At 64.3% G+C, this 57,076-nt stretch carries 47 protein-coding genes and 2 tRNA genes (1 of these 49 running past the window's edge); 32 read left to right on the top strand and 17 right to left on the bottom strand.

Annotation, left to right across the window (positions count from 1 at the left end):
• The first annotated feature begins 129 nt into the window (after positions 1–129).
• A complete protein-coding gene (locus ATF69_RS09890; RefSeq protein ID WP_146870816.1) occupies positions 130–2,544 on the top strand; it encodes a YgiQ family radical SAM protein in 2,415 nt (804 codons plus the stop codon).
• Positions 2,545–2,683: 139 nt separating this feature from the next.
• Here the strand turns inward: ATF69_RS09890 and ATF69_RS09895 are convergent, their stop codons facing one another.
• From ATF69_RS09895 to ATF69_RS09910, 4 genes are all read right to left on the bottom strand, one after another.
• Positions 2,684–5,116: an EAL domain-containing protein gene (locus ATF69_RS09895; RefSeq protein ID WP_244303694.1), complete on the bottom strand. Its 2,433-nt coding sequence runs from the start codon at positions 5,114–5,116 to the stop codon at positions 2,684–2,686.
• A 320-nt stretch (positions 5,117–5,436) separates the two neighbouring features.
• A complete protein-coding gene (locus ATF69_RS09900; protein WP_056065035.1) occupies positions 5,437–5,898 on the bottom strand; it encodes a hypothetical protein in 462 nt (153 codons plus the stop codon).
• Positions 5,899–6,098: 200 nt separating this feature from the next.
• The gene (locus tag ATF69_RS09905; protein WP_146870817.1) at positions 6,099–6,803 is read right to left on the bottom strand and encodes a DUF1294 domain-containing protein; all 705 of its coding nucleotides are present in this window, start codon (positions 6,801–6,803) and stop codon (positions 6,099–6,101) included.
• A gap of 16 nt (positions 6,804–6,819) precedes the next feature.
• Positions 6,820–7,710, bottom strand: coding sequence for a CoA transferase (locus ATF69_RS09910; RefSeq protein WP_146870818.1), 891 nt, complete (start codon positions 7,708–7,710; stop codon positions 6,820–6,822).
• Between the two features lie 175 nt (positions 7,711–7,885).
• On the opposite strand from ATF69_RS09910, the gene ygiD reads away from it, so the two are divergent.
• Entirely contained in the window at positions 7,886–8,749 is an 864-nt protein-coding gene (gene ygiD / locus ATF69_RS09915) for a 4,5-DOPA-extradiol-dioxygenase (RefSeq protein WP_483189345.1), read from the top strand.
• 117 nt (positions 8,750–8,866) lie between these two features.
• On the opposite strand, the gene ATF69_RS09920 is transcribed toward ygiD, so the two are convergent.
• Complete coding sequence (locus ATF69_RS09920) at positions 8,867–9,439, bottom strand: nucleotidyltransferase family protein (RefSeq protein WP_244303695.1); 573 nt, start codon at positions 9,437–9,439, stop codon at positions 8,867–8,869.
• Between the two features lie 34 nt (positions 9,440–9,473).
• Complete coding sequence (locus tag ATF69_RS09925; protein WP_116749944.1) at positions 9,474–10,670, bottom strand: amino acid aminotransferase; 1,197 nt, start codon at positions 10,668–10,670, stop codon at positions 9,474–9,476.
• Positions 10,671–10,775: 105 nt separating this feature from the next.
• Between ATF69_RS09925 and uvrB the strand changes: the two genes are divergently transcribed.
• The 16 genes from uvrB to ATF69_RS10005 all read left to right on the top strand — a co-directional run bounded on the left by uvrB (position 10,776) and on the right by ATF69_RS10005 (position 23,223).
• Entirely contained in the window at positions 10,776–12,866 is a 2,091-nt protein-coding gene (gene uvrB, locus ATF69_RS09930; RefSeq protein ID WP_146870820.1) for an excinuclease ABC subunit UvrB, read from the top strand.
• A 251-nt stretch (positions 12,867–13,117) separates the two neighbouring features.
• The gene (gene iscR / locus ATF69_RS09935; protein ID WP_015013980.1) at positions 13,118–13,654 is read left to right on the top strand and encodes a Fe-S cluster assembly transcriptional regulator IscR; all 537 of its coding nucleotides are present in this window, start codon (positions 13,118–13,120) and stop codon (positions 13,652–13,654) included.
• A 115-nt stretch (positions 13,655–13,769) separates the two neighbouring features.
• Positions 13,770–14,990: an IscS subfamily cysteine desulfurase gene (locus ATF69_RS09940; protein ID WP_146870821.1), complete on the top strand. Its 1,221-nt coding sequence runs from the start codon at positions 13,770–13,772 to the stop codon at positions 14,988–14,990.
• Positions 14,991–15,029: 39 nt separating this feature from the next.
• The gene (gene iscU / locus ATF69_RS09945; RefSeq protein ID WP_121942835.1) at positions 15,030–15,431 is read left to right on the top strand and encodes a Fe-S cluster assembly scaffold IscU; all 402 of its coding nucleotides are present in this window, start codon (positions 15,030–15,032) and stop codon (positions 15,429–15,431) included.
• 25 nt (positions 15,432–15,456) lie between these two features.
• Positions 15,457–15,780, top strand: coding sequence for an iron-sulfur cluster assembly protein IscA (gene iscA / locus ATF69_RS09950; protein WP_056063043.1), 324 nt, complete (start codon positions 15,457–15,459; stop codon positions 15,778–15,780).
• A gap of 85 nt (positions 15,781–15,865) precedes the next feature.
• Positions 15,866–16,384: a Fe-S protein assembly co-chaperone HscB gene (hscB, locus tag ATF69_RS09955; protein ID WP_146870822.1), complete on the top strand. Its 519-nt coding sequence runs from the start codon at positions 15,866–15,868 to the stop codon at positions 16,382–16,384.
• Between the two features lie 80 nt (positions 16,385–16,464).
• Positions 16,465–18,336: a Fe-S protein assembly chaperone HscA gene (hscA, locus tag ATF69_RS09960; RefSeq protein WP_099730350.1), complete on the top strand. Its 1,872-nt coding sequence runs from the start codon at positions 16,465–16,467 to the stop codon at positions 18,334–18,336.
• A 42-nt stretch (positions 18,337–18,378) separates the two neighbouring features.
• Complete coding sequence (fdx, locus tag ATF69_RS09965; protein WP_015013986.1) at positions 18,379–18,717, top strand: ISC system 2Fe-2S type ferredoxin; 339 nt, start codon at positions 18,379–18,381, stop codon at positions 18,715–18,717.
• The gene (dnaQ, locus tag ATF69_RS09970) at positions 18,717–19,430 is read left to right on the top strand and encodes a DNA polymerase III subunit epsilon (RefSeq protein WP_146870823.1); all 714 of its coding nucleotides are present in this window, start codon (positions 18,717–18,719) and stop codon (positions 19,428–19,430) included. The genes fdx and dnaQ overlap by 1 nt, the downstream gene beginning before the upstream one ends.
• 37 nt (positions 19,431–19,467) lie before the next feature.
• Positions 19,468–19,542, top strand: a tRNA-Val gene (locus ATF69_RS09975).
• 51 nt (positions 19,543–19,593) lie between these two features.
• A tRNA-Val gene (locus tag ATF69_RS09980) sits at positions 19,594–19,668 on the top strand.
• 156 nt (positions 19,669–19,824) lie between these two features.
• Positions 19,825–20,862, top strand: coding sequence for a histone deacetylase family protein (locus ATF69_RS09985; protein ID WP_146870824.1), 1,038 nt, complete (start codon positions 19,825–19,827; stop codon positions 20,860–20,862).
• Between the two features lie 39 nt (positions 20,863–20,901).
• Entirely contained in the window at positions 20,902–21,999 is a 1,098-nt protein-coding gene (locus ATF69_RS09990) for an NAD(P)/FAD-dependent oxidoreductase (RefSeq protein WP_146870825.1), read from the top strand.
• Between the two features lie 145 nt (positions 22,000–22,144).
• Positions 22,145–22,447: a DUF883 family protein gene (locus tag ATF69_RS09995; protein ID WP_008904788.1), complete on the top strand. Its 303-nt coding sequence runs from the start codon at positions 22,145–22,147 to the stop codon at positions 22,445–22,447.
• A 45-nt stretch (positions 22,448–22,492) separates the two neighbouring features.
• Positions 22,493–22,888, top strand: a complete 396-nt coding sequence (locus ATF69_RS10000) for a phage holin family protein (RefSeq protein WP_015013990.1) — start codon at positions 22,493–22,495, stop codon at positions 22,886–22,888.
• Positions 22,885–23,223 carry a hypothetical protein gene (locus ATF69_RS10005; protein WP_146870826.1) on the top strand — a complete coding sequence of 113 codons (339 nt, stop codon included), beginning with the start codon at positions 22,885–22,887 and terminating at the stop codon, positions 23,221–23,223. The genes ATF69_RS10000 and ATF69_RS10005 overlap by 4 nt, the downstream gene beginning before the upstream one ends.
• A gap of 129 nt (positions 23,224–23,352) precedes the next feature.
• On the opposite strand, the gene ATF69_RS10010 is transcribed toward ATF69_RS10005, so the two are convergent.
• Entirely contained in the window at positions 23,353–24,405 is a 1,053-nt protein-coding gene (locus tag ATF69_RS10010; protein ID WP_146870827.1) for a quinone-dependent dihydroorotate dehydrogenase, read from the bottom strand.
• Between the two features lie 36 nt (positions 24,406–24,441).
• Here ATF69_RS10010 and rpiA point away from each other — a divergent pair, with 36 nt between their 5' ends.
• Positions 24,442–25,131, top strand: coding sequence for a ribose-5-phosphate isomerase RpiA (rpiA, locus tag ATF69_RS10015; protein ID WP_056744695.1), 690 nt, complete (start codon positions 24,442–24,444; stop codon positions 25,129–25,131).
• A 135-nt stretch (positions 25,132–25,266) separates the two neighbouring features.
• Here the strand turns inward: rpiA and ATF69_RS10020 are convergent, their stop codons facing one another.
• The 5 genes from ATF69_RS10020 to ATF69_RS10040 form a co-directional block, all read right to left on the bottom strand.
• Positions 25,267–25,923, bottom strand: coding sequence for a glutaredoxin family protein (locus tag ATF69_RS10020; protein WP_146870828.1), 657 nt, complete (start codon positions 25,921–25,923; stop codon positions 25,267–25,269).
• Between the two features lie 58 nt (positions 25,924–25,981).
• Positions 25,982–28,027, bottom strand: coding sequence for a M3 family metallopeptidase (locus ATF69_RS10025; RefSeq protein WP_146870829.1), 2,046 nt, complete (start codon positions 28,025–28,027; stop codon positions 25,982–25,984).
• 69 nt (positions 28,028–28,096) lie between these two features.
• Complete coding sequence (folD, locus tag ATF69_RS10030; RefSeq protein WP_146870830.1) at positions 28,097–28,951, bottom strand: bifunctional methylenetetrahydrofolate dehydrogenase/methenyltetrahydrofolate cyclohydrolase FolD; 855 nt, start codon at positions 28,949–28,951, stop codon at positions 28,097–28,099.
• 73 nt (positions 28,952–29,024) lie between these two features.
• Positions 29,025–29,651: a response regulator transcription factor gene (locus ATF69_RS10035; protein WP_007848524.1), complete on the bottom strand. Its 627-nt coding sequence runs from the start codon at positions 29,649–29,651 to the stop codon at positions 29,025–29,027.
• On the bottom strand, positions 29,648–32,209 hold the full coding sequence (locus ATF69_RS10040) for a PAS domain S-box protein (protein ID WP_056062995.1): 2,562 nt from the start codon (positions 32,207–32,209) through the stop codon (positions 29,648–29,650). Before ATF69_RS10040 ends, ATF69_RS10035 begins: the two co-directional genes overlap by 4 nt.
• A gap of 167 nt (positions 32,210–32,376) precedes the next feature.
• Between ATF69_RS10040 and aceE the strand changes: the two genes are divergently transcribed.
• The 5 genes from aceE to ATF69_RS10065 all read left to right on the top strand — a co-directional run bounded on the left by aceE (position 32,377) and on the right by ATF69_RS10065 (position 41,933).
• A complete protein-coding gene (aceE, locus tag ATF69_RS10045) occupies positions 32,377–35,085 on the top strand; it encodes a pyruvate dehydrogenase (acetyl-transferring), homodimeric type (RefSeq protein ID WP_146870831.1) in 2,709 nt (902 codons plus the stop codon).
• Between the two features lie 19 nt (positions 35,086–35,104).
• The gene (gene aceF / locus ATF69_RS10050) at positions 35,105–36,778 is read left to right on the top strand and encodes a dihydrolipoyllysine-residue acetyltransferase (RefSeq protein WP_146870832.1); all 1,674 of its coding nucleotides are present in this window, start codon (positions 35,105–35,107) and stop codon (positions 36,776–36,778) included.
• Positions 36,779–36,797: 19 nt separating this feature from the next.
• The gene (lpdA, locus tag ATF69_RS10055; protein ID WP_146870833.1) at positions 36,798–38,648 is read left to right on the top strand and encodes a dihydrolipoyl dehydrogenase; all 1,851 of its coding nucleotides are present in this window, start codon (positions 36,798–36,800) and stop codon (positions 38,646–38,648) included.
• Positions 38,649–38,832: 184 nt separating this feature from the next.
• Positions 38,833–40,251, top strand: a complete 1,419-nt coding sequence (locus ATF69_RS10060) for a hypothetical protein (protein ID WP_146870834.1) — start codon at positions 38,833–38,835, stop codon at positions 40,249–40,251.
• 260 nt (positions 40,252–40,511) lie between these two features.
• Entirely contained in the window at positions 40,512–41,933 is a 1,422-nt protein-coding gene (locus ATF69_RS10065) for an aspartate kinase (RefSeq protein WP_146870835.1), read from the top strand.
• A gap of 114 nt (positions 41,934–42,047) precedes the next feature.
• On the opposite strand, the gene ATF69_RS10070 is transcribed toward ATF69_RS10065, so the two are convergent.
• Positions 42,048–43,013 carry a DMT family transporter gene (locus tag ATF69_RS10070; protein WP_244303696.1) on the bottom strand — a complete coding sequence of 322 codons (966 nt, stop codon included), beginning with the start codon at positions 43,011–43,013 and terminating at the stop codon, positions 42,048–42,050.
• Between the two features lie 181 nt (positions 43,014–43,194).
• Here ATF69_RS10070 and ATF69_RS10075 point away from each other — a divergent pair, with 181 nt between their 5' ends.
• The gene (locus ATF69_RS10075; RefSeq protein ID WP_146870836.1) at positions 43,195–44,100 is read left to right on the top strand and encodes a LysR family transcriptional regulator; all 906 of its coding nucleotides are present in this window, start codon (positions 43,195–43,197) and stop codon (positions 44,098–44,100) included.
• An 8-nt stretch (positions 44,101–44,108) separates the two neighbouring features.
• Here ATF69_RS10075 and ATF69_RS10080 read toward each other — a convergent pair whose 3' ends face one another.
• Positions 44,109–44,870, bottom strand: coding sequence for a DeoR/GlpR family DNA-binding transcription regulator (locus tag ATF69_RS10080; protein WP_146870837.1), 762 nt, complete (start codon positions 44,868–44,870; stop codon positions 44,109–44,111).
• Positions 44,871–45,028: 158 nt separating this feature from the next.
• On the opposite strand from ATF69_RS10080, the gene ATF69_RS10085 reads away from it, so the two are divergent.
• The gene (locus ATF69_RS10085) at positions 45,029–45,661 is read left to right on the top strand and encodes an NUDIX domain-containing protein (protein ID WP_146870838.1); all 633 of its coding nucleotides are present in this window, start codon (positions 45,029–45,031) and stop codon (positions 45,659–45,661) included.
• 22 nt (positions 45,662–45,683) lie between these two features.
• On the opposite strand, the gene ATF69_RS10090 is transcribed toward ATF69_RS10085, so the two are convergent.
• Complete coding sequence (locus ATF69_RS10090; RefSeq protein WP_146870839.1) at positions 45,684–48,056, bottom strand: penicillin acylase family protein; 2,373 nt, start codon at positions 48,054–48,056, stop codon at positions 45,684–45,686.
• Positions 48,057–48,194: 138 nt separating this feature from the next.
• Here ATF69_RS10090 and ATF69_RS10095 point away from each other — a divergent pair, with 138 nt between their 5' ends.
• From ATF69_RS10095 to ATF69_RS10110, 4 genes are all read left to right on the top strand, one after another.
• Positions 48,195–49,292, top strand: a complete 1,098-nt coding sequence (locus tag ATF69_RS10095) for a GlxA family transcriptional regulator (protein WP_244303697.1) — start codon at positions 48,195–48,197, stop codon at positions 49,290–49,292.
• A 158-nt stretch (positions 49,293–49,450) separates the two neighbouring features.
• The gene (locus ATF69_RS10100; protein ID WP_146870841.1) at positions 49,451–50,419 is read left to right on the top strand and encodes a class I SAM-dependent methyltransferase; all 969 of its coding nucleotides are present in this window, start codon (positions 49,451–49,453) and stop codon (positions 50,417–50,419) included.
• Positions 50,420–50,627: 208 nt separating this feature from the next.
• Positions 50,628–51,143, top strand: a complete 516-nt coding sequence (gene xrtH / locus ATF69_RS10105) for an exosortase H (RefSeq protein WP_146870842.1) — start codon at positions 50,628–50,630, stop codon at positions 51,141–51,143.
• A complete protein-coding gene (locus ATF69_RS10110) occupies positions 51,133–51,747 on the top strand; it encodes an exosortase H-associated membrane protein (RefSeq protein ID WP_146870843.1) in 615 nt (204 codons plus the stop codon). Before xrtH ends, ATF69_RS10110 begins: the two co-directional genes overlap by 11 nt.
• A 103-nt stretch (positions 51,748–51,850) precedes the next feature.
• Here the strand turns inward: ATF69_RS10110 and ATF69_RS10115 are convergent, their stop codons facing one another.
• Positions 51,851–52,354, bottom strand: a complete 504-nt coding sequence (locus ATF69_RS10115; RefSeq protein WP_146870844.1) for a flavodoxin family protein — start codon at positions 52,352–52,354, stop codon at positions 51,851–51,853.
• Positions 52,355–52,506: 152 nt separating this feature from the next.
• Here ATF69_RS10115 and ATF69_RS10120 point away from each other — a divergent pair, with 152 nt between their 5' ends.
• Complete coding sequence (locus tag ATF69_RS10120) at positions 52,507–55,311, top strand: PAS domain S-box protein (RefSeq protein ID WP_146870845.1); 2,805 nt, start codon at positions 52,507–52,509, stop codon at positions 55,309–55,311.
• A gap of 40 nt (positions 55,312–55,351) precedes the next feature.
• Here the strand turns inward: ATF69_RS10120 and ATF69_RS10125 are convergent, their stop codons facing one another.
• Entirely contained in the window at positions 55,352–55,873 is a 522-nt protein-coding gene (locus ATF69_RS10125; RefSeq protein ID WP_146870846.1) for an EVE domain-containing protein, read from the bottom strand.
• Positions 55,874–56,181: 308 nt separating this feature from the next.
• On the opposite strand from ATF69_RS10125, the gene ATF69_RS10130 reads away from it, so the two are divergent.
• Positions 56,182–57,076, top strand: the 5' portion of a protein-coding gene (locus ATF69_RS10130; protein WP_146870847.1) for a DUF3592 domain-containing protein. Its footprint extends 218 nt past the window's final position; the window shows 895 of its 1,113 coding nt (coding positions 1–895); the start codon lies at positions 56,182–56,184; its stop codon lies off the right edge, out of view.

The following is a 57,076-nucleotide window of genomic DNA, read 5'->3' on the forward strand; positions in this document are numbered from 1 at the left end:
GTAACAGTGAGGGGCAAGGGCCGCCAAGGCGACAAAAACCGTCCGCCAACGTAAAATCACGGGTTATCCACCACAGACGCGCACCACGAAGGCCCCCATCGCACCGGGGGCGGCCGCGACCCCCTTTGCATGAACGCCCCCGTTGACGTCTCCTTTTTTGCGCGCGCCGCAAAGCCCTTGACCAGCTACCGTCCGTACTGGGCCAAGCGCTTTGGCACGGCACCGTTCCTGCCGATGAGCCGCGCCGAGATGGAGAAACTGGGCTGGGACAGCTGCGACATCATCCTGGTGACGGGCGACGCGTATGTGGACCACCCGAGCTTTGGCATGGCCGTGATCGGCCGCACGCTGGAGGCGCAGGGCTTTCGCGTGGGCATCATCGCCCAGCCCGATTGGCAGAGCGCCGAGCCCTTCAAAGCACTGGGCAAGCCCAACCTGTTTTGGGGCGTGACGGCGGGCAACATGGATTCGATGATCAACCGGTACACCGCCGACCGGAAGATCCGCAGCGATGACGCCTACACCCCCGGCGACGTGGGCGGCAAGCGCCCCGATCGTGCGGCCATCGTCTATAGCCAGCGCTGCCGCGAGGCGTACAAGGACGTGCCCATCATCCTGGGCGGCATTGAAGGCAGCCTGCGCCGCATTGCGCATTACGACTACTGGAGCGACAAGGTGCGCCGCTCCATCGTGGTGGACAGCAAGTGCGATCTGCTGCTGTACGGGAACGCCGAGCGTGCGCTCGTTGAAGTGGCCCACCGCATCGCAGCGCGTGAACCGGTGGAGCAGATCACCGATGTGCGCGGCACGGCCTTTGTGCGCCGACCGGACGACGAGAGCGGCAAGGGCTGGTTCGAGATCGACTCCACCACGGTGGACGAGCCCGGCCGCGTAGAGGCGCACATCAACCCGTACATGACCACCAGCGAGCAGGCTGCGGCCCAAGGCAGCACCTGCAGCAAAGAAGATGGGAATGCTACTGATTCTGTAGCGGGCACCGCAAATAACACCAGCGCTACCGGCCAAAACAGCCCCAACCCTGCCATTCAGCCGATCCAGTTCGTTGCCAATCCGGCGCTCAAGGCCAAGCTCAAGGTGCCCCCGCGCGAGAAGAGCGTGATCCGCCTGCCCAGCTACGAGCAGGTGAAAAGCGACCCCGTGCTCTACGCCCACGCCAACCGCGTGCTGCACTTGGAGACCAACCCTGGCAACGCGCGTGCATTGGTGCAGGCCCACGGCGAGGGTGTGACGGCGCGCGATGTGTGGATCAACCCGCCCCCCATCCCGCTGACCACGGCTGAGATGGACTACGTGTTCGACCTGCCTTACGCGCGTGGCCCGCACCCCAGCTACGCCGACGAAAACGGCAGTCATGACGGCGCGACCAAGATCCCCGCGTGGGAGATGATCCGGTTCTCCATCAACATCATGCGCGGCTGCTTTGGCGGCTGCACCTTCTGCTCCATCACCGAGCACGAAGGCCGCATCATCCAGAGCCGATCGGAAGATTCGATCATCCAGGAGATCGAGGACATCCGCGACAAGGTCAAGGGCTTCACAGGCACCATCAGCGACCTGGGTGGCCCCACGGCCAACATGTACCGCCTGGGCTGCCGCAGCCCCGAGATCGAGGCCGCCTGCCGCAAGCCAAGCTGCGTGTACCCCGGCATCTGCCAGAACCTCACCACCGACCACGGCCCGCTGATCAAGATCTACCGCCGTGGCCGCGCGCTCAAGGGCATCAAGAAGATACTCATCGGATCGGGCCTGCGCTACGACCTGGCGGTGAAATCGCCCGAGTACGTGAAGGAGCTGGTACAGCACCACGTGGGAGGCTACCTCAAGATCGCGCCCGAGCACACCGAGCAGGGCCCGCTCACCAAGATGATGAAGCCGGGCATCGGCAGCTATGACAAGTTCAAGCAGATGTTCGAGAAGTTCAGCGAAGAGGCGGGCAAGAAGCAGTTCCTGATCCCGTACTTCATCGCTGCGCACCCGGGCACCAGTGACGAGGACATGATGAACCTCGCCATCTGGCTGAAGAAGAACGGCTTCCGCGCCGACCAGGTGCAGACCTTCTACCCCAGCCCCATGGCCACGGCCACCGCCATGTACCACTCTGGCCGTAACACGCTGACCCGCGTGCGCCGCGAAATGCGCGATGTGGATGAAGAGTCTGTGGACATCGTGCGCGGCGAAAAGCGCCGCCGCCTGCACAAGGCCTTCCTGCGCTACCACGACCCGAACAACTGGCCGCTGCTGCGCGAGGCGCTCAAGGCCATGGGCCGGGCGGACCTGATCGGCAACGGCAAGCACCATCTGATCCCGACCTTCCAGCCGCTCACCGACGGTGGTTACCAGAGCGCGCGGCGCAAGAACTCGACCCCGACAGGGGCCAAGCCCGCCGTGGCACCTGCGTCGCGCACGGTGCAGCAGCCCACGAAGGGCCGCATCCTGACCCAGCACACGGGCCTGCCACCGCGCGTGACAGGAGGCGCGGCCAAGCCGGCTGCTGGCGGCAAACCGTTCAAGAAAGCACGATAGTCCGCTGCCAGCGTGCTTGCGTGGCGGGCAGGGCGTCCATCTGCCCATTGCATCTGCAGGCTGAAACGGTTGGCTGGCATGCCGCGCCAACCGCATCGGCGGGGTGGCGGGACTCAGGCGCGCCAGGCCCGCGCGGTGGTCAGGCGGTGGTGTAGTCCCTCGCCAGGCATTCCGACAGCGGCACGGGCTTTGCCACCGCATAGCCTTGGGCGTAGTTCACGCCGATGAGTCGCAACGCATCCACGGTGGCGTCGGACTCGGCGAACTCGGCAATCGTCTGCTTGCCCATCACATGGCCGATGCGGTGGATCATTTCCACCATGGCACGGTTGGTGGGGTCTTGCAGAAGGTCTTTCACGAAAGCGCCGTCGATCTTGAGGTAATTCACCGGCAGGTGCTTGAGGTAGGTGAAGGACGACATGCCCGCGCCGAAGTCATCGAGCGCGAACCGGCAGCCCAGTTGCTGCAGCTCCTTCATCAGTCGCACCGCGTTGGGCAGGTGCGATATCGCGCTGGTCTCGGTGATCTCGAAGCACAGCAGCGCGGGGTCCAGCCCGGATTCGGTGAGCGTGGTGCGTATGTACTTGAGCAGGCTGTCGTCGCCCAGGCTGGTGCCCGAGAGGTTGATGGCGCAGGTGTGCAGCGGCTGGGCGCCCGGGGTGCGCTGGTGCTGCGCCAGCGCCTGCAGTGTGTGGCGGATCACCCAGCGGTCGATGGACGGCATCATCCCGTAGTGCTCGGCGGCCGGGATGAAGGTGCCAGGCGCCACCAGCTGGCCGTTTTCCTCCTCGCGCAGGCGCAGCAGCACCTCCATGTGCAGGCCTTCATCACCGGTGCCTTGCAGCGCGCGGATGGTCTGCGCGTACAGCTGGAAACGGTTGTGCTCCAGCGCCAGGCGCAGGCGCCGCACCCAGTCCATGTCGCCTTCGCGCCGGGTCATCTCGATGTCTTCGGGCTGGTAGATGAACACCCTGTTGCGCCCACCTTCCTTGGCACGGTAGCAGGCCATGTCGGCCACGCGCATGGCCTCCTGGATGGAGGTGAGCGCTGGGATGAGCTGCACCATGCCGATGGATAGGCCTGTGCTGAGCTGCTGGCCTTCCCAGGCCAGGCGCAGGTCTTGGCCAGCCTGGCGCAATTGCTCTGCAATGCGCGCCGAGGGGCCAACGGGGCAGTCCTTGAGCAGGATGCCGAATTCGTCGCCGCCCAGCCGTGCCAGCGTGTCCCCTTCGCGCAGGTGGCTTTGCAGCATGCGACAGACCTCCCGCAGCATCTCGTCCCCGGCCTGGTGGCCGCAGGTGTCGTTGATGAGCTTGAACTGGTCCATGTCCACGTAGAGCAGCGAGCCCTCACGGCCCGGCTGGCGCGGGTGGCTGAGCAGGGCTTCAAGCCGGTGCTCGAACTCGCGGCGGTTCACCAGGCCCGTCAGCGCATCATGGCTGGCCTGCCACGAGAGCTGCTCTACATAGTTCTGCTCGCGCGTGACGTCGTGCAGCGCCAGCACCGCCCCGGTCAGCACACCCCGGTGCCGGATGGGAGAGCCCACCAGCCTCACCGGAACGATGCTCTGGTCCGGTCGCACCAGGGTGCGGTGGATGTTGCCCTTGGCGGCACCATCGCTGCGCAGCAGCGTCTGCACCAGGGCGTCGGCCGACAGGGGTGGTGCATCACCTTCGAAGACCAGCAACTGCGCCAGAGGTTGCCCGGTGGCCTGGGCGGCCGGGCGGGCCAGCAAGGTTTCTGCGGCAGGATTCATGTAGGTGACCTCGCCGTGGATGTTGGTCGTCACCACGGCATCGCCAATGGCGGCCAGCGTGGTGCGCGCCTGTTCCCGCTCGACCTCCAGGGCGCGCTCCGCGTTCTGGCGCTGGGCCAGCAACTTGTGCGTGTGCCACAGGGTCAGAAGAATCAGCACCAGGGCCATGCCCATGTTGGTCCACATCAGCAGGAGCACGATGTGGCGCGAGCTTTCGCCCAGGGCCTCGCTGAAGTTCCGGGCCGCCGGGGTCACGCCCGCGTTGATGTCGCGGATGGTGTTCTGCCACCGTTCGCGGGTGGTGGCGTCCGCCGTGCCGGCGGTGTTGCGCTGGTGGATCTCGTGCGACAGCTCGCGCAGCGCACGGATGTACTCGTCGCCCACCAGCCATTGGTCTACCGGCTTCTTCACCAGATCAAAGCCGTCAAAGTAGCGCAGCAGCCAGATCAGGCCGTCAATGTCATCGGGGTGGTTACCACCGCGCAGAAAGCCGTCGCGCGCCACATCCGTCTGCACCTGGCCTGGCTCCAGGGCCAGCCGTGCCGCCCGGTCGCCCAGCGGGATCTCCATGGCGCGGGTGAACCCTTCAAAGGCCTGGGGGGAGCCGGTGATGGCGTACTGGTTCAGAAAATAGATGGCATCCTTCTGGCCTTTGGTCCATAGGCTTTCGCCTGCAACGAAGGCACGCACCGAGGACAAAACATGCAGGCTGGCCGTGGCGCACACCGCCAGCAGCAACACCATGGTGATGAAAGGCCAGGTCACCCGCAACGTCAACGGCACAGGCCTTCGCTCGACCGGCTGCAATACATCCATGGATGGCTCCCTCGCCTCGTGCCAAGCTGCTTGCGCCAGTGATGCCTGGTGGCCCCATCCGGCGCGCCCTCATCAGTGTGTCCGCATGCTCCGTCAATGCCTGCGGTCCAGGGTTGTCCTGGAACGGGTGGCTGATTCGGCGGTGCGGTGCTTCCGACCCACTATATAGAGATCAACTTGCCAGCGCATGCAAAGTTTGGCAACCCCTTGTGCCTGCGGGGAATGGCCGCCATGCCGATGCGCACCCGCACCTGAACCTGCGCGCGGCGGGCTATCGCTGGCTCCGCCCAGGTGTTGCCCAGCCTGGCAGAAGCCGGTGTTTACGGCGCCGCAGCGTGGGTGCCCACCAGCACGGACTGCGGGCCATCGTCTGCGGGCTGCGAGATCAGGTCTTCGATGATGAAGGTGCGGTAATAGAACGCCGTGACCGCGCCTTCGGGGGCAATGGCTGCCACCAGCGTGTCGGTGTCGTCCTTGTCGTTCACTGCGATCAGAATGCCGTGGTGGCCGGAGCCCGCCAGGTCGGCAATGCGCCGCACCATGTCGCCTTCGGCGCCCACAGATGGCAGCGGTGCATCTGCAGTGCCCAGGGTATGCACAATTTCTTGCAGGATGACTTCGGGGCTGGCGTAGGCGACATCGCCCTGATGGCCTGCTGCCTGCAATGCGAGTGCGGCCTGGCGCGCGCAGTCCTCGTCGGGGAACAGCGCAAACACCTGGCCGGTGGGGTAGAAAACGCCGCCCATGGTGGTCATGGTGGAATCAAGGACGAGGGGTTTCATGGGCATCTCCCGAAGTGTTTCAGACCTTTGGGATTGAAACCGGGCCTCCTGGCGCGCTGTGTAGGCCAGCGGGCCATCTGTGCGTCAGCCCGCTTTGCATTGCCGGGGGCTGGGTCACAAGAATATGTGCCAAAAGCGCTTGATGCGCTAGTGCTTCATGGGTTGATTGCTATCAATTTGTTAGTTTTTGACCGCATCTGCTAGCCCAGCCATCCACCCAGCCAGGCCCCCAGCGCCGCGCAATGCAGCACCACCGTCGCCCAATACACCGCGCGAAACTCCGCCTTGCGGGATTTGTGCCGCAGCCACTGCTGGGCCCACCATGCGCCGGGCCAGCCGCCTGCAAGGCTCAGCAGGTGCAGGTGGCTTTCCTTGGTGCGCCACCGGCCGTTTTGCGCGGCGCTTTTGTCGATGGCGTAGACCAGAAAGGTCAGGAGGTTGACGGCGACCGCCGCGCCCAGCACCCACCACGGCAGTCTTCCTGCCCAGAGGCCCCAGCCCAGCAGCCCCGCCCAGCCGAGCATGAGTAGCCGTATCAGCGCCGATCCGGTGGGAGTGGTCGGTTCGATGGCCGCCACAGGGCGCCTGCGCCTGGGGGCTTGAGGTTGCCCCGCCCGTTGCGCCGGCGCGCGCCGCGCTGGGTGCGCAGGGGGCGGCGGCGTCGGTGCCGTGCTGCGGGGCTGGAACGCGCCACCCGCGTGTGCAGTGGGCAACACCGCCATGGCCCGGGGCCCTTTTCCGCCGACATGAATCTCCTCGTACACCACGGCGAGCCCTTCGCGGGGCGGGGTCGTGCCCCGGTAGTCCCGCACATGAAAGAACACATCGGCGGACGTGTCAGGGCTGCGGATAAAGCCGAAGGCGCGGCTGGCGTCCCAGCGGACGACGGTGCCTTGTTTCTGCATCGGTCAGGAAGTGCTTTCAGGCCAGGGTTTGCAAAGGAATGTCTTGCGCCACCGCCAAAGCATCAAGCTGCGCGCGGGTCTGTGTGCGCAAGAACGCCGCCACGGCCGCGTGGGTGGCGGGGGCGCGCAGCACCTGCGGGTCGCCCGTGGCGGGCAAGCCTGCGGCAGCACACAGGCTGGCGGCGAAGTGGGGTTCCAACGCGGCCACGGCCACGCGGCCGTCGGCGCAGGGGTAGATGCGGTAGCCTGCGTGGTTGCCTCCCACGTCGCCCTCGGGGGTGGTCAGGCCCCAGTCGCGCGGCTGGGCCAGCCAGGCGGCGGCGTCGGCCAGGGCGACTTCGATGCACACGCCGTTGCCTGTGTGGGCGCGCTCCAGCAGGGCCTGCAGCACGGCTTCGCTGGCCATCAGGGCGCCGCCCATGTCGGCGTACAGGGTGGGTGGCATCTCGGTGCCGGTCACCAGGCCCGCATCAGCCAGGTAGGTGAGGTCATGGCCGGGCTCCTCGGCCCGCTCGGCCGCCGCGCCCACGATGCGTACCAGCGAAAGGCGTGGATATTTTGATTGAAGCGCCTCCCAGGAGAGGCCCAGCTTGGCCAGGGCCGACGGACGGAACGAGGTGATCAGCACATCGGTGCTTGCCAGCTCTGCATGCAGCGTGGCCTGGCCTTCGGTCGTCTTGAGGTGGGCATGCACCACGCGCACGCCCTGGTGCAACGTGGCATAGGCCGCCGGGCTGTAGATGCCCATGGGGTCGGCACTGGGGTAGCCGGGGGCTGGAGGCGGTTCGAGCTTGGAGCATTGGGCTCCCATGCGGGCGCAGCGCATCAGGGCGGCAGGGCCGGGCAGGTTCAGCGCGAGGCTCAGGACGCGGACATTGCGCAGGGGCTGGGGCAGGGCGGTGGTCATGGGCTCAGGGTTGTCTCGGTGTTGTGGTTTTGAATGGAAGGTGTGGCGCTGGAACTTCGCAGGGCGCGCGGGCTCACTCCCTGCGTTATACATAATTTGTTACGCTCCCTGACCCATGCAACGCAGAACCTCTTTGGCCGCCCTCACGGGCCTGGCCGCCTTTCCGGGAGCTTTCATGACCTCGTCTTTGAGCAGTGCCGCCACGGCGACCGCGCTGCAGGCGCTCAAGCCCTCGCCCCGCATGCCCGTGCTGTTTGTGGGCCATGGCAGCCCCATGAATGCCATCGAGGACAACGCCTGGCGCCGCAGCTGGCAGGCCATGGGTACGGAACTGATGGCGCGGGCGGTGCAGCCGCAGCTCATCCTGTGTGTGTCGGCCCACTGGCTCACGCGTGGTGGCTGGCAGCTCACCGGCATGGCCAACCCCAAAACCATCCACGACTTTGGCGGCTTCCCCCAGGCGCTGTTCGACCAGCAGTACCCCGTGCCGGGCGCACCGGCCGTGGCGCGCAGCCTGGCCAGGGAGCTGAAATCTCCTGCCACGGGCGCCGCCCTCGGCGTGGACGAGGGCGAGTGGGGGCTGGACCACGGCACCTGGTCGGTGCTCAAGCCCATGTTTCCCCAGGCGCGTATCCCGGTGATGCAGCTCAGCATGGACTACAGCCGAGCACCGGCCGAGCACTATGCGCTGGGCCAGCAGCTCAAGGCCCTGCGCGAGCGGGGCGTGCTGATCGTGGGCAGCGGCAACATCGTGCACAACCTGCGCGCATCCCGCCGTGGCTCGGCTGCCAACGAAGCCTACGACTGGGCCACGGAGTTCGACACCGTGGTGCAGGAGCAGATCAAGAAGGGCCAGCTGGGCGCCTTGCAGGACTTCCAGAACCTGGGCGCCGTGGCCCAGCAGGCGCACCCCACTTACGAGCACTACCTGCCGCTGCTTTACGCAGCGGGAGCCGTGCTGCCCAGCGAGATGCCCCGCTTTTTCAACACGGGCTATCAGTCGGCATCGATCTCGATGCGGTCGGTGCTGTGGGGCTGATGGATGCTTTCTGAAGCGGATTGAATGCTTCTTTTTTGATAGCTATTGGTGCATGTACATCTAGCACTTGAGGCCAAAAACGCCTGAAATCGCCGCGTCGCAGCGGTGGGGCGGTCTTCAGGTCGCCGCGCGACCTGCGGCCTGGATCGTCAGCCACGGCCAGCGTTCGCGATAGCTTTGCGCCTTGGCCTCAAACAACGGCAGGTGCGGGCAGGCGGGGTTGGGTTTGAGAAGTCCTGCGTACAGCTCTTCCAGTCCGTACGGCGCGTACAGCGTGGGCTGAGCAACGCCGGGGGTGATGGCAGGTTGCAGGCCCACGCAGGTGCAGGGCACCAGAAAACGCTCGATCCCGTTGCGGGCGGACTGCAGCGGCGCATACGGGTAACCAAACCAGCGCTCGTACCAGAGGTGCACGCGGGCCTGGTTCTTGGCTTCGACGGTGATGGGCAGGTCGGCGAAGAGGGCGGTGGCGCGGGCTTGCACCTGTTGCTCCGCCGATTCGGACAAGTCGTTGCCGTCGAAGTAGAACAGGTCGTAGTCCTTGATGTTCGCGGTGGGCTCCAGGCCAGAGTGCAGGTTCCACACCGTCTGGAACAGGCAGCCCGCCACCAGCCACGCGTCGGGCAGGCCCAGAAACGGCAAACGCTCCAGAAGGGCCGCGTTGTGCGGGTTCTGGAGCGTTTCGCTCACAAAGCGGCGCGCGAGCGCCGCTTCCTCATCGTGCTCAGACGACCTTTGCAATGGCCTGGCAGACGTAGTCGATGTTCTTGCTGTTCAGGGCCGCGACGCACATGCGGCCGGTGTCGGTACCGTACACGCCGAACTCGTTGCGCAGGCGAACCATCTGGTCCTTGGACAGGCCGGAGTAGCTGAACATGCCGATCTGGGTGGTGATGAAGGACATGTCCTGCTTCACTCCCGCAGCCTTGAGGCCGTCCACCAGCTTTTGGCGCATGGCCTTGATGCGCACGCGCATTTCGGCCAGTTCTTGTTCCCACATGGCGCGCAGCTCGGGGTTGTTCAGCACGGCGGCCACCACTGCGCCACCGTGGATGGGTGGGTTGGAGTAGTTGGTGCGAATCACGATCTTCAGTTGGCTCAGCACGCGGCCGGCTTCTTCCTTGTCGGCGCACAGCACCGACAGGCCGCCCACGCGTTCGCCGTACAGGCTGAAGCTCTTGCTGAAAGATGTGGACACAAAGAAGTTCAGGCCGGCAGCCACAAACTTGCCGATCACGGCGCCGTCTTCGGCGATGCCGTGGCCAAAGCCCTGGTAGGCCATGTCCAGGAAGGGCGTCAGGCCCTTGGCCTTGACGACGGCGATGACCTGGTCCCACTGCGCGGCGGTGATGTCGTAGCCGGTGGGGTTGTGGCAGCAGGCGTGCAGCACGACGATAGTGCCGGGGGCGGCTGCATTCAGGCTGGCCAGGAAACCTTCGAAGTTCACGCCGCGCTTTTCAGCGTCGTAGTAGGCGTAGGTGTCCACTTCAAAACCGGCGTTGGTGAACAGCGCGCGGTGGTTTTCCCAGCTGGGGTCGGAGATCAGCACCTTGGCGTTGGGGCTGACCTTCTTCAGGAAGTCGGCACCGATCTTGAGGCCGCCGGTGCCGCCGATGGCCTGCACGGTGGCTACGCGGCCAGACTTCACGGGTTCGCTCTCAGCGCCGAACACCAGGCTCTTGACGGCGTTGTCGTACGCCACGATGCCGTCGATGGGCAGGTAGCCACGGGCCGTGGGGGTGGACATCATGGTCTTTTCTGCGGCCTGCACACATTGCAGCAGGGGCAGCTTGCCGTTGTCGTCGAAATAAACGCCGACGCCCAGGTTGACCTTGTTGGGGTTGGTGTCGGCGTTGAATTGCTCGTTGAGGCCCAGGATGGGGTCGCGGGGGGCCATTTCGACGGCGGTGAACAGAGACATGAAAATCCTTGAAAGGTTGTCAGTAGCGAAGAATCCGGGCGTGGTGTACTGTGCCGGGTTCGGCCGATTTTAACGGCCCGCCTTCACCACCCGTTGACCGCCCCCATGCCGGATATCACAGAAGTCATAACTGAAAAGCAAGACGGCGAATTCGTCCGCTTCCCCGACTCCCCGTTTGAACTGTTCCAGCCGTATCCACCGGCAGGCGACCAGCCCGAGGCCATCAATAAGCTGGTGGAGGGACTGAATGATGGGGAAACCTTCCAGACGCTGCTGGGTGTGACGGGATCGGGTAAGACCTTCACCATGGCCAACGTGATCGCGCGCATGGGACGCCCGGCCATCATCTTTGCGCCCAACAAGACACTGGCCGCGCAGCTGTACAGCGAGTTCCGCGAGTTCTTTCCCAAGAACGCCGTGGAATATTTCGTCAGCTACTACGACTACTACCAACCCGAGGCCTACGTGCCGCAGCGCGACCTGTTCATCGAGAAGGACAGCGCGATCAACGAGCACATCGAGCAGATGCGGCTGTCTTGCACCAAGAGCCTGATGGAGCGGCGCGATGTGGTGATCGTGGCCACCGTGTCGGCCATCTACGGCATTGGCGAGCCCGAGAGCTATCACCGCATGGTGATGACGCTGCGGGTGGGAGACAAGCTGGGGCAGCGGGACGTGATCGCCCAGTTGATCCGCATGCAGTACCAGCGCAACGAGGCGGACTTTTCGCGGGGCAAGTTCCGTGTGCGGGGCGACACCATCGATGTGTTCCCGGCCGAACACTCCGAGCTGGCGATTCGCATTGAGCTGTTTGACGACGAGATTGAGAGCCTGCAGCTGTTCGACCCGCTCACGGGCCGCGTCAAGCAGAAGATCCCGCGTTTTACCGTGTACCCCAGCAGCCACTACGTGACGCCGCGCGACAAGGTGCTGGCGGCGGTCGAGACCATCAAGCTGGAACTGGCCGAACGCCTGCAGCAGCTGGTGGCTGACGGCAAGCTGGTCGAAGCGCAGCGGCTGGAGCAGCGCACGCGATTTGATCTGGAAATGCTGAGCGAAGTGGGCCACTGCAAAGGCATCGAGAACTACACGCGCCACCTGTCGGGCGCGGCGCCAGGCGATCCGCCCAGCACGCTGACCGACTACATGCCCAAGGACGCGATCATGTTTCTGGACGAAAGCCACCAGATGATCGGCCAGCTCAACGCGATGTACAGCGGCGACCGCTCGCGCAAGACCACGCTGGTCGAATATGGTTTTCGCCTGCCTTCGGCCCTGGACAACCGACCGCTCAAGTTCGAGGAGTTTGAGCAACGCATGCGGCAGGTGATCTTTGTATCGGCCACGCCTGCCGACTACGAAAAGACCCATGCAGGCCAGGTGGTGGATCAGGTAGTGCGCCCCACGGGCTTGGTGGACCCGGTGGTGGAGGTACGCCCCGCCACCCATCAGGTGGATGATGTGCTACAAGAAATACGCATTCGTGTAGAAAAGCATGAGCGCGTACTCATTACCACGCTGACCAAGCGCATGGCCGAGCAGTTGACCGACTATCTCACCGACAACGGTGTCAAGGTGCGCTACCTGCACAGCGATGTGGACACCGTGGAGCGGGTGGAGATCATCCGCGACCTGCGCCTGGGGGCTTTTGACGTGCTGGTGGGCATCAACCTGCTGCGCGAGGGGCTGGACATTCCTGAGGTGTCGCTCGTGGCGATCCTCGATGCGGACAAGGAAGGCTTCTTGCGCGCCGAGCGCAGCCTGATACAGACCATTGGCCGTGCAGCGCGCAACTTGAACGGCCATGCCATCCTTTACGCCGACCGCATCACCGACTCCATGAAAAAAGCCATGGGTGAGACGGAACGCCGGCGCATCAAGCAGATCGCATACAACGAGGCTAACGGGATCACGCCGCGCAGCATTGTCAAGCGGGTAAGAGACCTGATTGACGGCGTGTACAGCGAAAAAGCCGGCAAGGACGCCGAACGTTTGGAGCAGGAAGCGTTGCAGCGGGCGCAGGTGGAGGACATGTCCGAGAAAGACGTGGCACGCGAGATCAAGCGCCTGGAAAAGCTCATGCTGGAACATGCTCGCAATCTGGAGTTCGAGCAGGCGGCCCGGGTGCGCGACCAGCTCACGCGTCTCAAGGACCAGGCCTTTGGTGCGCACGGCAGGGATTCCGTGGCCTTGTAAAAGGGATTGCGATTGGGAATGCGATGAGAAAATACTATTGAGTCGATTAATAACTATTTGGTTTTTTAACCCGACAGAATCAATAGGGATTTGTGCTATACTCGCACAAAACACTCAACAAAACAGCCCAACGATGAAGGGCTCCGCAGCAGGTGACTGGGCGGAGTAAGGGGCGGAGACGGTGCCTCGCTGGCAAACAGTCAGCGCAGGCGGTTTCTTCAACGAACAAGCCTTAGCACAAGGAGCTTGCGATGCGTCTCACAACCAAAGGCCGTTTTGCGGTCACCGCCATGATTGACCTGGCCCTGCGCCAGAACAACGGCCCCGTCACGCTGGCTGCCATCAGCCAGCGTCAGCAGATTTCGCTGTCGTACCTGGAGCAACTCTTTGGCAAGCTGCGCCGCCATGAACTGGTGGAATCCACCCGTGGCCCCGGCGGCGGTTATACGCTGGCCCGCAAGGCAGGCGACATCACGGTGGCCGACATCATCGTTTCGGTCGATGAACCCATCGACGCCACGCAGTGTGGTGGCAAGGAAAACTGCCTGGGTGAAGCCGGCCGTTGCATGACGCACGAGCTGTGGGCCTCGCTGAACCAGCGCATGGTCGAATTTCTGGATTCCGTCACTCTGCAAAAGCTGGTGGACGAGCAGCTCGCCAAGGGCGTGCAGATCGAGGACAAGCCCGTGGTGCGCCGCGCCATCTCCACCACCCCGGTGGTCAAGCCCATTCGCGTGAATGCCCCGAACTCGGTGTTTGCGCTGGGTAACGTCTTCGCCAAATCCTGATGCTTGGTGCGCCGTGCTGACCCTGGGGTCGGCGCTGCCCTGACCGTTTCGTCATCGTTTTCTTGTTTGTTCTGCCTCTTCTGTTTGCCAGCCAGAACCTTTTACTGAGCCAGCCATGGACATGACCCCGCACTTTCCCATCTATCTCGACTATGGCGCCACGACCCCGGTAGACCCCCGCGTGGTGGACGCTATGATTCCCTGGTTGCGTGAGCACTTTGGCAACCCGGCGTCGCGCAGCCACGCATGGGGCTGGGAGGCCGAAGAGGCGGTGGAAAAAGCGCGTGTGCAAGTGGCCGACCTGATTGGTGCCGACCCCCGCGAAATCGTCTGGACCAGTGGTGCGACCGAGTCCATCAACCTGGCCTTGAAGGGCGCTGCGCATTTCTACAAAGGCAAGGGCAAACACCTCATCACGCTCAAGACCGAGCACAAGGCCGTGCTGGACACCATGCGCGAGCTGGAGCGCCAAGGCTTTGAAGCCACCTATCTGGACGTGCAGGAAGACGGCTTGGTCAACATGGATGCCCTGAAGGCTGCCATCCGTCCAGACACCGTGCTGATCAGCGTCCTCTTCGTGAACAACGAAATCGGTGTGATCCAGGACATCCCCGCCATTGGCGCCCTGTGCCGTGAGAAGGGCATCCTGCTGCATGTGGACGCCGCCCAGGCGACGGGCCGTGTCGAGATCGACATGAACGTGCTGCCCATCGACCTGATGAGCATGACCGCCCACAAGACCTACGGCCCCAAAGGCATCGGTGCGCTGTACGTGCGCCGCAAGCCCCGCGTGCGCCTGGAAGCACAGATGCACGGTGGTGGCCATGAGCGCGGCATGCGTTCGGGCACCTTGCCCACGCACCAGATCGTGGGCATGGGCGAGGCCTTCCGCATTGCCAAGGAAGAAATGACAGAGAGCAATGCCAAGGCGAAGGCCTTGCAGCAGCGGTTGCTCGACGGCCTCAAGGACATCGAACAGGTCTATATCAACGGCAGCCTGGAGCGCCGTGTGCCGCAGAACCTGAACATGAGCTTCAACTTCGTCGAAGGCGAATCGCTCATCATGGGAATCAAGGGCCTGGCGGTGTCGTCGGGCTCGGCCTGCACTTCTGCCAGCCTGGAACCGAGCTATGTGCTGCGCGCTTTGGGCCGCAGTGACGAGCTGGCCCACAGCAGTCTGCGCATGACCATCGGCCGTTTCACGACCGAAGAAGAGATCGACTACGCCATCTCCACCATTCGCGAGAACGTGGCCCGCCTGCGCGAACTGAGCCCGCTGTGGGAGATGTACAAGGACGGCATCGACATCAGCACCATCCAGTGGGCTGCTCACTGATTCCGCGCAAATTCTGGACGTATTGAAGAGGTACACATCATGGCTTATTCAGACAAAGTGGTTGACCATTACGAGAACCCCCGCAACGTGGGTTCGTTCGACAAGGGTGACGATTCGGTGGGCACCGGTATGGTGGGCGCGCCTGCCTGCGGCGACGTGATGAAGCTGCAGATCAAGGTGAACCCTGAAACCGGCGTGATCGAAGACGCCCGCTTCAAGACCTACGGCTGCGGCTCGGCCATTGCTTCGTCGTCGCTGGTGACCGAGTGGGTCAAGGGCAAGACGCTGGACGAAGCCGCGGCGCTCAAGAACAGCGAGATCGCTGAAGAGTTGGCCTTGCCGCCCGTCAAGATCCACTGTTCCATCCTGGCCGAAGATGCGATCAAGGCTGCCGTGCTGGACTACAAGACCAAGCACGCCGCCACGGCCTCTGCCGCCTGATTGTTTGACAGATAGATCGAGAGACATGGCCATTACGCTGACAGAAGCTGCAGCCCGGCACGTCAACCGCTACCTTGCCCGCCGTGGCAAGGGGCTGGGCGTGCGTCTGGGGGTCAAGACGACCGGCTGCTCGGGGCTTGCCTACAAGCTGGAGTATGTGGACGCGAGCGAGCCCGAGGACATCGTGTTCGAGAACCACGGTGTCAAGGTGCTGATCGACCCCAAGAGCCTGGCCTACATCGATGGCACCGAGCTGGACTTTGTCCGTGAGGGGCTGAACGAAGGCTTCAAGTTCAACAACCCCAACGAGCGTGATCGCTGCGGTTGCGGGGAGAGCTTCCGCGTCTGAACGTCTTCAGCTGATGTAACGCCAAACCGCCAACGCGCTCTGTGCTGGCGGTTTTTTCTTGGATTTTCTTCACGCCCCCTTGCGCATGAATCTGCAATCTGACGACTTCGAACTGTTTGGCCTGGCTTGCCGCTTTGCACAAGAACGCAGCGCCATCGACGCGCGCTGGAAGGAACTGCAGCGCGAAGCCCACCCCGACAAGTTTGCTGCGCAAGGCGCTGCGGCGCAGCGCGTAGCGATGCAGTGGTCCGTGCGCATCAACGAAGCTTACCAACGCCTGAAGGACCCCATGCGCCGGGCGGCCTATCTGTGCGAACTGCACGGAGCGCCTATCCGTGCCGAAGACAACACCGCCATGCCCGCTGCATTTTTGATGCAGCAGATGGAATGGCGCGAGGCACTGGAAGATGCCCGCGCAGACAGCGAGCTGGACGCACTGGACGATGAGGTGGAACAAGCCCGGCGTGCCGCTCTGTCGCAGTGCGAGCAACTCATCGACCAGCAGCAGGACTATGCGGGCGCGGCCCGCCAGGTCAGAGCCCTCATGTTCATTGCGCGATTTGCGGACGACGTAGAACGTCGCCGAGAGCAACTGGGACAATAGAGCGGTTTTGCTTTCCCCCTGGGGCCCCTGTCGCTTGCTGAGGTGATGGCGTCCCCCACCACGTTGAGACCCGAAATTTCATGGCGCTTTTGCAGATCTCCGAACCCGGCCAGTCCCCCGACCCGCACCAGCGGCGCATCGCGGTGGGCATTGACCTGGGCACCACCCATTCTCTGGTTGCCGCTGTGCGCAATGGTGTGTCCGAATGCCTGCCCGATGCACAGGGCAGGGTGCTGCTGCCCTCGGTGGTGCGCTACCTGGCCAACGGCGGTCGCCAGATCGGATATGACGCCGTGGCGGCGCAGGCCCAGGATGCACGCAACACCATCGCCTCGGCCAAACGCTTCATGGGGCGTGGCCTCAAGGACGTGGCGGAAGCGGGCAAGCTGCCATACGACTTCGTGGCTGCTGCTGATGGCGGCGAGGGCGGTATGGTCAGCCTGTCCACGGTGGATGGCAACAAGTCGCCCGTCGAGATCAGTGCCGAGATTCTGGCCACGCTGCGCTACCGCGCCGAAGACACCTTCAATGATGATCTGTATGGCGCAGTGATCACCGTGCCTGCGTACTTCGACGACGCCCAGCGCCAGGCCACCAAGGATGCGGCCAAGCTCGCTGGCATCAACCTGCTGCGCCTGATCAACGAGCCCACTGCGGCGGCGATTGCCTATGGCCTGGACAACGCCAGCGAGGGCGTCTACGCCGTCTATGACCTGGGTGGGGGTACGTTTGATATTTCCGTCCTGCGCCTGACGCAGGGCGTGTTCGAGGTGATTGCCACGGGCGGCGACTCTGCCCTCGGAGGCGACGACTACGACGCGGCGCTGGCGGACTGGGTTCTGCAGCAGGTGGGGCAACAGGCGGTCACACCAGCCGACAAGTCGGCCGTGCGCATGGCGGCGCGCGCCTGCAAGGAGGCCTTGACTGCTACTGATTTGGTAGCATTCAAGGCAGAGCTGTCTAGCGCTTCTGTGCAATTTGACGTCAAACGGTTGGATTTTGACGCGGTGACGGCCGATTTGACCGCCCGCTCCATGGCGGCTGTGCGCCGGGCCCTTCGCGATGCGCATCTGGCGCGCGATGAAGTGCAGGGTGTGGTCATGGTGGGCGGCTCCACCCGCATGCCGCAGGTGCAGCGGGCCGTGGCGGAGTTCTTTGGCAAGGAGCCACTGACCAACCTGAATCCCGACGAAGTGGTCGCGCTGGGTGCCGCCATCCAGGCCAACCAGCTGGCCGGTAACAACACGGCAGGCGACCTGCTGCTGCTGGACGTGATTCCGCTGTCCCTGGGCATCGAAACCATGGGCGGGTTGGTGGAGCGCATTGTTGCGCGCAACGAGACCATACCTACCGCCAAGGCGCAGGACTTCACGACCTACAAGGATGGACAGACCGCGCTGGCCATCCATGTGGTCCAAGGCGAGCGTGACCTGGTGCAGGACTGCCGCAGCCTGGCGCGCTTTGAGTTGCGCGGTATTCCCCCGATGGCGGCAGGCGCTGCGCGCATCCGTGTGACCTTCACCGTCGATGCCGATGGCCTGCTGAGCGTGGCCGCGAAAGAGCAGGGCAGTGGGGTGGAGGCCCGCATTGACGTGAAACCATCGTACGGCCTCACGGACGACCAGATCGCGCGCATGCTGCAGGATGGCTTTGCCACGGCCGCGCAGGACATGAAAGCCCGTGCCGTGGTCGAGGCCCGCGTGGACGCCGACCGCATGCTGATTGCCACGCAAAGCGCGCTCGACGCGGATGGCGACGTGCTCAGCCCCAAGGAGCGGGCTGCCATCGACGCCCTGATGGTGGCCTTGCGCCACCAGCGCGACGCCGACGATGCCGCGGCCATCGAGGCCGCCACGGAAGCCCTGGCCAAGGGCACCGAGGCGTTTGCAGCCCAGCGCATGAACCGCGGTATCCAGCAGGCCCTGGCCGGCAAGAACGTCGCGAGCCTGTGATACGAGCCAGCGCATCCCTCTGAACAAGAAAAAGACCACCCCATGCCTGTCATCAAGATCCTTCCCCATCCCGAATACTGCCCCGCTGGCACTGAGATTACGGCGCCCGCAGGCACCTCGATCTGCGAAGCGCTGCTGGACAACCACATCAACATCGAGCACGCCTGCGACATGAGCTGTGCCTGCACCACCTGCCACGTCATCGTGCGCCAGGGGCTGAATTCGCTGAATGCGGCAGAAGAAGAGGAAGAAGACCTGCTGGACCGCGCCTGGGGCCTGGAGCCGCAGTCACGCCTGTCGTGCCAGGCCATCCTGGCGCAGACCGATCTGGTCGTCGAAATTCCGAAGTACACGATCAACCACGCCAAGGAAAACCACTGATGTCCCGGCAAATTGTTCTGGACACGGAGACCACCGGCCTTTCGGCCGAGGGGGGCGACCGCATCATTGAACTGGGTTGTGTGGAGCTGCTCAACCGCAAGCTGACCGGCAACAACCTGCACCTTTACTTCAACCCGGGCCGCGACAGCCACGAGGACGCGCTGAAGGTGCACGGCATCAGCAACGAGTTTCTGAAGGACAAGCCCAAGTTTGCGGATGTGGTGGATGACATCCTGCAGTACCTGCAGGGCGCCGAGATCATCATCCATAACGCAGCGTTTGACGTGGGCTTCCTCAACAAGGAGCTGGAGCTGGTGGGGCGCCCGGCGTTTGGCACCTATGTGCAGAGCGTGACCGACACGCTGGCCATGGCCAAGGAGATGTACCCGGGAAAGCGCAATTCGCTGGACGCCCTGTGCGACCGCCTGGGCGTGGACAACTCGGGCCGTACGCTGCACGGCGCCTTGCTTGATGCCGAGTTGCTGGCCGATGTGTACATCAACCTCACGCGCGGGCAGGATGCCTTGCTGATCGCCGATGATGGCCATGACAGTGCTGACGGTGTGAAGGTGGCTTCCATCGATTTGCGTGGCCTTGCGCTGCCCGTGCTGCGGGCGAGCGAGCAGGAGCAGGCGGCGCATGCCGAGGTGCTCACGCAGATCGACAAGGCCAGCGGTGGCAAAACAATTTGGAGGACTCTCCAATCGGCCTGAAAAGCTGTGCCATAATAGAGGGCTGTCGCAGCGACAAGGGTGATTAGCTCAGCGGTAGAGCACTGCCTTCACACGGCAGGGGTCACATGTTCGATCCATGTATCACCCACCATGTTGCTGCCAGACTTTTCGCAGCGGTATCTTTCTCCAAGGTGCTTGCGACGGGTGATTAGCTCAGCGGTAGAGCACTGCCTTCACACGGCAGGGGTCACATGTTCGATCCATGTATCACCCACCAATTTGAAAATCCCTGCAGGTTCTTGACCTGCAGGGATTTTTTCTTTTCCGGTCCGAGAGGCCCTGCAGCCCGCAAAACCGTCGTAGGGATCGGTGATGGAGCTTTGCGGGGGGCTGGCGCGCTACATTTGTCCCTCGTACCTGCAACGCAGCATCCATGATCACCTTCCACAATCCCTTGCACCAGGGGCATGCGCCCGTCCACGAATTCTTCCGGGGCGAACGTGTGCCGTGTTTTGAAAAGCCCGCACGGGTGGACTATGTGGAGGAAGCCCTGCGCGCACGCGGCCACACCATGGCGGCTCCTGATGTGGACTGCAGTGCCGTGCTGGAACAGTTGCATGCGCCGCGCTACCTGGCCTTTCTGCAGACCGCGTGGCAACAATGGCTGGCGCTGGACCCCGGCAACGCTGCAGTACAACCCTTTCCATCGGTGTGGCCAGTGCGCACGCTGCGCAGCGATGTGGAGCCCGACAACTTCGTAGCGCGCCTCGGTCTGTATTCGATGGACAACGGCACCCCCATGGCGGCAGGCACCTGGGCCGCAGCCAAGGCCGGGGCAGATGCGGCAGCCAGCGCAGCGGCTCGCGTAGCGCAAGGCACGCGTGCCGCGTTTTGCTGCACACGGCCGCCAGGACACCATGCGGGCCCGGACTTCATGGGCGGCTATTGCTTTTTGAACAACGCCGCCGTGGCCGCACAGACCCTACGAAACCAGGGCGCCCAGCGTGTGGCGGTGCTGGACGTGGACTACCACCATGGCAACGGCACGCAGAGCATCTTTTACGACCGCAGTGATGTGCTGTTCATCAGCATCCACGGCGACCCGCGCACGGAGTACCCCTTTTACCTGGGCCACGCCGATGAGACGGGCGAGGGGGTTGGCGGCGGTTTCAACCTCAATCTGCCTTTGCCCGCCGGCACCAGCGCGGCGACCTGGTTCGAAGCGTTGGAGAAGGCTTGCGCCCGCATCGCGGAGCACCGCGCCGATGGGCTGGTGATATCGCTGGGGCTGGATGCCTTCGAGGGCGATCCCATCTCGCGGTTTGCACTGGCTTCGTCAGATTTCACGCGCCTGGGCGAGCGGCTGGCGCGGCTCGGTCTGCCCACGGTGTTCGTGCTGGAGGGCGGTTATGCGGCGGCCGAGCTGGGTACCAATGCCGTCAACGTGCTCGATGGTTTTGAACAGGCCTGACCCAGCACCCGGCAGGGGATGATGCATGGAGACACACGGATGATCGATACGGTGGATTGTGTGGTGGTGGGCGCGGGCGTGGTTGGCCTGGCAGTGGCCCGTGCGCTGGCGCTGCAAGGTAGGGAGGTGATGGTGCTGGAAGCGGCAGACGCCATCGGCACCGGCACCAGTTCGCGTAATAGTGAAGTGATTCACGCGGGGCTGTACTACCCCGCAGGGTCGCTCAAGGCCCGCCTGTGCGTGCGGGGCAAGGAATTGCTCTATGCCTACTGCGCGGAGCGCGGCGTGCCCCACCGCCGTTGCGGCAAGTTGTTGGTGGCCACCTCTGCCGCCCAGTTGGACAGCCTGGAAGGCATCCAGGCGCGCGCCCGTGCCAACGGAGTGCTGGACCTTCAACGCCTGAGCCGTGAAGAAGCCCTGGAGATGGAGCCCGCGCTGGCCTGCGTCGGTGCCTTGCACTCGCCCAGCACCGGCATCGTCGATAGCCATGCGCTCATGCTGGCGCTGCAGGGCGATCTGGAGCATGCGGGTGGTGTTGTGGCGCTGAATTCGCCACTAGCGCTAGCCTCTATTGGCTCTGATGCTATTGATTTGGAAGCGGTGGATGGCACGCGTCTGCGCGCTCGCACCGTGGTGAACGCCGCTGGGCTGCATGCCCCCGCACTGGCCGCGCGATTTGCCGGTCTGGCCCCGCAGCATGTGCCCACGGCGTTTTACGCCAAGGGCAACTACTTCACGTTGACGGGCAAGGCGCCTTTCAGCCGGCTGATTTACCCGGTGCCCGAGGCGGCTGGTTTGGGTGTGCACCTCACGCTGGACCTGGGCGGACAAGCCAAGTTTGGCCCGGACGTGCAGTGGGTGGATTCGCCTGACGATCTGCAGGTGGACCCCGCGCGCGGCGATGCCTTTTATGCCGAGGTGCGCAAATACTGGCCTGGCTTGCAGGATGGCGCTCTGGCCCCTGGCTATGCAGGCATGCGCCCCAAGATTCACGGGCCGGATGCACCGGCGGCAGATTTTGTCATTCAAGGGCCCTCCGTGCATGGGGTGGCGGGGCTGGTCAACCTGTTTGGTATCGAGTCGCCCGGCTTGACAAGTGCCCTCGCCATTGCGGAGCATGTGGCTGCGCTGGTTTGATCTGCGGCAAGCCATTTGCAATCAGTAACCTCTTGCGTCCCCGTCCTACGAGGGGTTTCTGCGCGGATGGCTAAGATGAACTTCAGTCCTCCACGTTGGCGTGCGGGATTTCCCATCACTTTTGGCACTACACAGAAAGGCTTGTATGACTGCTTCTGACACCACGACCACCCAGGGCGAACTGGAAAAGCTGGTTTCCGATCTGCGGGGGCTGTTGGCCAACAAGGATCTGGACGCAGTGCCTGAAATCAAGTTGCTTCGCCAGCGCCTGGACGACGGCATGCACAACGTGCGTGAATCTGCCGTTCGCGCCGCCCAGGATGCGGCACGTCAGGCCAAGGAAGCTGCACTGGCTGCTGACCGCTATGCCCATGACGAACCGTGGCGTGTGGCGGGTGCCGCGTTGGCCGTGGGTGCGCTGGTTGGCTTTCTGCTTGCACGCCGCTGATCGTCGCTGTCCTCCCATGACGGCACGCCACAGAGGCAACAAGACATGAATTGGCTCTCGCTGCTGGGTCTGGAAGGGTTGGCCGCCCGCTGGCGTGCCAACCTGATCGAGGGCGCCATCGCCGCCGAAGACCGTATGGACCTGGCCCGCCTCGAATGGGCGGACCTTAAGCAGCGCCTTCAGCAATTGCTGGTGCTCACCATTCTGGTGGCCGGGCTCACGGTGGTGGCGCTCATCATGGTGTCGCTCGCCGTGCTGGTGCACTTTTGGGACTCGCCACAGCGCACGCTGGTGGCATGGCTGGTGGCTGGCGTGTGGGCTGCTGGCTGGGCGGCTGCCACGGTGTCGTTGGTGTCTGTGGCCCAACGTGCGGGCAGTGGTTTCGCACTGACGCGGCGAGAGCTCGCGCAGGATTGGCGTGACATCAAGGAGCGCTTGTGAGTACCCCACATCCCACCACTACGTTGCAGACTGCGCCTGTGGCGCGGACTACCCCCACCGTGGAGCAGCAGCGCGTGCTCGACCGCATCGAACTGCAGCGTGAGCGGCTGCGTGCCCGCCGCGTAGCCCGGGCCCAAGCCCGCGCGCTCGCGGAGCAGGCTGGAGGCCCCACGGGCGGTGAGGACGCTTCGCTGGCACTGCGCGCCGCCGGGTTTGCGCGGGAGCATCCGCTAGCGGTGGCCGCCATGGCCGGTGTGGCTCTGGTGGCCGGCCCGCGCAGGTTGATCCGGTGGGCGGGCATTGTCTTGCCGATGCTGATGCGCTTGCGGCGCTGACCACTGGCGGGGTTGCGGAGGGCGGCGTCCCGCTGCTCAAACCCACGCCAGCAACTGAAACGGAGCCCTGTTGCCAGAGGCTCCGTTTTCTTATGGGGTCGTGTGGTCGAGCGTCTGTGGCCCGAGGGTTTAGCGCAAGGCCTTGATGGCCTTGGCGGCCTTCACGACCAGCGCAGGGCCTTCATAAATCAGGCCGGTGTAGATCTGCACCACGTCTGCCCCTGCGCGAATCTTGCTCACTGCGTCGTCGGCGCTCATGATGCCGCCGACACCAATGATGGGGAATCCGCTGCCCAAGGTTGCGCGCAGCTGCCGAATGACCTGGTTGCTGGCTTCCAGCACCGGAGTGCCACTCAACCCCCCCGTCTCTTCCGCGTGGCGCATGCCTTGCACCGCAGCGCGGCTGATGGTCGTGTTGGTGGCAATCACACCGTCCATGCCGTGGCGCTGCAGCGTGGCAGCGATTACTGCCACCTGGGCTTCATCCAGGTCCGGTGCAATCTTCACAAAAACCGGTACGCGCCGTTGGTGCTGGGCGGCGAGCGCCTCACGGCGCTCGGCAATCGCTCCCAGCAGTGCATCCAGTGCGGCATCGCTTTGCAATGCGCGCAGGTTCTGGGTGTTGGGTGAGCTGATGTTGACCGTCACATAGTCGGCATGGGGGTATACGCCCTCCAGGCAGATCAGGTAGTCGCTGGTGGCGTTCTCGATGGGGGTAGTGGCGTTCTTGCCGATGTTGAGACCGAGCAGCATGGGGTGCAGACGGTTCTGCTTGCGAAACTGCGCCTGCTGCACATTGCGCAGGAAGGCATCCAGGCCTTCGTTATTGAAGCCCAGGCGGTTGATGAGTGCGCGGGCCTCGGGCAGGCGAAACATGCGCGGCTTGGGGTTGCCCGGCTGCGCTTTGGGGGTCACAGTGCCCACTTCCACAAAACCGAAACCCATGGCGCCCAGCGCGTCAATGCAGCGCGCATTCTTGTCCAGGCCCGCCGCCATGCCCACGCGGTTGGGAAACTTCAGCCCCGCCAGGGTGATGGGGTCGTTCACAGTTTCATTGCACCAGGCCCATTGCAGCGGCGTGCGCTGCCCGCGCGCCAGCATGTCCATGGTGAGTTCGTGGGCGGCCTCGGCATCCATGCCGAAGAGAAAGGGGCGGGTGAGGGCGTAGGGGATCAGGGACATGGGGAGATAATTCAGGATTACCCCCGATTTTCTCCCATGACGACCACCACTCCCCTGACCCAAGACGAACTCAAGACCCTGGTAGGCCAAGCCGCGCTGCAATACGTGGTGCCTGGCGAGATTGTGGGGGTGGGCACCGGCTCCACCGTCAACAAGTTCATTGACGCCCTGGCGGGCATGAAGGACCAGATCAAGGGCGCTGTATCCAGCTCCGTAGCCAGCACGGAGCGCCTGAAGGCACTGGGTATCGCCGTGTTCGATGCCAATGAGGTGCCATCGCTCTCCGTCTACATCGACGGCGCGGACGAGATCGACGGCCAGGGTTACATGGTCAAGGGCGGCGGCGCGGCACTGACACGCGAGAAGATCGTGGCAGCATTGGCCGAGCGCTTTGTGTGTATTGCCGACGAATCCAAGTTGGTGAAGGCCCTGGGCCAGTTTCCGTTGCCGGTGGAGGTGATCCCGATGGCTGCCAATCACATTGCGCGCCGTTTTGCCGCCATGGGTGGACAGGCCAGCTTGCGACTCAAGGACGGACAGCCACTGGTGACTGACAACGGCCAGCACATTCTGGACGTGAAGGGCTTGTCCATCACCGACCCGCTGGCGTTCGAGTCAGAGATCAACCAATGGCCTGGCGTGGTGACCGTGGGTGTGTTTGCCCACCAGAAGGCATCCGTGTGCCTGCTGGGTACGGCGCAGGGCGTGAAGACCATCACCTATTGAGGAATGGTGGTTGGGTGGGTGACAAGCCCACCCCCATAGTTCACCAATACAAAAGGGGCCTCTGGAGGCCCCTTTTATGTTGGGTGGATGTGAATGGAAGGACCAGCCGCCTGGAGGCGGCTACGTCACAGAGTGTCAGAACCGGATACCGGCGGGATTGCTTGGTGTTGGGCCATCATTGACCGGTGGAGGGAGCGCGGGCCGTGCCGGCGCTTTCGGTTCAGCGGCGGGTGCGGACTCCACCGGCTTGGCCGCAACCAGTGGGGTGGGCGCTGGCTGGCGGTAGTTGCTGGGCAACTGGGATTGTTTGGGGTAGCCCGCTGCGTCGAGGTATTGGATCCACTCCGCGTCTGAAAAGCCCACCAGTTGCTGGCCGCCAATGGTGCCAAAAGGCAGGCTGGTGCTGCCACTCAGGCGTTGCAGCGCGGCAATGTCCTCATTGCTGGCCACTGTGCGCTCGGTGTACGGCACACCGCGTGATGTCAGCATGTTGCGCAAGCTTCCGCAGGGTGCGCAGTCATTGCCGGTGTAGATGGTCACCGGGTACCGGTTGGCCACCTGGCGCAGTTCGAAAGGCAACGCTCCATTGGCCGCTGCTGGGCTTGCGGTCGCGGCAGCCGGGGCTGCAGGGCTGCGCGCGGGCGGTGCAGAGGTTTCGGCCGGAGGGCGGTCCGAGAAAGTCACCTTGCCGTCGGGCCCGACAATGCGATAGACATTCTGCGCCTGGGCCCCCACTGAGGCGAGGGCCATCAACAAGGAGGCAGCGGCAGGAGCGAACGTAGTACGGGGCATGCGGGTTCTCCTCATTCTTGTGGGCTGTGGTTTTTAGAGGCCAGGCGACAGACCGCACTCAGGCGGTCAGTTCTTCCGCCATGCCCTGGTGGCGCAGCAGGGCATCCAGACTGGGCTCGCGGCCACGGAAGGCCTTGAAGGACTCCATGGCGGGGCGGCTGCCACCCGCTTCCAGGATGGCCTCACGGTAGCGTCTCCCGGTTTCGGTGCTGGGCAAGCCGTCGGTACCGGCGGTTTCTTCAAAGGCGGCGTAGGCGTCGGCGCTGAGTACCTCGGCCCATTTGTAGCTGTAGTACCCCGCTGCATAGCCGCCGGCAAAGATATGGCTGAAGGTGTGGGCCGTGCGGCTGAACGCGGGCGGCTGCAGCACGGCCACTTCCTGGCGCACCTGGGTCAGCAGGGGCATGAAGTCCTGGGCCGGGTCGTGTTCGGTGTGCAGCAGCATGTCGAACAAGGCAAACTCGATCTGGCGCAGGGTCTGCATGCCGCTCTGGAAGTTCTTGGCGGCGATCATCTTGTCAAACAGCGTGCGCGGCAGCGGCTCGCCGGTGTCCACGTGGGCCGTCATGTGTCTGAGCACATCCCATTCCCAGCAGAAGTTTTCCATGAACTGGCTGGGCAGCTCCACTGCGTCCCATTCGACGCCGCCAATGCCGGAAACATCGCGTTCGTTCACCTGGGTCAGCATGTGATGCAGTCCATGGCCAAATTCATGGAACAGCGTGATCACGTCGTCATGGGTCAACAGTGGCGGCTTGCCATCCACACCGTCCGCGAAGTTGCAGACGAGGTGGGCAATCGGCGTTTGCAGCACTCCGGTGTCGGGGCGCTGCCAGCGCGTGCGCACGTCATCCATCCAGGCGCCGCCCCGCTTGCCGGTGCGGGCGGGCTGGTCGAGGTAGAACTGGCCCACCAGTTGGCCGTTGCGTTCGATGCGATAGAACTCCACCGCAGGGTGCCACACCGGTGCCGTGTCGCGGCGGATGGACACTTCAAACAGCGTCTCAATGATCTTGAACAGGCCTGCCAATACCTTGGGTGCCGTGAAGTACGCCTTGAGCTCCTGCTCGCTGAAGGCATAGCGGGCTTCCTTGAGCTTTTCAGAGATGTAGGGCCAGTCCCAGGGCTGCGGATCGGCCAGGCCCAGGTGTTCGGCCGCAAAGACGCGCAGGTCGGCCACGTCCTTTTCGGCATAGGGCCGGGCGCGGCGGGCGAGATCACGCAAGAACTGGACAACCTCGGCGGGCGACTGGGCCATCTTGGGCACCACGGAGACTTCACCAAAGTTGGCGTAGCCCAGCAGCTGGGCTTCTTCTCGGCGCAAGGCCAGGATTTCGCCAATCAGCGCGGTGTTGTCGAATTTCTGGCCTTCGCCTTCGGCCTGGTCCGAGGCACGGGTGACATAGGCGCGGTACAGCTTGGCGCGCAGGTCGCTGCGGGTGGCAAACTGCATCACCGGCAGGTAGCAAGGCATCTTCAGGGTGAGCTTGTAGCCGGGCTTCCCGTCCGCCTGTGCCGCCGCCAAAGCGGCTTGCTGCACATCGGCCGGTACACCGTCCAGTTCCTCCGCGGTGGCGTAGTAGGCAAAGGCATCGGTCGCGTCCAGCGCGTTTTCGCTGAACTTCTGGCTCAACTCGGCCTGGCGTTCCTGGATCTGGGCGAAGCGCTCTTTGGCCGCCCCGGTCAGCTCAGCGCCGCTGAGCACGAAGTTGCGCACTGCGTTGCGGTGGGCCTGGCGTTGCTCGGGCGTCAGGGTGGCGGGGTCGATGGCCTTGTACTTTGCATAGAGGCGTTCGTCAGCGCCCAGGCGGGTCCAGAACTCCGTGACGCGGGGCAGGGCGGCGTTGTAGGCCGCGCGCAGTTCCGGTGTGTCGGCAACGCTGTTGAGGTGGCTGACAGCCCCCCAGGCGCGGCCGAGCTGTTCGGTGGCTACATCCAGCACCTTGGCGATTGCATCCCAGCGGGCAGGGAAGTCGGGCGCCGTGACGGTCTCCAGAGCCTGATTGGCACGCTCCAGCAGCACATCAACCGCAGGGGCTACGTCCTGTGGGGTGATGCGGTCAAAGGCGGGGAGGTCGGAGAAGTCGAGAAGGGCGTTACTCATGCGGGATTAGATGGCGCCAGGCGGCGCAGGTTCAAGTTGCAAAGCGGCTGGCGTCTTCCCCGGGCGCGGTCAGCGCGCGGCAGCCCGCTCGGCGGCTTCGATGGTGTTCACCAGCAGCATGGTAATGGTCATGGGTCCAACCCCGCCAGGGACGGGGGTGATCCAGCCCGCCACCTCTTTGACGCCCTCAAAGTCCACATCGCCACACAGTTTGCCGTCGGCCTTGCGGTTGATGCCCACGTCGATCACGATGGCACCGGGCTTGACCATGTCGGCGGTGAGCGTGTTGGCGCGGCCGACCGCAGCCACCACGATGTCTGCCTGGCGGGTGTGGTAGCCCAGGTCGGGGGTGCCGCTGTGGGTGACGGTGACCGTGGCATTGGCCTGCAGCAGCAGCAGGGCCATGGGCTTGCCCACGGTGTTGCTGCGCCCGATGACCACGGCATGTTTGCCCTTGATCGACTGGCCTGTGGACTCGATGAGCTTCATGCTGCCGTAGGGCGTGCAGGGGCGGAAACCGTCCAGCCCGGCCATGAGTTCGCCAGCCGACAGCACCGAGTAACCATCCACATCCTTGGAGGTGGCAATGGCCTCGATGACCTTGTGCGGGTCAATGTGCTTGGGCAGGGGCATCTGCACCAGGATGCCGTGCACCGTGGGGTCGGCATTGAGGGCTTCGAGGCGTGCCAGCAGCGCAGCCTCGCTGAGATCGGCGTCGTACTTTTCAAAGATGGAGCGCACGCCGCTGTCCTCGCAGGCCTTGACCTTGTTGCGCACATACACGGCCGAGGCTGGGTCTTCGCCCACCAGAATCACCGCCAGGCCAGGCTGGTGGCCACGGGCGGTGAGGGCGGCAGCGCGTTGCGCCACCTCGCTGCGAAGTTGGCGGGAAAGGGCGTTGCCGTCGATGAGTTGGGCTGTCATGTCAGAAAATACAAGTCAAAATGGCTGGTAGCGCTAGTGCAATATGCGCTGGTAGCTATCAAAATAGGAGCAATCAGCCCTTGGGCGCGTTCTGCCCCAGAGCGATCTTGAGCAGGTCGGCCACCGTGTTGGCGTTGAGCTTTTCCATGATGTTGGCGCGGTGTGCTTCCACCGTCTTGATGCTGATGCCCAGGTCGTCAGCGATCTGCTTGTTCAGGCGACCGGCCACGATGCGTTCGAGCACCTGCGCCTCGCGGCTGGTGAGCTTGGACAGCAGGGCGTCGCGGCTGGCGGCCTGCTGGTAGCCCGCGAAAGCTTCGCGGGCGTGGTCCAGCATGCGCTCGACCAGGCCCACCAGCTCTTCTTCGTCAAAAGGCTTCTGGATGAAGTCCAGTGCACCTTTCTTCATGGTGTTCACGGCCATAGGTACGTCGCCGTGGCCGGTGATGAACACGATGGGCAGCGGCGATTTGCGCTCAATGAGGCGGTCCTGCAGTTCCAGGCCGGTCATGCCGCCCATGCGGATGTCCACGATCAGGCAGGCCACCTCGCGCGGATCGTAGCGTGAGAGAAACGTCTCGGCCGAATCAAAGCAACGCACCCGGTAGTCCTTGCCTTCCAGCAGCCACTGCAGGGAATCGCGAACTGCTTCGTCGTCGTCCACAACGTAAACAGTGCCTTTTTTCGGAATCAAGCTCATGCAACAGTCCTTGGGTTTTGTTCGTTTGCTACAGAATTTGTAGTGGCATCAGCAGGCTTGGCAAGCGGCAGCCAGAAGGAGAACCTGCAGCCTGTAACCTCCGAGCCATTGTAGAGGTTCTCCGCCTGCATCCGGCCCTGGTGGGACTCGACGATGCTGCGGCACAGATTGAGGCCCATGCCCATGCCTTCCTGCTTGGTGGAGAAGAAGGCCTCGAACAGGCGCTCCAGCACTTCGGGGGCCAGCCCCTTGCCGGTGTCCTGCACCGAGAACTCGACCACCTGGCGATCATCGATCTGCTTGGGCACCACGCGCAGCTCCACGCTGCGGTTGGGGGCGGGGCGGTCGGCGTGCTGGATGGCCTCGGCGCCGTTCTTCATCAGGTTGACGAGCACCTGCTCGATCAGGATGGTGTCGGCCATCACTTGCGGCAGGCGCGCGGCGACGTAGTGCGTCAGGCGCACGTTGTGCCGGCGCAGTTCGATGTCGGCCAGCTCGACGGCTTCGTTGACCATCGAATGCACATCGGCCAGCGTGCGGTTGGGCTCGCTCTTTTTCACGAACGAGCGGATCCGCTGGATGATCTGGCCTGCGCGCTGCGCCTGGTGCGCTGTCTTTTGCAGGGCGGTGAGCAGGGCCTCTTCGGTGAGCTGGCCGCTCTGGATGCGCGAAACCATGCCGCTGCAGTAGTTGTTGATGGCGGTGAGCGGCTGGTTCAGTTCGTGCGCCACGCTGGACGCCATCTCGCCCATGGTGATGAGGCGGCTGACCGACTGCGCGCGCTCGGCCTGCCGCTGGGCCTGCTCTTCAGCCAGGCGGCGGGGGGTGATGTCCGTGGCAATCACCATCTGGGCCAGGCGGCCGTCCACCCAGTTCAGATAGCGCGAGCGCACTTCCAGCCACTTGCCCAGGTCGGGCAGGTAGATTTCGGCGTTTTCACTGCGGGCGCTGGTCAGCGTGTCGGTGGGCAGGCCCATCAGGCCGTCCTCATCGTCCATGCCACTTTGCTCCTTGCCCGCAATCGGCACCACGCCTGCCTGCGCCACCAGTTGCAGGTGCCCGCCGGTTTGCGACCCGAACCACTGGCGGTAGAGCTTGTTGGCAAACAGCAGCTCTTCGCTGCCCAGGGGGGCCACCGACACCGAGGCGTCCAGCGACTCCAGCACGATGGTGAAGCGTTCGTGTGACGCCGACAGCTGTTCACGAATGCGGTTGGGCTCGGTGATGTCAGTCATCGACGTCATCCAGCCTGTCTGCTGGCCATGGGCGTCGATCAGCGGAGACACATAGAGCCGGGCGTCGAACAGCGTCCCGCTCTTGCGCTTGACGCGCACCTGAAAGCCGCCTGCCATGGTGTTGCCACGCAGTTCGTCGCGCAGCTTGGCCTGCAGGGTTTCGTGATCGGCCTCGGGCCAGTAGGGGAAGGGGGCTTTCAGGCCCACCAGCTCTTCGGCACTCCAGCCCGTCATCTGGCAAAAGGCGGCATTTACATAGCTGATGCGGCCTTCCATGTCCAGGGCGCGCATGCCGGTGAGGATGGAGTTTTCCATCGCCCGGCGAAAGTTGGTCTCGGCCACCAGGGCCTCTTGCGCCTGCATGCGGCGACGGGTGTGGCGCCAGGTGGCGATCAGCATCCAGGCCGTCATCGCGCTCAGCGTGCCCACCAGCCAGAACAGCCCGCTGCCCACCACGCCAAGCGACGTGCGGTAGGCCTGGGCGCGCAGCACCAGACCGTTGCCAACGGGGGAGACCGGTACCTCGTACTCGTTGGCCTTGGGCGTCCAGGGGAGCAACTGGGTGGCCTTGTTGCGCGGGCCCAGCGGCGTGCCCGCCAGCACCTGGTTCTTGCTGTCGAGCAGCGTCACCGCGTAGCGCGCCAGCACTTCGGTGGGGGTGCCGTAGCGCAGCAGGCTGTCGATGGAATATTCACCCAGCACCACGCCGCTGAACTTGCCCTGGTTGTTGAGCGGTACCTGCAACTGCAGCAATGGGGTCGCATCGCCCGACGTGGCGGCCGGCTGCGCGTACACCGGTTGCTGCAGGTCCCGCGCCAGGCCAAAGGTGTCGGCGGTGTCCCCGGGCTTGAGGACTTCGCCTGCGATGCGCAGCTCACCACTGGCCAGTGTCGGGGCGGCTTGGCTTGCGCGGATGCGTCGGCGGTCGTCAATCCAGGTGATGGCCTGCAGCTCAGGGTACTGGCTGATCAGTGCCTCGGCGCGGCTGATGAACTCTGCCTTACCCAGGTCCTGGTTGGACACATCGCGTGCGATGCGCATGAGTTGCTCTTGCCGTTCCAGCAGGCGCAGGCGTACGCGCTGCTGGGCGTATTCCACGTCGCGCCGTAGGGCTTCTTGTTCGCGTTCGGCTTCTTCGGCGCGCAGGTACCAGAACGCCGCAACGATGGCGGCCAAGAACATCAGCACTGCCGCGAGGGGGGCGAGTGCGGCAAAACGGTCTTGCCGGGTGGGCGACAAGCCGCGCCACCACTTGCGCCACCAGCGTATCGGCGCTGCCACGGTCGTGGCCGTGGGGGAGGGGGTGGTGGGCATCGAATCCATGTAGGGAGTGTAGAGGAGCCCCGGGAGTGCTCAGGCCTTCTGCATCATGTGCGCCTGCAGCAAATTATTGCAATATGAAATGAATAGGCACCATTTGAAATTACGAAAAAATATGCGAAACTAGAGCCAACGTACTAAATTGCTGCCACACCTACAGGAGACAAAGCATGTCAGCTCAGCCCGACCCTCAGGCCGGTTTCGGCATCGGTTCCGATACCGACCAGCAAGAAACCCGTGAATGGATGGACGCGCTGTCCGCCGTGATCGACAAGGAGGGCCCAGAGCGCGCCCACTTCCTGTTGGAACAACTTCTTGAACACGCCCGCCAGAGCAGCATCGACCTGCCGTTTTCTGCCAACACGGGTTACGTCAACACCATCGAGCCGGAAAAAGAGGCGCACTGCCCTGGCAACATCGCCATCGAAAAGCGCCTGCGCGCCTACATGCGCTGGAACGCCATGGCCATGGTGGTGCGTGCCAACCGCCTGAACCCTGCCGACGGCGGCGACCTGGGCGGTCACATTGGTTCGTTTGCCTCGGTGGCCAGCATGTTCGGTGCGGGCTTCAACCACTTCTGGCATGCCGCCAGCGAAGACCACGGCGGTGACCTGCTGTACATCCAGGGCCACAGCGCCCCCGGCATCTATGCGCGCGCTTACCTCGAGGGCCGCCTGAGCGAAGAGCAGCTCGACAGCTTCCGCCAGGAAGTGGACGGCAAGGGCCTGTCCAGCTACCCGCACCCCAAGCTGATGCCCGAGTTCTGGCAGTTCCCTACGGTGTCCATGGGCCTGGGGCCATTGATGGCCATCTATCAGGCCCGCTTCCTCAAGTACCTGCACGCCCGTGGCATTGCCAACACCGAAAACCGCAAGGTGTGGGTGTTCTGCGGTGACGGTGAAATGGACGAACCCGAATCCCTGGGCGCCATCGGCCTGGCCGCGCGCGAAAACCTCGACAACCTGGTCTTCGTGATCAACTGCAATCTGCAGCGCCTGGACGGCCCAGTGCGGGGTAACGGCAAGATCGTGCAAGAACTCGAAGGCGAGTTCCGCGGCGCGGGCTGGAACGTGATCAAGCTGCTGTGGGGCAATGGCTGGGATGCCTTGCTGGCCCGCGACAAGACCGGCAAGCTCAAGCAGCTGATGATGGAAACGCTGGACGGCGATTACCAGGCCATGAAGGCCAACGATGGCGCCTTCGTGCGCAAGAACTTCTTCGGCAAGTACCCCGAGACGCTCAAGCTCGTCGAGCACATGACCGACGAAGAGGTGTTCGAACTGCGCCGTGGCGGCCACGAGCCCGCCAAGGTGTATGCCGCCTTCCACGCTGCCAATGAGCACAAGAACCAGCCCACCGTGCTGCTGGTCAAGACCGTCAAGGGTTATGGCATGGGCAAGGCCGGTGAAGGCAAGAACACCGTGCACCAGACCAAGAAGCTGTCGGACGAGGACATCAAGTACATCCGCGACCGCTTCAACATCCCGATCCCGGACAGCCAGCTGGCTGACATTCCGTACTACAAGCCGGCCGATGACACCCCGGAGATGCAGTACCTGCACGAGCGCCGCAAGGCCCTGGGTGGCTACCTCCCCAAGCGTCGTCCCAAGGCGGACGAGCACTTCACCGTGCCCGCCATCGAGACCTTCAAGGCCATCCTGGAGCCCACGGCCGAAGGCCGTGAAATCTCCACCACCCAGGCCTACGTGCGCTTCATCACGCAACTGCTGCGCGACCAGGCCCTGGGGCCGCGTGTGGTGCCCATCCTGGTGGATGAGGCCCGCACCTTCGGCATGGAAGGCCTGTTCCGCCAGATCGGCATCTACAACCCCAAGGGCCAGCTGTACACCCCGGTCGATCGCGACCAGGTGATGTACTACAAGGAAGACAAGGCCGGCCAGATCCTGCAGGAAGGCATCAACGAAGCCGGCGGCATGGCCAGCTGGATCGCTGCCGCCACCAGCTACAGCACCAACAACCGCATCATGGTGCCGTTCTACGTGTACTACTCGATGTTCGGCTTCCAGCGCATTGGCGACCTGGCCTGGGCTGCGGGTGACATGCAGGCCCGTGGCTTCTTGCTGGGCGGCACCTCGGGCCGTACTACGCTCAACGGTGAAGGCCTGCAGCACGAAGATGGTCACAGCCACATCCTGGCCAACACCATCCCCAACTGCGTGAGCTACGACCCCACCTTTGCCCACGAAGTGGCGGTGATCATGCACCGTGGTCTCAAGCGCATGGTCGAGCAGCAGGAAAACGTCTTCTACTACATCACGCTGCTCAACGAGAACTACCCGATGCCGGGCCTCGTGGAAGGCACGGAAGAGCAGATCATCAAGGGCATGTACCTGTGCAAGCCCGGCGCCGAGGGTGACAAGCGCGTGCAACTGCTGGGTTCGGGCACCATCCTGCGCGAGTCGCTGGCTGCCCAAACCCTGCTGGCCGCTGACTGGGGCGTGCAGGCCGATGTGTGGAGCTGCCCGAGCTTCAACGAACTCACCCGCGAAGGCCAGGACGTGGACCGCTGGAACCTGCTGCACCCGCTGGAAACTCCGCGCGTGCCGTTTGTGGCGCAGCAACTGGGCAGCAGCACGGGCCCCGTGGTCGCATCCACGGACTACATGAAGGCCTATGCAGAGCAGATCCGTCCCTTTGTGCCCAAGGGCCGCAACTACAAGGTGCTGGGCACCGACGGTTTTGGCCGCAGCGACTTCCGCAGCAAGCTGCGCGAGCACTTCGAGGTGAACCGCCACTACATCGTCGTCGCCGCCCTCAAGGCGCTGAGCGAAGACGGCGTACTGCCCGCCACCAAGGTGGCCGAGGCGATCGCCAAGTACGGCATCAATGCTGACAAGATCAACCCGCTCTACGCATAAAACGAACGGAGACAGAACAATGGCATTGGTCAACATTCAAGTCCCGGACATCGGGGACTTCGACGAAGTGGGCGTGATCGAGTTGCTGGTCAAGGTGGGTGACACCGTGAAGGCCGAGCAGTCGCTCATCACGGTCGAATCGGACAAGGCATCGATGGAGATCCCATCCAGCCACGCAGGCGTGGTCAAGGAACTCAAGATTGCGTTGGGCGACAAGGTCAAGCAAGGCTCGGTGATTGCGGTGGTGGAGTCCGCTGACGCGGGCGCTGCGGCAGCTCCGGCGGCTGCACCGGCTCCTGCCGCAGCTGTTTCCGCGCCCGCCCCCGTGGCGGCACCTGCGCCAGCTCCTGCTGCTGCAGCCCCAGCGGCCACAGGCCCGGTCGAAGTGCGCGTGCCCGACATCGGCGACTTCAAGGACGTGGCCGTCATCGAGATGCTGGTCAAGGTCGGCGATACCATCAAGGTCGAGCAGTCCCTGTTCACCGTCGAATCCGACAAGGCCTCCATGGAGATCCCGTCGCCCGCCGCTGGCGTGCTCAAGGAACTCAAGGTCAAGATTGGCGACACCGTCAACATTGGTGATCTGGTGGCTCTGCTTGAAGGTACGGCATCTGCTGCAGCGCCTGTAGCAGCACCGGTTGCGGCCGCTGCGCCGGCACCTGCCCCAGTGGCTGCGGCCGCTCCTGCGGTCGCAGCCGCAGCACCCGCCGCCTCGGTGCCTGTCCCTGCCCACCAGCCCGGCACCCCCACGGCAGGCCTGCCCCATGCATCGCCTTCGGTGCGCAAGTTCGCCCGCGAACTGGGCGTGCCCATCGACGAAGTCAAGGGCACCGGCCCCAAGGGCCGCATCACCCAGGACGACGTGGCCGCCTTCACCAAGCAGGTGATGGCGGGCGCGGTGCAGACCAAGGCCCAGGCCGCCAAGGCGCCCGCTGCGGCATCCGGCGGCTCCGGCGTCGGCCTGGACCTGCTGCCCTGGCCCAAGGTGGATTTCACCAAGTTCGGCCCGGTGGAGCGCAAGGACCTCTCGCGCATCAAGAAGATCAGCGGCGCCAACCTGCACCGCAACTGGGTCGTCATCCCGCACGTCACGAACCACGACGATGCGGACATCACCGACCTCGAAGCCTTCCGCGTGCAGTTCAACAAAGAGAACGAGAAGAGCGGCGTCAAGGTCACCATGCTCGCCTTCATGATCAAGGCCGCCGTGGCCGCGCTCAAGAAGTTCCCCGAGTTCAACAGCTCGCTCGACGGCGACCAGCTGGTGATGAAGAACTACTTCCACATCGGTTTTGCGGCCGACACGCCCAACGGCCTTGTTGTGCCGGTCATCCGCGACGCAGACAAGAAGGGCATCGTCCAGATCAGCCAAGAGATGGGCGACCTGGCCAAGAAGGCGCGCGACGGCAAGCTCGGCCCGGCCGACATGACCGGCGGCTGCTTCTCCATCAGCTCCCTGGGCGGCATTGGCGGGCGTTACTTCACGCCCATCATCAACGCCCCCGAAGTCGCCATCATGGGCGTGTGCAAGAGCAGCCTGGAGCCCAAGTGGGACGGCAAGCAATTTGCGCCGCGCCTCATGCTGCCCCTGAGCCTGAGCTGGGACCACCGCGTGATCGACGGCGCCGCCGCTGCGCGCTTTAACGTGTACTTTGCCTCGCTGCTGGCGGACTTCCGCCGCATCGTGATGTAACGAAAGGGCGAGACACACCATGGCAATCATCGACATCAAGGTGCCCGACATCGGCGACTTCGCCGAAGTGGCCATCATCGAAGTGCTGGTCAAACCCGGCGACACCATCAAGGCCGAGCAAAGCCTGATCACCGTGGAGTCCGACAAGGCCTCCATGGAGATCCCGTCCAGCCACGCTGGTGTGGTCAAGGAACTCAAGGTCAAGCTCGGCGACAAGATCGCCGAAGGCTCGGTGGTGCTGACGCTGGAAGTGCAGGGTGCGGGCGCAGCCGCTCCAGCGCCTGCCGCATCCCCAGCGCCTGCAGTTTCAGAGCAGAAACCGGCTGTAGCGCAGGTAAATAATGTGTCTGCAGCTATCAATCCCGTAGCATCCAGCTTTGCTGGCTCCGCTGATCTGGACTGCGACGTGCTCGTGCTCGGCGGCGGCCCCGGCGGCTACAGCGCCGCTTTCCGCGCGGCCGACCTGGGCCTCAAGGTCGTCATCGTCGAACGCTACGCCACCCTGGGTGGCGTGTGCCTGAACGTGGGTTGCATCCCCTCCAAGGCGCTGCTGCACGTGGCCGCCGTGATGGACGAGGTGAGCCACATGGCCGACCTGGGCGTGGACTTTGGCGCGCCCGCCGTCAACATCGACAAGCTGCGCGGCCACAAAGAGAAAGTCATCGGCAAGCTCACCGGCGGCCTGGCCGCCATGGCCAAGATGCGCAAGGTGACCACCGTGCGTGGCTATGGTGCCTTTGTGGGTGCCAACCACCTCGAAGTGGAAGAAACCACCGGCACTGCGCAGGAGAAGACGGGCACCAAGAAGGTCATCGCCTTCAAGAAGGCCATCATCGCTGCCGGCAGCCAAGCCGTGCGCCTGCCCTTCATGCCCGACGATCCCCGCGTGGTCGACTCCACTGGCGCCCTGGCGCTCAAGGAAGTGCCCAAGCGCATGCTCATCCTGGGCGGCGGCATCATCGGCCTCGAAATGGGCACCGTGTACAGCACGCTGGGCGCGCGCCTGGACGTGGTGGAAATGATGGACGGCCTGATGCAAGGCGCCGACCGCGACCTCGTCAAGATCTGGCAGAAGATGAACGCCAAGCGCTTCGACAACATCATGTTGAAGACGAAAACCGTGGGCGCCGAGGCAACCCCCGAAGGCATCAAGGTCACGTTCGCGCCAGCAGAAGATGGCGGCACTGCCCCCGAGCCGCAGGTGTACGACCTGGTGCTGCAGGCCGTGGGCCGCACACCCAACGGCAAGAAGATCGCTGCCGAGAAGGCTGGCGTGGCCGTGACGGACCGTGGCTTCATCAACGTCGACATCCAGATGCGCACCAATGTGCCGCACATCTTCGCCATCGGCGACATCGTGGGCCAGCCCATGCTGGCGCACAAGGCGGTGCATGAAGCGCACGTGGCGGCAGAAGTGATTGCCGGTGAGTTGCAAGGCAATAAGGAGCTGGCCGCTGCCGCCTTCAACGCCCGCGTGATTCCATCTGTGGCCTACACAGATCCCGAAGTGGCCTGGGTCGGCCTCACCGAAGACCAAGCCAAGGCCCAGGGCATCAAGGTCAAGAAGGGCCTGTTCCCCTGGACGGCCTCCGGCCGCGCCATTGCCAACGGCCGCGACGAGGGCGTGACCAAGCTGCTGTTCGACGACTCGCCCGAAGCCCATGGCCACGGCAAGATTCTGGGCGGCGGCATGGTCGGCACGCATGCGGGTGACATGATCGGCGAGATCGCTCTGGCTATCGAGATGGGAGCCGACGCGGTGGACATCGGCAAGACCATCCACCCGCACCCCACGCTGGGCGAAAGCATCGGCATGGCGGCGGAGATTGCCCACGGCTCGTGCACGGATGTGCCGCCGCAGAAGAAGTAGGAAAGTACTTCCCGATTTCTCCAAGCTCAAGCCCGAACTGGCAACAGTTCGGGCTTTTTCGCATGTGGGCGGATTGGCAAGAAGCAGGGCGAGGGAGTGCAATACTCGCAGCGGCCAGAAATGACGTTGAAACTCCCATATCCCGCCATGGTCCCGCGCCCCAAATGCCCAGCTGCTCAGTCACATGTCTTTGATCCTCCGGTTTTTTCAGAATGCCCTGCTAAGTAGAAATCGAGTGGCTCTGCTGGCGTTATCGCCGTTGCTGTTGTTCGCCCTGATTGCACCGGCCTACTGGGCGTTCTACGTCTTTCAACTGTCGATCGGTGCCGTAGCGCTGTTTTTCCCCTTCGGTCTGCTGATTGCGCCCTCTGGCATTGGGATTGGTATTGGTCTCATCGTTGGAGCCCCCGCAAGTTTGGTAGCCATGGGCTTCATGTTGTACCGACATTCCAGTTCGCGGGTGTGGGGCTGGGCTTTCCCCGCCATTCCGTTAGCGGCGTCGTGCATCTTTTTTTGGGCGTTCGCACAAGGCAAGCTGGCCGACCAAGTGGCTGCTGGGCTTGATATGGACTGGGCAGCGTTGGTAATGCTGGCGCAGGGAGCCTACGTACTGGTGGTTGTGCTGCTAGTGCCGCTCATTCTGCTGCCGCAGAAGATGGCGTCTCGCGAAGGAACGTGGAAGCGACTGGTCGGCGTCGCACTGTTTTGGGCGATGTCCCTTTTGGCCATTGGCCATGCGCAGTCCTGGACGCGAGGCCAGCTGGCAAGCTCGCGCGACGGCTTGGCGGATGCCCTTGCCACCGACAGCCAAAACCCGTTGGTGCGTGCTACTTGCTCGGGAAATCTGAGCAAAGCGAATGATCTGCTCGAGCACAGCGGCAACACCTTGAGTGAGGGCGCCTTGGATGCGCTAGTGCATGAGTGCCTCAGAAGCAATACCTCGCGTTTTTATGCTGAGCGCATACCGCTGGTTCTTCAGGCCACACTGGCCTTTGAAGTGCGGCAGCCATCTGCAGCACCCGCAGGATGCAGCAAGCGTCAGCAGGCCTTGCTTCGTACGATTTACCAAAATGACTTTCCGGACATCGCCCTGCGCGCATTTCTGGACCGAGGCCTGCCGATCCAGTGTGCGGTGACATCTGGCAGTGATGAAATTCCCGTCTGGTGGTCTGTGGCCTACCCTCAACATGGTTTCGATCTGGATACAGAGCGGATTCAGCGCCTGGAGAGGCTGGAGATTGACCTGTTGCAGCAAAACGGCCAGGGCCTGGACTTTGTTGGCGCCAATCCAAATTACTTCATTTCAGGAGCATCAGATGCCACACTGCTGAGGCTCGTCGAGCTTGGCCTGCGCGACGAGGCCGGTGGCCGTACGCCCCACGGCCTGGTGATCGAGGTGATGCGGCGCCGGTTCGGCTTGGGCACGGCTGATTCCAATTCAGGGGACTTTGCGCGCCTTTACGAACGGGTGGGAGACCCGACCAGGGAACAGCTGCTCCATGTTCAAGCAAAAGCTCCGTGGATGTTGCCATCGACTACCCAGGACTTGAGCGGAAATGAAGCGCGTTTGAGGCAATACCTTGCGCAACGTCTGGCGCAATAGCTGTTTGGCGAACGCGCAGGATGCGACGCCGTTGTCAACAACCCGCGAGACTCCTGCGGCTGCAGACTTGTGACTCCGCTTGTGGCCCTGTGCCAGTGTCTCGGCCGAACACGCGCCAGTTCTAACGCATACGGATGCCCCTGGCACCGCCCGGAAGGGCCCCGCCAAAAGTCGTGGAAAATAAAGGGTTTCCTGCCGCTGAGCCCCTTGGCAGAACACCCGTCCGGCTTTTCAACTTTTTTGCTCCCCTGAGCCTGTCCATGCAAGACGTTCAAAACTCCAAGATCTCGGTCGAAAAAATCGGCGGCACTTCGATGACCGCCTTTGGCGATGTGCTGCGCCACATCGTGCTGCACGACCCCAAGCGCATTAACGGCCGGATCTACGTGGTGTCCGCCTATTCGGGTGTGACGAACCAGCTGCTGGAGCACAAGAAGACGGGCGAGCGCGGCATCTATGCCCTGTTTGCCGAAGGCAAGGGTTACCAAGATGCGTTGACCCAACTGGCGGTCAGCCTCAAAAAGCTGAACGCCGGCTACGCTGACCTGGGATTGCCGCTGGATGTGGCCGATGCCTTCATCGACCAGCGCATTGGCCAGGCGCGCGAATATCTGAACGCCATGCAGCACGTGCTGGCCAGCGGCTATCTCAGCCGCAAGGATGTGTTGCTCGCGGCGCGCGAAGTGCTGGCCTCGATTGGCGAGTCGCACAGCGCGTTCAACTCGGTCGAAATCCTCAAGGCCAATGGCGTGAATGCCATGCTGATGGACCTGGCCGGTTTTGACGACAACGAAGCCTGGACGATTGACGAGCGCATTGCCAACAGCTTTAAGGGCATCGACCTGAGCGACAAGGTGGTGGTGGCCACCGGCTACACCAAGGGCACCGAAGGCATCATGCGCGAGTTTGACCGGGGCTACTCCGAAGTCACTTTCAGCAAGATCGCCGTGGAAGTGCGCCCGGCAGAGGCCGTGATCCACAAGGAATTCCACCTGTCTTCTGCCGACCCCAACCTCGTGGGCCTGGAAAACGCCATCGTGGTGGGCGCCACCAACTACGACGTGGCCGACCAGCTGGCCGACGTGGGCATGGAAGCCATCCACCCCAAGGCCGCCAAGCCCATGGAACTGGCGGGCATCCCCATCCGCCTGAAGAACACCTTTGAGCCCGACCACCCCGGCACGCTGATCACCAAGGACTTCGTGGGTGAGCGCGCGCGTGTGGAGATCGTCACGGGCACCGACAAGGTCACGCTGATCGAGATCCACGACCCCAGCATGGTGGGCACGGTGGGCTTTGATGCGGGCCTGATGAACGTGTTCTGCAAGCACGATGTGAGCTACATCCTCAAGGCCACCAACGCCAACTCCATCGCCCATCTGGTGTGGGACAACCAGGTCACACCCGAGCTGGTGGCCGAGCTGCAGAAGGACTACCAGGTCGTCACGATCAAGCCCAGCGCGATCGTGTGCACCATTGGCTCCAACATCGGCATCCCTGGCGTGCTGGCCAAGGCCGCGCAGGCGCTGGCCGATGCGCGCGTCAACGTGAACTGTGTGTCCCAGACACTGCGCCAGGTGAACATGCAGTTCGTGATCGAACGCGAGGACTACAAGACTGCGATCAAGGCGCTGAACATGGCGCTGTGCGTGAACTCGGGTGCGCCCATTCCGCGTGCTTGAACAGGTTTTCGCCTTCCGCTCAAAGCCCGCTCCGTGCGGGCTTTTTTGCGTCCACGTCTGGCATCGGGCGCTGGAGCGCAGTGGATCGGCAGATCGTGGGAGACGAGTGCTGTGCTACTTTTTGTAGAGCAGAAAAGTCCTGTCCATCCAGCGCATGAAGCCCGGCTGTATGCTGAATTTGCTGACTAGCATTACACCCGCGAGCACCAGCGCCGCACCACCCATCTGCCACCAGGTCAACGGTTCATCCAGCAGCCAGACGCCAAAAAAGATCGTGAGGATGGGCCCCAGCGTGCCAATCAGCGCGGTCTTGGATGCGCCAATGCGGCGGATCGCGGCCGAGGTCATGAACACGGGCAACACGGTGGAGAACACGGCCATGCCGAGCGCATGCAGGTAGACCGGCGCGGGCTGCACCAGCGCACCCGCAGGTTGCGACACCACAAAATGCAGCAGCGTGGCGCCGGTGGAGACCAGCATCGCGAGTGCCGTAAAGCGTGCCGCGCCCATGCGGCGTATGGCGGGCTCGCTGCCTGCCTGGTAGAACGCATAGGACACCGCCGAGCCAAACACAAAGCCCGCGCCGATGAGCACGGCGCGCGTGTCGCCCGCAATGTGCAGGTCGTGCGCGAAGGCCAGGCCAATGCCCGCGTAGGACAGCAGCAGCGCCCCCATCTCACGCCGGGATGCCCGCTTGCCCATGAACAGCACGCCGATCAGGATGGTGAGTGTGGGGTAGGTGAACAGGATCAGCCGCTCCAGGCTGGCGGTGATGTACTGCAGGCCGATGAAGTCGAGGATGCTCGCGCCGTAGTAGCCCAGCAGGCCCAGCGCAATCACGAGCAGCCAGTCGCGCCGGGTGAGCGGGGCCAGGTGGCGGCTGGCGCGCCAGCCGACCCAGGCAAACACCGGCACGGAAAACGCCATGCGCAGGCACAGCAGGGTGACTGAGTCCACGGGCGTGGCCTGGGGCACCGCGTAGGCCAGTTTCACGAAGATGGCTTTGAACGAGAAGCCCAGCGCGGCCAGGATGGCAAGGAGGAGGCCAAGGCGTTCGGCGGACCAGTGTTTCCAGGGCATGGGGGGATGGTGGGTGGGGTGGCGTAGAAACTGCCAGACCATGCGAAAACAGCGAACGCAGTGCACATGGGGCAGTGGCAATATGAAAGGATGCGGCGATAGTGCCTTGTAGGCACGGCAGGCACAATTGGCATTGCCGCAACCATGCGTTCGTCAAAAACGAACGTGAGAGGGGCCTCCATTGACCTATGACCTGATCGATCTGCGCCTTTTTGTCGCCATTGCCGAAGAGCGCAACCTCACGCGCGGCGCTGCACGCGCCTACCTTGCGCCGTCGTCGGCCAGCCACCGGCTGCGCCGGCTGGAGGAGGCGCTGAACACCTCGCTTTTCGAGCGCCAGACCCGGGGCGTGGCGCTGACCCGGGCGGGCGAGGCCCTGCTGCGCAATGCGCGCCAGGTGCTGGCCAGCGTCGAGCAGATGCATGCCAACCTCTCGCCCTTTGCCAGCGGCATCCGGGGCCATGTGAGCCTGTGGGCCAATACCCATGCCACGCACACCTTTCTGCCCGACGACCTGGCGGGTTTCCTGAGGCAGCACCCGCAGGTCAGCGTGAGCCTGGAGGAGCGCACCAGCGCAGAGATCGTGGTCGCGGTGGCCAGCGGCGAGATCGAGGTGGGTGTGCTGGCCGACAGTGGCACGGGCGCGGGTGTGGAGTTGTCCCCCTACCGGCAGGACCGCCTGGTGCTCATCGTGCCCGCAGGCCATGCGTTGGCAGGGCGTGACCGCGTGGGTTTTGCCGAGGTGCTGGACCAGGCCTTTGTGATGCTGCACGCGGGCTCGGCCATCCACACCTTCACGACCAACGCCGCTGCCGCGTTGGGGCGGCATCTGGACGTGCGCATTCAGGTGCGCAGCTTTGAAGCCGTGTGCCGCATGGTGGGGGCGGGCGTGGGCATTGGCTTGGTGCCCCGGGGAGCGGCCCTGCAGGTGGCGGGCCTGAGCGAGCCGCCGGTGCTGGTCGAGCTGGGCGAGCCCTGGGCGCAGCGCGACCTGCAGATCTGCGTGCGCAAGGGGGCGGTGCTGACGGGCTTTGCTGCGGCGCTGGTCGCGCACCTGCGCCAGGGCGCTGGCGCCGTTACTGTCTGATGGCCTGATCAGGCTGCTGCGATCTCCACCTTGGCGCCACCGGCCTGCAGCTTTTTGCGCAGTGCCTGCGGTGTGGCGGCAGGCACCACCAGCGCGGCCAGTTCGTGCAAGGGGGCCACGCTGAACGGCGATGCCGTGTCCAGCTTGTCAAGCGAAGCCAGCACCACCGTTTCTGCCGCCCGCTGGTGCAGGGCACGTTTGACAGCGGCTTCTTCAAAATCTCCCGTGGTCAGACCGGCCTCGGCATGCACGCCGGTCACGCCCATCAGGTACAGGTCGGCCCGCAACTGGGCGGCGGCCTCGACCACGCTGGCACCCACATTCACCATGGAGTGGCGGAACAACCTGCCTCCCAGCATCAGCACCTCCACCTGCGTGTGCCCAGCCAGCGCCACCGCTACGGTGGGGCTGTGCGTGACCACAGTGGCGCGCAAGTCCAGCGGCAGGTGCTGCACCACCTGCAACGACGTGGTACCCCCATCCAGGATCACCACCTGGCCGGGCAACACCAGCGCGGCCCCGGCGCGGCCCAGGGCGCGTTTGTCTTCGGGGGCCAGTTGCTCACGCACCTGCAAGCTGCCCACTGCGGCCGAGGCGGGCAGGGCGCCGCCGTGCACGCGCTGCAAGCGGCCCTCCGCAGCCAGTTCGCGCAGGTCGCGCCGCACGGTGTCTTCCGAGATGCCCAGCTCCTCGCTGAAGGCCTTGGCCACGATCTGGCCGTCCCGACGTAGGCGGTCGAGCAGAAGCTGTTTGCGTTGGGTGGTCAGCATGAAGGGTTACACGAATTGATTGCACGAATTTGCATGTTTGTGCATGATATTGCGTAAATCAATATTGTCAAAACCATGCATTCATCACTTGACCACACTGCCTTCGCGCTGTCGCTTGCCGTGCGTCGCTACCCAAGCCCGCCAGATGGGAGCGTCGCATGAGCCGCCCTGTGCCCGATGTGCCCATCGCTGAGCTGAACGCCCGCACCGAGCATGTGAAGCTGCTGGATGTGCAGGTGCTCTCCGACAACTGGTACGTGCTGCGCAGGGTCACCTGCTCGCTGCGCCGGCGCGACGGCCAATGGCAGACGATGAGCCGCGAGGCCTACGACCGGGGCAATGGCGCCGCACTGCTGTTGTTCGACCCGCGTCGCAGCACCGTGGTGCTGACGCGCCAGTTCCGGCTGCCCGCCTTTCTCAATGGTTGCGCTGACGGCCTGCTGATCGAGACCTGCGCGGGCCTGCTCGACGGCGATGACCCCGAAACCTGCATCCGCCGCGAGGCCGAGGAAGAAACCGGCTACCGCGTGCGCCAGCCGCGCAAGGTGTTCGAGGCCTACATGAGCCCTGGCTCGGTGACGGAAAAGCTGCACTTTTTCGTGGCTGAGTACGAACCCGGCGACCGCATCCGCAGCGGCGGCGGCCTGGAGGGAGAGGGCGAGGACATCGAGGTGATCGAGATGCCGCTGGCCGACGCCCTGGCCGGCATTGCCAACGGCACGATCCAGGACGGCAAGACCATCATGCTGCTGCAGCATGTGGCCTTGGACCTGCGAGGCACCGCCCTGTAACAAAGGCGGTGCTCGCAGGTGCTCAAGGCCGCACCAGCCGCAGCGGCTCGCCCACGCTCGCCTTCACCACATCGTCGCGGTGGAAGGGCAGGGTATGCCAGCGCTTGGCCGAGAACTCGCGCATCTGGTCGTTGGCGTGGGGCGATGCGGGGTTGGTGGACTGGCCATAGGTCAGGATGGCCTGGGCCACTGGGCCCTTGGCGTCGAACGTCACGGTCTGCACATAGCTGGTGCCGTAGTCGATGCGCAAGCCTGCCTTGTTGATGGGCGCGGGCTCCTGGCGGCCCAGGTTGTTGAGCACGCCTTCAAACTCCTCGCCGCCGTGCAGTGCAATCGCTTCTTCGGTGATGGCGGGGCGCTGCACGCTGCCCAGCGTGGCGTCGAGCGTGTAGCCGCTGGTGCGGATGGCCTTGACGGCGCCGTCCAGCGCCTCCCACACCTTGGCGGCGGTGGCGGCGTCCTCCATCTTCAGGCCTGCAGGGGTGGCCACGGGCTGTTGCGCATCGAAGGGCACGCGGTGCACGCCGGGGATGTTGCGCGCGGTGCGCCAGAACTCGCGGAACACATGGGCGCCGCGTGCCTCAACGTTATTGCGGCGGTCCCAGCCTTTCAGCGCCGCGCAGCCGTCACGGGATTCGGCCGTGGGGGCCTTGTCACACGCAGCCAGCAGGTCGGGCACCACCACCTGGGCCATGAAGTTGCGGTTCTCGAACAACTGGCCCTGGATGGCCTGCAGCGTGACCTTGCCCCGGCCGAGCATTTCAGGAATCTCGGCCAGACCGGCGCGGGTGCGTGGCCGGGTCAGGCTGGCGTCGCCCACCAGGGGCGAGATGCCCTCAAACTTCTGGCCGGGGTGGGTGTAGACAAAGCTGTCGTTGCTGTTGTGCACCCAGTCCGTGCGGAAGGCCACGGGCATGCGGCCGATGGGGATGAGCCCCGGCACGGGCGATGCGCTGTCGCGGCGCCAGTCGCAGTCAGCGCGTGATCCGTTCAGCACCACCAGGCCGGCAGCGGCGCGCAGCGCGGCGGCGGGCTGGCTGGGTGCGCAGCGGGCGAGCTGGGCGGCATCCACATCGGGCACCACGCTCACGTCGGCATACATGGCCTGGCCGCTGCGGTCGGCGGCCAGCGTGTTCACCCAGGGCAGACCCAGGTTGGCATGCGCCTTGTGCAGGTCCTGCACCGAGCGGGCGCGGGCAAAAGCCAGGGCCGCATCCATCATTCGGGTGTTGCCGGAGTTGGCGTCGCGCAGGGCGTAGGCGGTCTTGGCGTTCCAGGTCAGGCCCGCGCGGGGCACCACCACCAGCGGGCCCCAGCGGGTGGACCACACCGTGTGCTCTTGCGTCTGCAGCTTGCCATCCGGGCCGGGGATCTGGGCGTTGACCTTGCGGGTGGTCATCTTCTCGGGCTTGCCGTCCACCAAGTAGGTGGTGGGGTCGCCCTCGGCCAGCGTCACTTCGTAGAAGGTGAAACGCTTGCCGGTGGACACCGTGTGCGACCAGGCCACGTCCTTGTTGAAGCCGATGGAGACCATGGGGTAGGTGCCAATGCCCACGCCCATCACGTCCATCTGGCCGGGCATGGTCAGGTGCATTTCATAGAAACGGTTGGGGCCGCTCCACGGGAAGTGCGGGTTGCCCAGCAGCATGCCGCTGCCGTTGGCCGTCACGTCCTTGCCAAAGGCCCAGGCGTTGGAGCCCAGGGGCGAGTCGAGCAGGCCCACGTCGCGCAGCGCCTGCGCGGCATCGGCCAGGTTCACTGCAGAGGCGGGCGCCTGCGCGGCCTTGGCGGCGGGTGGCTGGGCGCCTAGCATGCCATCGGCCAGCGCAGCAATACCGGCCTGCACGGCCACCACCTCGGCCATGCGGCGGTATTGGGCCAGGGTCATGGGCTGCACCCAGGGCTTGCCCCGGCAGGCATCGGGCAGGGTGGCGGCGTTGTCGGCCAGGAAGCGGTTGTAGCCCGCCACATAACCACGCGCCAGGGCCTGCGTTTCGGCACTGGTCTTGGCCCAGGCGCGCTCCAGCATGGCGTCGTCCATGTGGGCGGCCATGAAGAGGTCGATCTGCGCATTGGGGATGTAGCGGCGGCCCAGCAGCCCGATGGTCTGGGCGCCGAAGGTGCTGCTGCGCTGGCCGCGCGCGGTCACGAGCTGGTCGGCCGTCATGCAGACGTTGTCCTGCGCATAGGCATAGGCCACGCCGTAGGCCAGCGATTCGGGGTCGTTCGCGGTGATGTGCGGAATGCCGTAGGTGGTGCGCTCAATGGTCACGCTGCGGTCTGTGCCTGCAGCGCCTGGCTGGCTGGCGCAGCCCGCCAGAAAGAGGGCGGTGCAGGCCGCGGCCAGGGTGGTCAGGGCCATCGAGAGACCGCGATGGGTTGAGGGTTCGTGCATGGGTGGGTGTCTCCGTTTGTGTGGGCCCGCAACGCAGGGCCATGGCTGCGGGGCGCTGTCGTCGCACGGTCATGCTACTGCCCGGTAACACTGCAAGGCGGTGGCGGTTTGGCCACAAAGGGTGGCAAGATCGCCACCATGCCCACTGCCAAAACTGCACTGCCGTCCTGCCTGAACGTGGGCATCCTCTGGGGGCACGGCAGCATTGCCAGCACCGCCGCCGCTGCGGTGGATGCCCTGCGCGCCATGAACATGCTGGCGGCGATGCGCCCAGGGGGCGCGCAGCCCGTGGTGCGCTGGTTGTGGCTGCAGATGCCGCACGAGCGCGACGCCACCCCACCGCCAGTGCCCGGCGCTGAACTGGGCTCGGAGCCCCTGGATGTGGTCGTCCTCCCCGGCTGGCTGGTCCCTACCGGGCCGCAGTTGCGTGAGATCAGTCGGCGCTACAGCGAGCACTTTGGCGCCATGCTGCGGGGCCACCTGCAGCGGGGCGGGCGGGTGGCGGCGCTGTTCAACGGGTCCAGCCTGCTGGCGCACTGTGGCTTGCTGGCTGGGCGCAAGGCGGCGCTGCCGTGGGTGTTTGCGCCGTCCATCGTGCTGCAGTCCAGCGAGAGTGGGGCAAGGACGGCCGATGTGGCCGAGGTGGCCTGGCAGCGGGAGCGAACCTGGCAGCGTGACGGTGCCCTGTGGACCACCGCATCCCTGCAGGACACCCTGGCAGCCATGCTGGACCTGCTGGCCCAGACACCGGCGGCCGAGCTGGCGCAGGCCGCATCGCACGCGCTGCTGTTTGACCCGCAGCGCCAGCTGACCGCCACCACTGCCATGGAAACCCCCACGGGCCACCCCCTGGCTGCGGGCGCGCTGGAGCAGGCGCGGCGCTGGCTGCAGGACCACCGCAACGAGCCCTACAGCCTGCAGGCCACGGCCCGCGCCGCCGCCACCAGCCCGCGCAGCTTGCTGCGCTGGTTTGCCCAGGTGCATGGAGAAACACCGCAGGACTACCTGCACCGGCTGCGCATTGCCCAGGCCCAGGCGCTGCTGCAGACCACCTACCTCACGGTGGACGATGTGGCGCAGCAATGCGGCTACAACGACACGGGCAGTTTTCGCAAGGTGTTCACCCGCGTGGCCGGGGTGACGCCAGGGGCGTACCGCCAGCGCTTCAAGCTGCGCACATCGCGCAAGCAGTGGTTGGGGCGGCAGGGGCTGCCTGGCACCGACGGGCCGGTGTAGCCGGGCCCACGGCCATTCGCTGTCTCTGGTGGGTGTCTGCGCCAGTGCTGGCGGCGATAATGCTCAATTGCTATTGAATCAATAGCTGCCCAGGCATGCTGGACTAGCACATCATGCCGTTTTGATTCTGAAATTGTTTTTTGCCAGCCCTTTTCTCCATGCAAGCCCTGCTCGACGCCATTGCCTCCATGCCCCTGCCCACCGACGCCCAGCGCGTCTTCCACGGCCGGGGTGGGCTGTTTCCGGGCTGCGAGCAGTGGGTGCTGGATGCGTATCCGCCAGTGTTCGTGCTGACGAGCTTCGCGCCGGCCAGCGATTCCGAACTGGCGACCATCGGCGAGGCGCTGCAGGCACGCTGGTCCCAGATTGCGCCGGAAGGCCAGCCGCTGAACTGGGTCTTCCAGCACCGGGGCGAGGCCTTGCGCATCGAGGGGCGCAGTGAAACCCGCCTGATGGCAGGTGCGGTGCTCGACCCCCATGTGGTCACCGAAGCGGGCGTGCGCTACCGCGTGCATGTGCTGCGCGGCCAGAACCACGGCCTGTTTCTGGACATGGCCGCAGGCCGCCAATGGGTGCGCAACTATGCCGCAGCGCGCAGTGCAGACCGCTACGGGCTCAAGGTGCTGAACCTGTTTGCCTACACCTGTGCGTTTTCGGTGGTGGCGCTGCAGGCGGGCGCCAAACAGGTGGTCAACGTGGACATGAGCCACGGCGCCATCGGCATCGGGCAGCAGAACCACCAGCTCAACGGCATCACCACGGGCGCCGCCTTCTTGCCGCACGATATCTTCAGCAGCTGGGGCAAGATCAACCGCAGCGGCCCTTACGGCCTGGTCATCGTGGACCCGCCCAGCTACCAGAAGGGCAGCTTTGTCGCCACCAAGGACTACGCCCGCCTGATGCGCCGGCTGCCCGACCTGCTGGCCCCCGGCGGCCACGCGCTGTTGTGCCTCAATGCGCCAGAGCTGGGCTTGGCCTTCTTGCAGGACCAGATGCAGGAGCTGGCGCCCGATCTGCGGTTTGTGGAGCGCGTGGCCAATCCCCCCGTGTTTGCCGATGTGGAGCCGGAGCGGGCGCTGAAGGTGCTGCTGTATGCCGCTCAGCCCCTGCCAGTCCCTCTGCCGTGATGTTCGGGACTTCTTGGCCGGAAAGCTACGCGTAAAGGCACCGCCGGGTCGGGGGAGTCTTGCGCAAATAGTGGCGGCTTTGGCGGGAGCTTCTGATATTCTGCGCGCTGCTTTCTGGCTTGCATCTGCACATCCTGAATTTCTGCATCCGCCTGCCGCCGTCGTCGCATGAGCGCTGAGCGCTTTACAGGCTTGCCTTTATCTTTTCATGGTCAGATTCTTTCTCATTTTCATTGCGGTCCTGGCCGTTCTTTTCCGCATTGACATGCTCGATGAGGTGCAACGGGTCGCCATTCAACCCTGGACCGGCCTCCTCGCAAGCGCCAGCGCAGCGTTGATGAGTCCACTCGATGCCGATGTGGTGCACCATGGCCGGATCCTCATGAGCAAAGCCACTGGATTTGCGGTATCCATAGAGGCTGGCTGCAACGGCGTGGAAGCCGCGATCATCCTGATCGCAGGCATGATTGCCTTTCCGTCCCAGTGGAAACACAAGCTGGTCGGCATTGGGATAGGCATTGCCGCCGTGCAGGTTGTCAACCTGTTGCGCATCATCAGCCTGTACTACCTGGGCAAGTGGAACATGACGGTTTTTGAGTTCGCCCACCTGTACCTCTGGCAGGCGCTCATCATGCTGGATGTGCTCGTGGTCTGGATGCTCTGGATTCGCTGGATTGCCAAGCAACAACCTTCGTCTGCACCGGTGGTCAACCATGCGGCTTAGTTCGGTCGGGCGATTCTTGCTGGTGGCTATCGTCAGCCTGCTATGCCTCATGCCGGTGTGGTACTACTTTGCACCGCAGCTCGCCAAGCCCGTGTTTTTCATGGCCGGTGAGACCGCCACCATGACATTCCAGTGGGCGCAAAGTTATGACACCAAGGAGTCGGTGGGCGTGCTGAACACCGCGCTCAAGGTGGTTTCCGTGCAAAACGGCCAGTACCGTTCAGGCAAGCTCGCTCCGATGGTGGATTACCGTCTCTGGGGTTACGGCATCGTGATTTTTTGGGCATTGGTGATAGCGTCGATGCCAAAAGGCTGGGGAACCAAGCTGCTCATCGGTTCTTTAGCCATGCTGCCCATCCAGGCAATCAACGTCGGTTTGCAATGGTGCAACGATGTCTTTAACAGAGCCGGCCCCGAGGTTCTGGCACAGACCCGCGCGCCAGAGTGGATCGCCGATGCAGTGGCGTTTTTCTACCATTTCAACCTGTTCATATTCACCGCATTGGCGCCAGTCATGCTGTGGCTATGGCTTGACAGGGCCTTCCTGGCCAAGCTGCACGCACAAGCGCGGGCGGCAGCTGCCGTTCATCGCGGCACGGTGTAGCGTTGGCTTGCCGGTAGCGGGCTGGGGGGTGGCCATGAAAGCCTGTCCGCACGTACCGGCGCCATCAAGGTCGGCTCTTTGAACCGGCTCTTGGAACAGGTTCTTAAAACACCCCCATCCCCAGCCCTGCCGCCATGGCCTCACCCAGCGCCCGGCAGCGCTCCAGGTGGCCCGGTTCAATCTGCTTGGGAGCCAGGATGGCTTCGGGCGTTTGCGCGTGGGTGCAGACGATCAGCGGGTCCGCCACCTGCCTGAGGCGCCAGCCCGTGGCGATGCGTGCGATCTGGCGTGCGGCATTGGTTCCGTCGCTGCCGGCGCAGACCAGGGTGGCGTAGGGGCGGCCATTGATCTGGTCGAGCGCCGCGTAGTAGGTGCGGTCAAAAAAATCCTTGAGCAGGCCGCTGACAGCTGCAAGGTTTTCTGGGGTGGCAAACAGATAGCCGTCCGCCGCCAGCACATCGGCGGCCTGGGCCTGGGGCGCGGCCAGCAGCCGCACCTCCACGCCGCTGTCGGCTGCCACCGCTCCCGCGCAGGCCGCGTCCACCATCTGCCGGGTGCCGCCGGTGTGGGAGTGGTAGACGATCAGCAAGGTTTTGGCAGAGGTCATGGGGGCAGCATAGAGGCAGCGGTACTGGCAGCGAAGCAGGGCGCGTCACCGAACGGGTTTCTACCACCCTGCAGCGTTGCCTGGCGGCGACTTGCACAGCGCTTTCGATGCCAGAATCGGCGGCTGTCAAACACTGAAATGCCCGCTGCCTCATGACCCTGATGCCTGCTGTGTCTTCATGGCTGCAGACCACACGCTCGCGGCTGACCTTGCTGTTTGGCGGCACGGCAGTCGTGGCGGGGCTGGCGATTGGCTTGGTGGCCGACCAGGTGCTGACGCGGCACCTGACCGAGCTGAGTGGCCAATCACTGGTCAGTGCCAGCCAGCCCATCGCGCTGGCGCTGGCCCAGGGCATGCAAGAGCGTGAGCGCGAGATCGCGTTGCTCAGCTACCTGCCCATGCTGACCCGTGACGACGGCTACGCACCCCAACTACAAGCGCACCTGGAGCAAATCCGCCAGTCCTACCCGTTTTACTCCTGGATTGGCGTGACCGACGTGCAGGGCGTGGTGCAGGTGTCCACCGGGAACCTGCTGCAGGGCCAAAACGTGTCGCAGCGCCCCTGGTTCAGCGCGGGCCAGCAAGGGCCCTATGTGGGCGATGCCCACGATGCGGTGTTGCTGGACAAACTGCTGCGCGCACCCGGCAGCCCGGTGCCTCTGCGGTTCATGGACTATGCGTCGCCCGTCCGGGGACAGGACTCGGTACTCAAAGGCGTGGTGTCGGCCCATGTGAACTGGGCCTGGGTGCAGGACATCATTCGCCGCGCCACACCGCAGTCTCCGATGACAGGCGGGCTGGAGGTTCTGCTGGTGAACAAGGATGGCGTCATCAACACCGCAGGTGCGGTCGAGCAGCCCCGTGCGGCGCTGCCCATTCTTCCGTCGCAGGGTACGTTCCAGGTCATGTCCTGGGGCGATGACCCCAAGGAGACCTACCTGACTGCCGTGGTGCCGGTGCGCGCACAGACAGTCACGGACCTGGGCTGGATGCTGGTCACGCGGCAGCCGCTGGAGATGGCGCTTGCGCCCATCAACCGCTTGCACACGCTGCTCGCGCTGCTGCTGGGGCTGATGGCGGCCCTGCTGGTGGCTCTGGCCTACTGGGCGGCGCGGCGCTTTAGCCAGCCCGTGGAGCGGCTGGCCGAGGCGGCTCGCCAGGTGCAGGCCTCGGGCCAGGTGGCGGCGCTTGATTTTGAAATGGACACGGTGGAGTTCCAGCATCTGCGCTCCGCCCTGCAGAACATGACCCAGGGCCTGATAGACGGCAAGGCCGCGCTGGAGCAGGCCAACGCCGAGCTGGAGCATCGCGTGATCGAGCGCACCCAGGCCCTGCAGCAAAGCGAGCAGCGCTACCTGTCGATTCTCGAAGACCAGACCGAGATCATCTGCCGCTTTGACGCCAACAACCGCATGACGTTTGTGAACGATGCGTTCTGCAGGCTCTTTCATCTGCGCCGCGAGGATGTGCTGGGGCGGGTATGGTCGCCCATCGTGTACCCGGACGATTTGCCCTTGGTCACACAGAAGCTCGCCGCCATCCACTCTCGCAATCCGGTGGTGGTGATCGAAAACCGCGTGGTGTCGGGCGATGGTTCCATCCGCTGGTGCCAGTTCAGCAACCGTGCGCTGTTTGATGATGCGGGGCAGCTGGTGGAGTGGCAGTCTGTGGGGCGCGACATCACCGAGCGCCGCCAGCTGGAGGCCGAGCTGGCACAGGCCTCAGAGCAATTCCAGGACCTGTATGACCACGCGCCCTGCGGGTACTACGCGCTGGACCGCCAGGGCAAATATGTGCACCTGAACCTGCTCACCCTGCAGTGGCTCGGCCTGCCGCGCGAGGAGGTCATCGGCAAGCTGGGCCCCGCAGACTTTTTTGATGACGAGGGCAAGGCGCTGTTCACCGCGTGTTTTCCGGTGTTCTTGCAAACGGGCAAGATCGGACCGCTGGAGTTCAACCTGTGTGGCCGTGGCGGCGTCCAGCGGCGGGTGAGCGTGTCGTCCACTGCCATCCTCAATGCGCAGGGCGACTATGTGATGAGCCGCTCCATCATGTACGACGTGAGCGAGCTGCACGCCGCGCGCCAGCAGCTGCACACCCTGAACCTGGAACAGCAGGCGATGCTGGACAACGACCTGATCGGCATTGCCAAGGTCAAGGACCGTGTCATCGTCTGGCGCAACCCCGCGCTGGAGCGCATCTTTGGCTATGCGCCCGGCACGCTGCAGGGGCGCACGACGGAAGAGATGTATGTGGACCAGGAGGACTTTCTGGCTTTTGGCCGCGATGCCTACGCGGTGCTGGCCTCGGGCCAGCACTACCGGCAGCAGCGCCGCATGCGCAAGGTGACGGGAGAGATCGTGTGGATCGACGTCAATGGGGTATTGCTGGAGGGGCAGGGCGAGTCGCTCTGGCTCATGCAGGACATCACCGCCATGAAGCAGTACCAGGAGCAGGTGGAGCACATCGCCTTCCACGATGGGCTCACCCACCTGCCCAACCGGCTGCTGCTGGCCGACCGCATGGCCCAGGCTTTTGCCCTGAGCGACCGCACCCAGACCCAGGCGGCAGTGTGTTATCTCGATCTCAACGGCTTCAAGCCCATCAACGACCGCTACGGGCACGACATGGGCGACGAGGTGCTCAAGGTCACCGCCCGCCGCCTGCTGAAGCAGGTGCGGGGCAACGACACGGCGGCCCGCATCGGTGGTGACGAATTTGTGCTGGTGCTCACCGCCGTGAAGGACCCGGCTGAGGTGGACCAGGCGCTGCGCCGGGTGATGGCGGCCATCGAGCAGCCCATCGATCTGGGTGAGGGCCGCGTGGTGAGCGTGTCGGCCGCCGTCGGCACCGCCCTTTACCCCCGCGACGGCACCACCACGTTCGAGCTGCTGCGTGCGGCGGACCAGGCCATGTACGCCGACAAGGGGCATGTGTCGGCCGAGCGCAGCTTGTGACCATTCTTGGGCCGCTGCTCACCAACGGCACCAATGGGCATCAGCCGCCCTGCATCAGCACTTCGGTGATGTAGCCCCACTCAGACGCCTCTACCGGCGTGATGGACAGGCGGCTGCCCTTTTGCAATACCCGCATGTCCGCCAGCGCCGGGTGGGCGCGCAGCTCTGCCAGGCTGATCAGCCGCGTCTTGCGCACGGCCTGCACGTCCAGCAACAGCCAGCGAGGGTTGTCTGCCGGGGACTTGGGATCGTGGTACGGCGATGTGGGGTCGAACTGGGTAGGGTCGGCGCGGGTGCCGCTGGCCACGCGGGCCAGACCGGCAATGCCGGGCTCGGGGCAGCTGGAGTGATAGAACAGCACGCCGTCACCCACCTGCATCGCATCGCGCATGAAGTTGCGGGCTTGGTAGTTGCGCACGCCGGTCCAGGGGACGGTGGCTTTGGGCGCGGCCAGAGCGTCGTCGATGGAGCACTCGTCCGGCTCGGACTTCATGAGCCAGAACTGGGCCGGGCGGCCCGCGGCGGCGTGCGGGGGGTGTGAAGGGGTGGGAGCGGTGACCATGGACGCATTCTGTCAAAGATGCCGCAGGTGGTGTCGGGCGCCGCAACCCAAGTCGCAGGCAGTGAACTGCTATCTATCTGATAGCTATCCAGGCATGTTCCACTAGCGCTTGTGGCCAAAAACACCATAAATCGGCTGCCAACGCGTTGAAATGGCCTGCTGTCCGCATGGCAGATTGCGCAGCCCGGGGACGCGCCGCAGAATCTGACAGTGCAAGGCTGGTCGCACCGGTCCAGGCCGCATGGGGAGACACTCACCAGGTCCATCACCGCGTCGGTTTGTTGTCTTATTTGCCCTGAACTTTGTCCATGACCAAACGCTCTCCCTCAACCCATGCGCAGGGTGCACGCGACGCGGCTGCCCGTGGCAGCAGGCGCGCTGGGGGCTGGCTGCTGGGCCTGTTTGCCCTGCCATTTGCAGCCGTGGGTGTGGGCATGCTGCTGCTCAGTGTGCTGCCCACGTTGTACGACTGGGCGCGCATGCAGTGGTGGCAACCCGTTCCGGCCACGTTGGAGGCTGCACGGCTGGAAACCAGCCGCAGCAGCAAATCCAGCTCCTACACCGTCAAGGCTACCTACCGCTATCAGGTGGCGGGCCGTGAGTACCGGGGCGAGCGCGTGGCGATCAGCGGTGGTGGCGACAACGTGGGCGATTTTCAGGAAGCGCTGGGTGTGCGGCTGGAGCAGGCACTGCGCGACGGCGCGCCCGTTCAGGTCTGGGTCAGTCCGTCCGATCCTGCGGACGCCGTCATTGACCGCAGCCTGCGGCCCGGCCTGCTGGCCCTGAAGATGGTGTTTGTGGTGGTGTTTGGCGGCGTGGGCGTCGGTCTGCTGGTGTATGTGCTGCGCCCCACCCGCGCCCCGCAGGGCCGTGCGGGCAGTGGCGCCCAGTCGCTGACGGCAGGCGTGCCCGGGCGGGTGGAGCGCACGCCCGGCGGGGTGGCCATGTACTTTCCGGCGGGCCGTTGGTGGGGACTCAAGCTAGCGCTGGCCTTGGTGGGGGCTGTGTTTTTGACCGTCGGGGCGCTGGTGCCCTGGGAGCAGGAGTCCTCGGGCGAGGTCGGGCCGTGGCTGTTCCGCATGCTGTTTGGCGGTGTGGGCGGCGTGGTGCTGCTGGCCAGCTTCTATGCCCTGGCCAACAGCCTGCGCGTACAGCTGGACCACACCGGCCTGCGCACCGAGCGGCGCCTGCTGGGCCTGATGC

This window comes from Acidovorax delafieldii, assembly GCF_007993815.1.
GTDB classification, from domain to species: domain Bacteria; phylum Pseudomonadota; class Gammaproteobacteria; order Burkholderiales; family Burkholderiaceae_C; genus Acidovorax; species Acidovorax delafieldii.

Bases quoted from the DNA above. Each gene is read 5' to 3' on its own strand.
- ATF69_RS09890 (WP_146870816.1), top strand. From the start codon at position 130: ATGAACGCCCCCGTTGACGTCTCCTTTTTTGCGCGCGCCGCAAAGCCC.
- ATF69_RS09895 (WP_244303694.1), bottom strand. From the start codon at position 5,116: ATGGATGTATTGCAGCCGGTCGAGCGAAGGCCTGTGCCGTTGACGTTG.
- ATF69_RS09900 (WP_056065035.1), bottom strand. From the start codon at position 5,898: ATGAAACCCCTCGTCCTTGATTCCACCATGACCACCATGGGCGGCGTT.
- ATF69_RS09905 (WP_146870817.1), bottom strand. From the start codon at position 6,803: ATGCAGAAACAAGGCACCGTCGTCCGCTGGGACGCCAGCCGCGCCTTC.
- ATF69_RS09910 (WP_146870818.1), bottom strand. From the start codon at position 7,710: ATGACCACCGCCCTGCCCCAGCCCCTGCGCAATGTCCGCGTCCTGAGC.
- ygiD (WP_483189345.1), top strand. From the start codon at position 7,886: ATGACCTCGTCTTTGAGCAGTGCCGCCACGGCGACCGCGCTGCAGGCG.
- ATF69_RS09925 (WP_116749944.1), bottom strand. From the start codon at position 10,670: ATGTCTCTGTTCACCGCCGTCGAAATGGCCCCCCGCGACCCCATCCTG.
- uvrB (WP_146870820.1), top strand. From the start codon at position 10,776: ATGCCGGATATCACAGAAGTCATAACTGAAAAGCAAGACGGCGAATTC.
- iscR (WP_015013980.1), top strand. From the start codon at position 13,118: ATGCGTCTCACAACCAAAGGCCGTTTTGCGGTCACCGCCATGATTGAC.
- ATF69_RS09940 (WP_146870821.1), top strand. From the start codon at position 13,770: ATGGACATGACCCCGCACTTTCCCATCTATCTCGACTATGGCGCCACG.
- iscU (WP_121942835.1), top strand. From the start codon at position 15,030: ATGGCTTATTCAGACAAAGTGGTTGACCATTACGAGAACCCCCGCAAC.
- iscA (WP_056063043.1), top strand. From the start codon at position 15,457: ATGGCCATTACGCTGACAGAAGCTGCAGCCCGGCACGTCAACCGCTAC.
- hscB (WP_146870822.1), top strand. From the start codon at position 15,866: ATGAATCTGCAATCTGACGACTTCGAACTGTTTGGCCTGGCTTGCCGC.
- hscA (WP_099730350.1), top strand. From the start codon at position 16,465: ATGGCGCTTTTGCAGATCTCCGAACCCGGCCAGTCCCCCGACCCGCAC.
- fdx (WP_015013986.1), top strand. From the start codon at position 18,379: ATGCCTGTCATCAAGATCCTTCCCCATCCCGAATACTGCCCCGCTGGC.
- dnaQ (WP_146870823.1), top strand. From the start codon at position 18,717: ATGTCCCGGCAAATTGTTCTGGACACGGAGACCACCGGCCTTTCGGCC.
- ATF69_RS09985 (WP_146870824.1), top strand. From the start codon at position 19,825: ATGATCACCTTCCACAATCCCTTGCACCAGGGGCATGCGCCCGTCCAC.
- ATF69_RS09990 (WP_146870825.1), top strand. From the start codon at position 20,902: ATGATCGATACGGTGGATTGTGTGGTGGTGGGCGCGGGCGTGGTTGGC.
- ATF69_RS09995 (WP_008904788.1), top strand. From the start codon at position 22,145: ATGACTGCTTCTGACACCACGACCACCCAGGGCGAACTGGAAAAGCTG.
- ATF69_RS10000 (WP_015013990.1), top strand. From the start codon at position 22,493: ATGAATTGGCTCTCGCTGCTGGGTCTGGAAGGGTTGGCCGCCCGCTGG.
- ATF69_RS10010 (WP_146870827.1), bottom strand. From the start codon at position 24,405: ATGTCCCTGATCCCCTACGCCCTCACCCGCCCCTTTCTCTTCGGCATG.
- rpiA (WP_056744695.1), top strand. From the start codon at position 24,442: ATGACGACCACCACTCCCCTGACCCAAGACGAACTCAAGACCCTGGTA.
- ATF69_RS10020 (WP_146870828.1), bottom strand. From the start codon at position 25,923: ATGCCCCGTACTACGTTCGCTCCTGCCGCTGCCTCCTTGTTGATGGCC.
- ATF69_RS10025 (WP_146870829.1), bottom strand. From the start codon at position 28,027: ATGAGTAACGCCCTTCTCGACTTCTCCGACCTCCCCGCCTTTGACCGC.
- folD (WP_146870830.1), bottom strand. From the start codon at position 28,951: ATGACAGCCCAACTCATCGACGGCAACGCCCTTTCCCGCCAACTTCGC.
- ATF69_RS10035 (WP_007848524.1), bottom strand. From the start codon at position 29,651: ATGAGCTTGATTCCGAAAAAAGGCACTGTTTACGTTGTGGACGACGAC.
- ATF69_RS10040 (WP_056062995.1), bottom strand. From the start codon at position 32,209: ATGGATTCGATGCCCACCACCCCCTCCCCCACGGCCACGACCGTGGCA.
- aceE (WP_146870831.1), top strand. From the start codon at position 32,377: ATGTCAGCTCAGCCCGACCCTCAGGCCGGTTTCGGCATCGGTTCCGAT.
- aceF (WP_146870832.1), top strand. From the start codon at position 35,105: ATGGCATTGGTCAACATTCAAGTCCCGGACATCGGGGACTTCGACGAA.
- lpdA (WP_146870833.1), top strand. From the start codon at position 36,798: ATGGCAATCATCGACATCAAGGTGCCCGACATCGGCGACTTCGCCGAA.
- ATF69_RS10060 (WP_146870834.1), top strand. From the start codon at position 38,833: ATGTCTTTGATCCTCCGGTTTTTTCAGAATGCCCTGCTAAGTAGAAAT.
- ATF69_RS10065 (WP_146870835.1), top strand. From the start codon at position 40,512: ATGCAAGACGTTCAAAACTCCAAGATCTCGGTCGAAAAAATCGGCGGC.
- ATF69_RS10070 (WP_244303696.1), bottom strand. From the start codon at position 43,013: ATGCCCTGGAAACACTGGTCCGCCGAACGCCTTGGCCTCCTCCTTGCC.
- ATF69_RS10080 (WP_146870837.1), bottom strand. From the start codon at position 44,870: ATGCTGACCACCCAACGCAAACAGCTTCTGCTCGACCGCCTACGTCGG.
- ATF69_RS10085 (WP_146870838.1), top strand. From the start codon at position 45,029: ATGAGCCGCCCTGTGCCCGATGTGCCCATCGCTGAGCTGAACGCCCGC.
- ATF69_RS10090 (WP_146870839.1), bottom strand. From the start codon at position 48,056: ATGCACGAACCCTCAACCCATCGCGGTCTCTCGATGGCCCTGACCACC.
- ATF69_RS10095 (WP_244303697.1), top strand. From the start codon at position 48,195: ATGCCCACTGCCAAAACTGCACTGCCGTCCTGCCTGAACGTGGGCATC.
- ATF69_RS10100 (WP_146870841.1), top strand. From the start codon at position 49,451: ATGCAAGCCCTGCTCGACGCCATTGCCTCCATGCCCCTGCCCACCGAC.
- xrtH (WP_146870842.1), top strand. From the start codon at position 50,628: ATGGTCAGATTCTTTCTCATTTTCATTGCGGTCCTGGCCGTTCTTTTC.
- ATF69_RS10110 (WP_146870843.1), top strand. From the start codon at position 51,133: ATGCGGCTTAGTTCGGTCGGGCGATTCTTGCTGGTGGCTATCGTCAGC.
- ATF69_RS10115 (WP_146870844.1), bottom strand. From the start codon at position 52,354: ATGACCTCTGCCAAAACCTTGCTGATCGTCTACCACTCCCACACCGGC.
- ATF69_RS10120 (WP_146870845.1), top strand. From the start codon at position 52,507: ATGACCCTGATGCCTGCTGTGTCTTCATGGCTGCAGACCACACGCTCG.
- ATF69_RS10125 (WP_146870846.1), bottom strand. From the start codon at position 55,873: ATGGTCACCGCTCCCACCCCTTCACACCCCCCGCACGCCGCCGCGGGC.